The sequence below is a fragment of the Paenibacillus montaniterrae genome (assembly GCF_018403185.1).
In the GTDB taxonomy this organism is placed as follows: domain Bacteria; phylum Bacillota; class Bacilli; order Paenibacillales; family Paenibacillaceae; genus Pristimantibacillus; species Pristimantibacillus montaniterrae.
Map to the genome: position 1 here is coordinate 1 of NZ_BOSE01000018.1, position 42,343 is coordinate 42,343.

At 44.7% G+C, this 42,343-nt stretch carries 27 protein-coding genes, 1 pseudogene and 2 CRISPR repeat arrays; of the genes and pseudogenes, 5 read left to right on the top strand and 23 right to left on the bottom strand.

Features of this window, described 5'->3' with window-relative positions; genetic code table 11:
* Positions 1 to 149 precede the first annotated feature (149 nt).
* Positions 150 to 457: a CRISPR direct-repeat array (repeat unit 32 nt; unit sequence CTTTCAATCCACGCATCCGCGTAGGATGCGAC).
* Between the two features lie 241 nt (positions 458 to 698).
* The 9 genes from cas2 to KJS52_RS26540 form a co-directional block, all read right to left on the bottom strand.
* A complete protein-coding gene (cas2, locus tag KJS52_RS26500) occupies positions 699 to 989 on the bottom strand; it encodes a CRISPR-associated endonuclease Cas2 (RefSeq protein WP_213520574.1) in 291 nt (96 codons plus the stop codon).
* A gap of 9 nt (positions 990 to 998) precedes the next feature.
* Positions 999 to 2,030, bottom strand: a complete 1,032-nt coding sequence (gene cas1c, locus KJS52_RS26505) for a type I-C CRISPR-associated endonuclease Cas1c (RefSeq protein ID WP_213520576.1) — start codon at positions 2,028 to 2,030, stop codon at positions 999 to 1,001.
* Complete coding sequence (gene cas4 / locus KJS52_RS26510; protein ID WP_213520577.1) at positions 2,027 to 2,692, bottom strand: CRISPR-associated protein Cas4; 666 nt, start codon at positions 2,690 to 2,692, stop codon at positions 2,027 to 2,029. The genes cas1c and cas4 overlap by 4 nt, the downstream gene beginning before the upstream one ends.
* Entirely contained in the window at positions 2,673 to 3,539 is an 867-nt protein-coding gene (gene cas7c / locus KJS52_RS26515; RefSeq protein WP_213520579.1) for a type I-C CRISPR-associated protein Cas7/Csd2, read from the bottom strand. Before cas7c ends, cas4 begins: the two co-directional genes overlap by 20 nt.
* Positions 3,540 to 3,580: 41 nt before the next feature.
* Positions 3,581 to 5,524 carry a type I-C CRISPR-associated protein Cas8c/Csd1 gene (cas8c, locus tag KJS52_RS26520; protein WP_213520581.1) on the bottom strand — a complete coding sequence of 648 codons (1,944 nt, stop codon included), beginning with the start codon at positions 5,522 to 5,524 and terminating at the stop codon, positions 3,581 to 3,583.
* A complete protein-coding gene (gene cas5c, locus KJS52_RS26525) occupies positions 5,521 to 6,246 on the bottom strand; it encodes a type I-C CRISPR-associated protein Cas5c (RefSeq protein ID WP_213520583.1) in 726 nt (241 codons plus the stop codon). Before cas5c ends, cas8c begins: the two co-directional genes overlap by 4 nt.
* Positions 6,247 to 6,582: 336 nt before the next feature.
* Positions 6,583 to 7,005 (bottom strand): TIR domain-containing protein, encoded by a 423-nt coding sequence (locus tag KJS52_RS26530; RefSeq protein WP_213520585.1) that lies wholly within the window; start codon positions 7,003 to 7,005, stop codon positions 6,583 to 6,585.
* 663 nt (positions 7,006 to 7,668) lie between these two features.
* Entirely contained in the window at positions 7,669 to 10,131 is a 2,463-nt protein-coding gene (gene cas3 / locus KJS52_RS26535) for a CRISPR-associated helicase Cas3' (protein WP_246563957.1), read from the bottom strand.
* A gap of 886 nt (positions 10,132 to 11,017) precedes the next feature.
* Positions 11,018 to 11,388: a CRISPR direct-repeat array (repeat unit 32 nt; unit sequence CTTTCAATCCACGCATCCGCGTAGGATGCGAC).
* A gap of 205 nt (positions 11,389 to 11,593) precedes the next feature.
* The gene (locus tag KJS52_RS26540; protein WP_213520587.1) at positions 11,594 to 12,631 is read right to left on the bottom strand and encodes an alpha/beta hydrolase family protein; all 1,038 of its coding nucleotides are present in this window, start codon (positions 12,629 to 12,631) and stop codon (positions 11,594 to 11,596) included.
* A gap of 294 nt (positions 12,632 to 12,925) precedes the next feature.
* On the opposite strand from KJS52_RS26540, the gene KJS52_RS26545 reads away from it, so the two are divergent.
* Complete coding sequence (locus KJS52_RS26545; protein ID WP_213520589.1) at positions 12,926 to 13,288, top strand: c-type cytochrome; 363 nt, start codon at positions 12,926 to 12,928, stop codon at positions 13,286 to 13,288.
* A gap of 108 nt (positions 13,289 to 13,396) precedes the next feature.
* Here KJS52_RS26545 and srtB read toward each other — a convergent pair whose 3' ends face one another.
* The 10 genes from srtB to KJS52_RS26595 all read right to left on the bottom strand — a co-directional run bounded on the left by srtB (position 13,397) and on the right by KJS52_RS26595 (position 32,422).
* A complete protein-coding gene (gene srtB, locus KJS52_RS26550; RefSeq protein WP_213520591.1) occupies positions 13,397 to 14,164 on the bottom strand; it encodes a class B sortase in 768 nt (255 codons plus the stop codon).
* A gap of 118 nt (positions 14,165 to 14,282) precedes the next feature.
* The gene (locus tag KJS52_RS26555) at positions 14,283 to 20,855 is read right to left on the bottom strand and encodes a collagen binding domain-containing protein (protein WP_213520593.1); all 6,573 of its coding nucleotides are present in this window, start codon (positions 20,853 to 20,855) and stop codon (positions 14,283 to 14,285) included.
* A 482-nt stretch (positions 20,856 to 21,337) separates the two neighbouring features.
* On the bottom strand, positions 21,338 to 22,309 hold the full coding sequence (locus KJS52_RS26560; RefSeq protein ID WP_213520595.1) for an ABC transporter permease: 972 nt from the start codon (positions 22,307 to 22,309) through the stop codon (positions 21,338 to 21,340).
* On the bottom strand, positions 22,290 to 23,798 hold the full coding sequence (locus KJS52_RS26565; RefSeq protein WP_306433607.1) for a sugar ABC transporter ATP-binding protein: 1,509 nt from the start codon (positions 23,796 to 23,798) through the stop codon (positions 22,290 to 22,292). The genes KJS52_RS26560 and KJS52_RS26565 overlap by 20 nt, the downstream gene beginning before the upstream one ends.
* A gap of 99 nt (positions 23,799 to 23,897) precedes the next feature.
* Entirely contained in the window at positions 23,898 to 25,067 is a 1,170-nt protein-coding gene (locus KJS52_RS26570; RefSeq protein WP_213520597.1) for a levoglucosan dehydrogenase, read from the bottom strand.
* Between the two features lie 898 nt (positions 25,068 to 25,965).
* Positions 25,966 to 27,147 carry a substrate-binding domain-containing protein gene (locus KJS52_RS26575; protein ID WP_213520599.1) on the bottom strand — a complete coding sequence of 394 codons (1,182 nt, stop codon included), beginning with the start codon at positions 27,145 to 27,147 and terminating at the stop codon, positions 25,966 to 25,968.
* 40 nt (positions 27,148 to 27,187) lie between these two features.
* Positions 27,188 to 28,000 (bottom strand): sugar phosphate isomerase/epimerase family protein, encoded by an 813-nt coding sequence (locus KJS52_RS26580; RefSeq protein ID WP_213520601.1) that lies wholly within the window; start codon positions 27,998 to 28,000, stop codon positions 27,188 to 27,190.
* Between the two features lie 283 nt (positions 28,001 to 28,283).
* Positions 28,284 to 29,705, bottom strand: a complete 1,422-nt coding sequence (locus KJS52_RS26585; protein WP_213520603.1) for an extracellular solute-binding protein — start codon at positions 29,703 to 29,705, stop codon at positions 28,284 to 28,286.
* A gap of 74 nt (positions 29,706 to 29,779) precedes the next feature.
* Complete coding sequence (locus KJS52_RS26590; RefSeq protein ID WP_213520605.1) at positions 29,780 to 30,925, bottom strand: Gfo/Idh/MocA family protein; 1,146 nt, start codon at positions 30,923 to 30,925, stop codon at positions 29,780 to 29,782.
* Between the two features lie 99 nt (positions 30,926 to 31,024).
* Entirely contained in the window at positions 31,025 to 32,422 is a 1,398-nt protein-coding gene (locus KJS52_RS26595; RefSeq protein WP_213520607.1) for a response regulator, read from the bottom strand.
* A gap of 98 nt (positions 32,423 to 32,520) precedes the next feature.
* On the opposite strand from KJS52_RS26595, the gene KJS52_RS26600 reads away from it, so the two are divergent.
* Positions 32,521 to 34,323, top strand: coding sequence for a sensor histidine kinase (locus KJS52_RS26600; protein ID WP_213520609.1), 1,803 nt, complete (start codon positions 32,521 to 32,523; stop codon positions 34,321 to 34,323).
* A gap of 77 nt (positions 34,324 to 34,400) precedes the next feature.
* On the opposite strand, the gene KJS52_RS26605 is transcribed toward KJS52_RS26600, so the two are convergent.
* Positions 34,401 to 34,826 carry a GNAT family N-acetyltransferase gene (locus tag KJS52_RS26605; RefSeq protein WP_306433608.1) on the bottom strand — a complete coding sequence of 142 codons (426 nt, stop codon included), beginning with the start codon at positions 34,824 to 34,826 and terminating at the stop codon, positions 34,401 to 34,403.
* 302 nt (positions 34,827 to 35,128) lie between these two features.
* Between KJS52_RS26605 and KJS52_RS26610 the strand changes: the two are divergent.
* The 3 genes and pseudogenes from KJS52_RS26610 to KJS52_RS26620 all read left to right on the top strand — a co-directional run.
* A pseudogene (locus tag KJS52_RS26610) lies at positions 35,129 to 35,299 on the top strand (DinB family protein); the annotation flags it as partial.
* Between the two features lie 137 nt (positions 35,300 to 35,436).
* Entirely contained in the window at positions 35,437 to 36,045 is a 609-nt protein-coding gene (locus KJS52_RS26615) for a superoxide dismutase (RefSeq protein WP_213520611.1), read from the top strand.
* Between the two features lie 190 nt (positions 36,046 to 36,235).
* Complete coding sequence (locus KJS52_RS26620; protein WP_213520613.1) at positions 36,236 to 37,117, top strand: hypothetical protein; 882 nt, start codon at positions 36,236 to 36,238, stop codon at positions 37,115 to 37,117.
* A 383-nt stretch (positions 37,118 to 37,500) separates the two neighbouring features.
* Here KJS52_RS26620 and KJS52_RS26625 read toward each other — a convergent pair whose 3' ends face one another.
* From KJS52_RS26625 to KJS52_RS26635, 3 genes are all read right to left on the bottom strand, one after another.
* Positions 37,501 to 38,613 (bottom strand): S1C family serine protease, encoded by a 1,113-nt coding sequence (locus tag KJS52_RS26625; RefSeq protein ID WP_213520615.1) that lies wholly within the window; start codon positions 38,611 to 38,613, stop codon positions 37,501 to 37,503.
* Positions 38,614 to 38,693: 80 nt separating this feature from the next.
* Positions 38,694 to 39,908 carry a hypothetical protein gene (locus KJS52_RS26630; protein ID WP_213520617.1) on the bottom strand — a complete coding sequence of 405 codons (1,215 nt, stop codon included), beginning with the start codon at positions 39,906 to 39,908 and terminating at the stop codon, positions 38,694 to 38,696.
* 322 nt (positions 39,909 to 40,230) lie between these two features.
* Positions 40,231 to 41,913: a ribulokinase gene (locus tag KJS52_RS26635; RefSeq protein WP_213520619.1), complete on the bottom strand. Its 1,683-nt coding sequence runs from the start codon at positions 41,911 to 41,913 to the stop codon at positions 40,231 to 40,233.
* Positions 41,914 to 42,343: the final 430 nt, after the last annotated feature.

The following is a 42,343-nucleotide window of genomic DNA, read 5'->3' on the forward strand; positions in this document are numbered from 1 at the left end:
TTAATCTTACGGCTTCTTCTTTAAATGCTTTGTCATATCTTTTCATTCGTGCTCAACTCCCTCGTCAGCTTTCATTCTATTTCATATGAGGGGGTTTTGCGACTGCATTTTTATCGTAGCACTCCAATCGGCTATCTCGTTCAGACGTACTTTCAATCCACGCATCCGCGTAGGATGCGACCTTATCAAGTGTACTTGTTCCTTCAAGAAGGGGAAGCTTTCAATCCACGCATCCGCGTAGGATGCGACCTTGGCCATAGATGTCATTTAAAAGTTCCAAATATGCACTTTCAATCCACGCATCCGCGTAGGATGCGACACTTTCGTACCAAACGACTGAAAGTAGACGAATCGTGCGCTTTCAATCCACGCATCCGCGTAGGATGCGACCGGACTATATTTTAGGAACTGTGTTCGAGGTTGAGCTTTCAATCCACGCATCCGCGTAGGATGCGACAGCCCACACATTTCGCCTTTATATAGCAAGCATTTGCAAGCGCTTTAGTGCGGATCGGTTTAAATGTACCATATTTCAGAGACAATTTCACCCTAAAATTGCCGAAAACCCTTATTTTATGCGGGGTGCGGATCTCCCAGGGTTTTTATGTGAGCTTCCGATCCGCACCAACCTGCAAGGCAAACAGGCTTTCAGCCACCATCTCAATTGGCGACTGAAAGCCTGGCGTCCTACAAAGAAGCTAAAAAATCAACGGTGAATCCAAATCTAATGATTTCTTAACCCCTATATGCTCGACTTTATTTTTATATTGATTACCAATCTGGTAAAAACGCAAGCTGTCTTTCTCAGGATCAATGATGTCAATGAGCTGATGCTTCAAACTCGCTAGCTGCGCAGCGTCTATATGACATTCAAACACTGAGTTCTGTACACGCTGACCATAGTTTTGACATAGCTTTGATACTCGACGCAGTCGTGTTTTTCCATCTCCCTCGATCAAGCTCACATCATACGTAATAAGTACAAGCAATCTATCCACCTACTTCCATAGAAACGGAGCGTACTCGTCCAAATCATTACGCAAATGTCTAGCGAGCAATTGAGCCTGTGCATGCGGCACTAATCCCCACGCTATTTTTTCTCCCAAGTATGGATGGGTGATCTTTTCCGCTTTCTTTGCTTGCCAAGCATTGAGAAATGTTCTTCTAGGTTCTTCCTTCAACAGTACTGCTCCGTTTTCTTTTACCCAAAAGTCATCTTTCGTAATGACCCGTTTATTAATTAGTGACAACACAAAGCGATCTGCATATATTCCCCGCAGTTCTTCAATCATATCTAACGCCAGCGAGATGCGCCCTGGACGGTCTCGATGCAAAAAACCTACATATGCGTCTAGACCAATCCCTTCCAGTGCAGCCGCCATATCCCTGGAGAGCAAGGAGTATGCTAATGAAAGCATCGCATTTACATTGTCCAGCGGCGGCCTGCGAGAGCGTCCATGAAATACGAAGTCTTGCTCCTGCTGTAAAATCATATCGTTAAACAGCCCAAAATAAATGGCCGCTGCCTGTCCTTCCAATCCTCTAAGCTGCTCCAGATCCTCACAATGGCGTACTTCCCTTATATAGCTCGATAGCTCGATTGAAGCTGCTTTAAAACGCTCTGCGTCAATTCGCAGCCCATGCTCTCGGGTCATCCTTTCAAGCATCCATTTATGATTATAAAGCTTGCCAACGATAAAATTACGCGCGATTTTGGCAGAACGCGTCTCACTGTCCGAAATGCGGTACTGTTCCTTGCGCAGCACCACATTTCCTTTGCTCTCACCGATGACTCTAGCCTGGAACCTGCCGCTGCTAGTAAAAAAGGACAATGCAATATTTCGATCCGCACAATACCCCATTAATGCTGGACTGGCTCCCGTATAACCAAATGTCACAATTGCTTCAATATTATGCAAAGGCACTCGGCCAACATTTTTTTCCTCTTTCCTTAATACAATATTTTCTCCATCAAGAGACAAATACATATCGGGCTGGGTGACATACAACGTATTCAGCAGTTTTTTCATTCAAAGATCACCCCGTCGATATAGCTTCTCACTGAGCGCTTTTGCATTAGCTGCGGCATACAAATATGCTGCAAGGAACAACTTTTACAATAAGCGCCTGTTTTAACTTTAGGCGTATGCCTGCGAACATAATAGCTGTACATTTCCTCAACGATCTCTTTTACCGCTTGCTTGCGCTCATAAGTTAGCGGAACTTCGATCCGATGCTTTATTTCATCATAATAAATGTATCCTGTATGCAGCTCACAGCATAGCATCTCCTCAAGGCACAGCGCTTGCGCAACCAATTGGACAATATCTTCATCCGACTTTTTCGGTTTGCCTCGTTTGTATTCAATCGGATAAGCTATATATTTGCCTTCGGCTGCAAAAATAGGAACGCCTTGCTCATCCTGTATAAATTCCACAACATCGCACTCGCCAGATAATTTTAGCTGATGAGAGACAACAGGCATCGCACGCACGACAAGCTTCTCTTTCCGCTTTTCTCTGACAAAGGGCTGATGCGCTTTCTCATGCACATGCTGTCCTTCAATCGTCTTTACGTTTTCCGCCCATTGCTGCTCGATATGGATAAGTGCCCACTGTCGCTTGCAAAACTGGAAATGCTGTATGCCTGAAAGCATTAAATATTCATCAATATTATCGGCCTTCAAGGACATCGACCTTTAACCCTTCGAACTCATACAATTCAATGCTAAAATCATCAAATGATTTTGGATCATCTTTTTTTGGTTTCACTTGTAAAGAGCGATGAACCTTAGCTGAAGAGTACTGACCAAGCTTGGAATTGTGCTCCCACCAATACAGTTTATGCACCTCCATGCTGCCTTCTGGGCGCGCTGATGATGCATCATTTTCAAACAACGATTGTAGAGCTTCTTTAATTTTCAATGCATCCTCATTTGAAAAGCCTGTTTTTTCAGCAAGCTGTGGGTTAATGCTGCCATAAAACACATACAAGCCATAATCGACCCGATGCTTCATCCCCATCGTATCTGAGCCACGCTCCTTGCCAGACTCAGAGTTTACGCTTTTTGTAATTTGCACGCTTGTAATATCAATAGGAGTAACGCTCGTTGCAGTATGAATAGACACTGGGCCGCGCACACCAACTGATACTCCCTCCGCATCGCCTGAGCCCTTTTTAAAAGCAAATACTTGTCCAAAGCTGCGCACATCAATCCATTGCTGACAAGCAAGCTCAGCAAATTGCTCTTTCGACGCTTTTTTATCCTTCAACAGCTTAGCGATTTCCTCGACCGCATCAACACGTGCACGAATACTATCATGTTCGTCATTTCGACGATCATTTGATTGGACAAGGATACTTTCTCCGGCATCCTGCAAGCGATTGCGAATTTTTCTTTTCAACGCAACATCAGACACCTCGCCCAAGCCATCATAATTTTGCCGCGGACGATTGCCGTTTAGCGGATCTCCATTAGGGTTAGCTTTCGTTGCTGAGAAAATAACTGCAAAATCCACCTTATGGTCTAGTACTGTCATCGTTTATTCTCCTCTCATTTTTACAATTTAGATACCCCATGTTACTCTGATGTCATTTCCAGCTCTTCCTGCTTATCATCGTCCTGCTTACTTCTTTGATACCATTCGTGGCGCTGGCTATAATAGCCGAGCAAATATTTGCCCGACAGTGGTTCATTATTAAACTTTTCATATGGAATACGTGAAGCAACCTCATCTATTGTCTTCGCAATATCTATTGCTTTAACACCTAATCTTGCTTGATATGGCTGCAAGCCGGCTTGTATCGTTTTCCATGTTCTTTCCGGATATCTTGCGAAAGAATTCATGTAACGAATAGCATTCGTTGCTCTTTTTTCATTTTGAGTCTTTAGAACTCTGCGCTCCAATATATCTGCTAGAGCCAGCAATCTGCCAAATAAATAATCTCGATCATTCTGATTCGGATCAAGTGCCACGTCATATCCCTCCGTTACTGATTTAATCAATGCACATGTAATGCTCAATGTTTTCTCCCATTCCCATTGCTCCATCGATTGAGGGCTGCTCGAACGTTGAATAGCACTTCGCTCAATATCAAGTGGAATTTTTCGCTTGTCAATCATACATGGAAGCATTCGTTCCATTAAGCCTTTAACAATTTTTTCATTTGCATTGGAACCGTAAGCTGCAAAAGCTATATCGCGTGTTGAAGGCGCACCGTAGAATGATACAAATTTGCCATCTTTATTTTTACGATAACGATGCAACCATGTACACTTGCTATGCCAGTCTTCGATTCTTTCAAAATACTTCTCCGCATCAAGATCGCGATAATAAAGCACTGCCATTCGACCTGTAGTCGCTGAATCAAGCAGCAATATATTAATGCGCGAGCTTGCCGAACCAAGGTCAGTCAGTAAACCATGAAGATAACCTCGCAGCGCCTTTTTAAATTGCTCCGCTACATCTTTATCCGTCGAAGCAACTTTAGCTGATGCTTGCTGCAGTTGCTCAGTGGGTAAAATATTTCCCCACATCATACTAAAGCTGTCTTCCGCAATATCAGGCACATTCGTTTTTTCATTGCCCCACACTAAAAATACTCGGTTATCAATAATTTTCGCTTGTCGATTTATGAGCCATTTCAAGGCGTTGTGCGCCTTTTGAGAAGCATCGTAGCTAATGCTTACTGCTTCATTACTTTCACTAAATCTTCCGCGAAATGTGAAGCCGCTCGTATCGTTGGCAGAAATCAGCTTCGCTTTATCTCCGGCATTTCTAATCTTATTGGCATGTCTCTCCGTACTCGGCTTTTTGTCGCCTGTTACGTAGCAATACGCATCATTGCCTAGCTTTTGCTCATAAAACTGAATAAAAGATGCAAACATTTCACTATCTTTCCAAACAGGTATAGCTACTTTTCCTGCTTCAACAACAGTGAAGCGGACAAATACACTTTCTTGTTCACCCGCTACTGCTGAAAAGATTTCTGGCTTGTCTGAATAAAGTGGTTTATATTTATCGTGCCATTTACTAATTAATTTGTTATGTTCATCAACTGCCAGTATTTTGTTATCAACCAAATCTCGTATTAAGCTCCCTTTGCTCACATAGCGATAAATGATTTTCACCTTTTCCGTCGCAAATGGCGACTCCGCCCATTCCTTTAATTGCTTTATGTACTCTTGATAATGAGTCGTTTGCTTTTTATCTGCAACATAATCATTGTAATCACCTGCAGTATAAATGAGCTTATCGTGCAGCGGATAAGGCGACACAACCGATCCGGCCCTGCTAGCAGAGTTCTCTGTACACGGAATTAACGTGCTTGTTTCATCCTTGCCTAAAACTCTGGCTCGAAAAAACTCCCCTGATTGATTAAGATCAACTTCAACTTGCGCATTTTGTGTCGTATGGGAAACTGGAAGCAATGTATATTCCTGGCCGTTATGCTTGACTTCAATGGTCCCAACCTGCTCACTATTTGCTTCATATGTTTTATGCAAATTCAATAGCCAGCTCATAACTCGCTTCCCTCCAACTCCTCTAGCAATTGCTCCGCAGATTGAATATTGGCGGCATCGAAATGCTTACTGCTTCGCTCTCCTATATGTTTAACCATCGTACATTGATCTGGTTGATCAAATTGGATGATGCCTTTCTTCATAACAGGTTTCCATAAACGTATGGATAGTTCACTCGTTCCTGTTTCATCAGGATAGTTGAAACCATGAAACATGGTGCCAAAATGAATTTCTCCCTCATAAAGATCATAAAAACCTTCACCTTCACCAAAAACACAAGGCTCCACATACCCTTGGCACTCGCGTGCACCGAGAAAAATATCTCTCCTTCCTCCTGCTTTCACGCATCGCTTCAAAATATTATGGTGCTTATGCTCATTGCGATCGAATTCCAGGTCTGGGCGGTTCATATTAAATTCAAAATGACATCTCACCTGGTAATGTACATCCTTCAAATATGTATAGTTAGCGAGTGTGTTTCCTCCACCATATTCAATTGGACGTATACCTTTTGATTCCATCTGAATCGGCTTCATGATGCGAATTTCGTCTATTACATACATAATAGTTGGTTTCCAATAAATGGACTCTACTATTCCTTTAATAGCTTGGTATGTTGGAATTTGATAAGAAAGCTTCTCTCCTCCCAGCTTTGTTAGCGGATCAGTGAACAAGGCATAGTTTCCATACACTTCAAATTCAACAGAGTTTCTGAATTTCATAGATTCACCTCCTGAAAATAGTAAGATGATTGTCTGATTTCTGTATTTTCGAAAACATTTCCTACACAAAATATTTTAATAGTCTTACTTCATGCTATAATAAATGCATGAGTGAGTTGCAAGGAGAGCAATTAACAAATAATCTATATTATTAAGTCCTTTCTAAAAAAGACTTTTGTTTGTTATAACTTTCTTTGAAAAGATAATTTGTACTCATCGACTACTACAGATAAATTTGTATCTATTAAAGTGGTTGTGAAGCTTCAGGAAAGATTATCTTAATTAGTTTGATGGAACGGGCAGAAATTTCTTAGGTTAATTACATAAAGAAGCAGTTTATACACCTACAGATTCAACTTTACTTACTATTCCCCTTAGTTTCTCAGTTATTTGATGCTCCAATAAATAAAAATCCCTCTTTGAATCAGTCTTATATTTAATTATAGCGCGATGCTGAATGTCGAACGGAAACCTTGAGTTTCTTATATCCGAACAAATCAATACAATAGACTTTTTATGTGCAATAGCAAAACCTAATTCTAACCAGACATTAGGATTATCTAAAGATATATCTGCTAAAACTACTTGAGCATTCTTAATAGCAGTCTCTATTTCAATAATTGGGATCACAACCGACGGATCTCTATCAACTCTATATGGAGTTAACCCCGCCGCATCTATAGATGGAACTAAACTATCCTCATATCGATTATCAAACGTACTCCCGTCAAAAGGCTGGATAACAAAACAGATTCCCATTAAATAACCTCCCATCATTTAAATTTAATCTATCATCTAAAAAATGAAATTTTTAACAATTGTTCCTATCGATTTCTAGTATATATCCAAATAATTCAAAAGTCAAATAAAATAATACTTTATGTGAATAAATGATATTATATGTGAATTAGATTATGTACAAATAGTTAGCAATGCCCGCCGAATTAGTTAGTGCCGAGCAAACCAGAAGAAGAGATTACCGGTAGCCCCATTTTTTAATGCAAGCGAACACCGCTGCAACTTATGCCTGAGCAAGTTCAATATTGGATATGCTGATGGCAATTAGAAGGTGAAATTTCAGTCAACGTACTGATCTCATCGGAAAACGAGGAATAGCCAAGTCTACACCATTATTTTCTGCATAAGACTATTTAAAAACTACATGTTGCCACGGCCCGTTTAAATGAAGTGATGTTATGGGCGAACTTCTTTTGACACTAACACGAGCTGGGCTAAAATTTAAACTAATTCTATGTTGAATAACTACTTGAAAATGCTATACTTATATAGTCGCCTTAGTACTAGGGTGCGGATTGAAAAACATATAGTATAATTTCGATTAAAAAAGAGTACACAATGAGCGTTATATCTCACTGTGTACTCTTTTTTAGATTAATTTTTTTCAATTCCGTATTCAATAAATCACCACCCTAAAAACTCCATTTCCCCTTCACCATCAAGAGCTAGTCCATACTGCTTAGAATACATATTATCTTTTAAAGCTAGCACTTTACCATCCAGCAAAGACACAATCCCTTGCTGTTGAATCAAGCTAGACAGCTCTTGCTTATAAATATTAATAGAGTATTGCTGAGCTTGCTTTAGCAGCTTGCTCAAATCAGCAATCTTTTGATTGCCATTTAGCATCGTTATTATTTCTTTTCCTTTTCCATAAGGAACAAGCACCGAAGTAGTAAGATCTGGAATGACATGAAAGCGCTCTGCCGCCGTTAAATGATTATGAGTCAGCATCAGTGGAGGCGGTGTTCCTTTTTCTGCTCTGTCCATAAAGGCCTTATAATATGGATTGCTATTTCCCATATCCAGCAACAAATTAACGATCGAGTGACCCGATGATTTAATCTCATAGTCCAACTCTTTATTCATATCTTGGTAAAACTGCTTAAAATATAACTCCATTGCTTCCTGCGAGTCTAAACTACCACCATAAACTTTTACATCTTGATCTATTTCCTTAATTATTCTCTCAGTAATTTGTGCACCAATTTTAATTTCTTTCAGCTTGTCCAGCTTTTCTTCTTTATGTCGAATTAAGTAAACATAGCGTGAACGATGTTCGCCATGCCGATTGCAACGTCCAGCAGCCTGCGCAATGGAATCAAGCCCTGCTAGTGAGCGAATTACCGTTTGAAAGCTGATGTTTACACCCGCTTCAATAAGCTGCGTACTGACACAGACGATTTTTTTCTTTGCTTTAAGTTTGCCGCGAATTATTCTTAGCATACTTCTGCGGTGTCGGGCACACATTGAGGTGCTCAGATGGTATACACAAGTCTCCTCATCAATGCTTTCCTTCAAGCTATTATAGAGCTTTTTCACAACAGCCTTTGTATTTAATATAACAAGCACACTATCAACCTGCTCTAATTGCTCATGCACCTTATCAGCTAGTTCTTCCGTTGTAAGCTCATGATCGATTTGCGGTACAAGTTCAACTCGTTTGAATGCATCTGCTACTTCCTGCAACTTATCTACCATTTCATTCTTATCTTGCATGATTAAAGGGTGCTTGACCGAATCAAGGGCTGGCTGCGTTGCTGTACAAAGCACAATCGTTGAATCACATGCTTGGTTTAAGAAATTAACAGCTCGATTAAATAATGAGACGCAATGAACAGGCACCTTCTGTGCTTCATCGAAAATAATGACTGATTTTGCAAGTTGATGAAGTCGCCTTATATTTTTTGTCCCTTTGCTATAATTGACGTTTAGAAACTGCACCATTGTTGTAAAAATAATTGGCGCATCCCAATTCTCCATTGCCAGCTTTGCTTTTTGAGAAGCACTCATAATGCCGTCTTCCATTTCATCGCCATCTTCCGACTCATCCTCAAGTAAGACATTGCAATGATGCTCCAGTACGGCTTCATGCTCTTTTAAAATGTTGCGAACCTCGGCAGCATTTTGCTCAATGATGTTCGTGTAAGGCACAATACAAATAATATGTTCTTTTCCGTATTCTAACGCATGCTTTAGCCCGTAACGCAAGCTTGCTAACGTTTTGCCTCCTCCAGTAGGAATGGACAACGTATAGACTTCAGATTGCTTCAAAGCAAAGATGTCACATTGTTCTGACAACTGTTTGCGTAAAAAATAAATTTGTTCGCTTTCACCTTGCTTTAATTCAAGTTGCTGCAAGTATGCTGTTAACTTATCGTAGTAACGCCGAAACTTAGCTTGGACATGCTCTCCTTGACTAAGCTGTTCTTCAATTGAAATTTTTTCTTCAAATGCCCTTGAATTGTGACGATCCGCTTCGATTAGTGCGCTAAATACATACTTTGTTAAAAACATAATATTGGCGTATGGCTGATTGTTATCGCTTTTTATAAACTGCTCCAGCTCTTTAACAGCTTGGAGCACATATTGCTCAAATTTCGGCTTACTCATTACTTTTTCAAAAAACATTTCGACCGTCAATTCGAAGTTCTTTATTTCTTTAACACTAACGCGATGTAAAAATCCTTTTTCGGGCTCTGGTGGATAGTAATCTTTAAGATAGGAATGGTGGGAGATAACTGCATTGCCTACGATTTCAGCTAGCAAATTGAAGAATTGAGCAGATGGCGACTGCATAGCTCGCTGATGATACATATGGAACAGCAGCTTGCCTCCAGCAGTAGAATGATCAACCTTCCTTCCCTGTGGCGGGTTATCTGGATCAAGCACAGCTTGCTTAATATATTCGGCAAACTCCTGAGTATACTTTCCAACATCATGCAACAATCCAGCTAGCCCTGTAACATGGGGAATACCAAGCTTTGACCCTATCTTTTCCGCGAGCCTCATAACCTCAAGTAAATGCTGCTCAACGGTTTGAATAATACCATCACTTTTTCTAATATGTGCGATTGATTCAATCATCGTTCTCATAATCATCCTTTCCATTCAATTTTAATTTCATAAACTTGCATGGAATGCAGATGTACAAAGCTACTTGAAAATGAGCTAAGTGATGTTTCTATTGCTTTAAGCATACGTCTCGGAAGCAACAAAATGTCCTCTTGTCAGTGTAATTACTAGACTGGCTTCACCCGCATCCGCTGGGAATGCGACATCCTTAAACTCATTCACCTTCCGATTAACTTTCAACCCACGCACTCGTATGGAGTGCGACCCATGTTCCGCTTGTTTTTCTTAGTAACGCAGCCGGAACTTTCAATCCACGCACGTAGAGTGCGACGCAGTTGTTCCGCAGACTCGATGTTATCCGAATTCTTTCAACCCACGCACTCGCGTAGAGTGCGACGTGGTCCAGACCCACTTGCAGCGTCAATGGCAAGACTTTCAATCCACGCATCTACGTAAGATGCGACGGGGAGGAAGCAGGTACTATGCCAAATTTTGATACTTTCAATCCACGCATCTACGTAAGATGCGACGCTCCCGCATTTTCCCCTCGCGCAGCAAGGCTTTGCAAACGCTTTAGTGCGGATCGGTTTAACTATACCATATTTCAGAGGCTTTTTCACCCTGAAATTTCCGAAATCCCTTATTTTATGCGGGGTGCGGATCTCCCGGGGTTTTTATGTGAGCTTCCGACCCGCACCACCTTGCAATACAAAAGGCTTTCAGCCGCCAATTTAGTTAGCGACCGAAAGCCGACTTTCTTTCTCTTATTGACAAGTTGAATCTATATCACGGGGATGCGACATTAGGGCGCAGCAAGTTACGGTTCTCCATTCAATCCATGCACTCATATAGAGTGCAATGTAACGATCAAGGGAATATAGATGACAGTACTGGAAATCTTTCAATCCACGCATCCGCGTAGGATGCGACGCACTTACAAGGTTGAAGGTTTAACCGCTACGACACTTTCAATCCACGCATCCGCATAGGATGCGACACCATTTCATTCGTGGAGCGCATGGTGCTTCGCGATCTTTCAATCCACGCATCCGCGTAGGATGCGACTGCAATTTCTGCAGGAGCATCACCAAAGGAGCTTACTTTCAATCCACGCATCCGCGTAGGATGCGACGCTCATATGCCCGTGGATAAGTGCAACGCAGCTTATCTTTCAATCCACGCATCCGCGTAGGATGCGACGATTGATGGCACTCCAAATGTGCAATATGGAGGGATTCTTTCAATCCACGCATCCGCGTAGGATGCGACAGCCCACACATTTCGTCCTTGCGCAGCAAGCATTTGCAAGCGTTTTAGTGCGGATCGGTTTAAATGTACCATATTTCAGGAGCAATTTCACCCTAAAATTGCTGAAAATCCTTATTTTATGCGTGTTGCGAACCTCCCAGGAATTTTATGTGCACTTGGGGTTCGCACCAGAGTATGCAGCAGCTTGAGCAACTGCACTCCTTCTTCAACCAAGATGCTGCGCAAGGTTCTCATACATCCACTGGAACGACCGTGCCCCACAGATTTCGTGTCCACCTTCATGGATATGATAAGCAAACTGTTCAGCATATCCCCCCGCCTCATAAGCTTGCTGCAAATATGCAATTGCCTGCTTGCTTGAAGCAATCGGAAAAATCCTGTCGAGCTCACCTGCTTCAATAAACAGTCCGCGCGGCGCAATAAGGCTTGCCAGTTCTGGCTGCTCGGACTCTAGCAGTAAGGATGGCAAGTAATTATCGATACAATGCGGTATTGCCAGTATACTGCCGATAAATGTGTTCATCCAGCCGCATAGCACCGTCGCCTTTAACCGCTCATCCAATGCCGCAGTATAAGCCGCAATTAAACCGCCGCCGGAAAAGCCGAATATTCCAAGTTGATCCGGCTGTACATCGCTACGGCTTTGCATATAATCAATCGCCCGCATCGCTTCATAAACTCGCATTCCTGCAAGTGTTCTGCCGTTTGCAAGCAGTTGGGCAGACAGTGTAGCGCATGAACTGTAATGTGTATTTTGCTCCAGCTCTTTAGCCATGCGACGCGCGCCAAAGCCCATAATTTCTGGAATAATGACCAGCATTCCTTTACGAACTAACTGAACTGCGAAGCGATTATGAATGCCTGGATCTTCAAGCAAATTACCGGACTTATCCATCCCGACTGCATCGTATTGACCGCCACTGCCATGTCCATGACAAGCAAGCACAGCTGGCCAAGGCCCTGCTCCAGCTGATTTAGGGATTAACACGATTACCGGGACTTGTACATGCTCCATTGTACGGTATGCAATCCGCTCCAAATAAAAATCTCCATAATCTCTGTGCTCAAGCCTCTGCGGCTCTAGCGGCGTATTCTGTTCAGGAAATGCTCCCAATGCCTTCTTCAAGGCTTCCATCAAGTGGAGACGTTGTTCAACAGAAGAGAGGCTGCTCAGCTTCTGTTCTCGTGCGGCAGCAGTTTGTTTATTTAATCCATCAATAAATGCATCCGTTGTCCAGTCCATTTGCTACAGCTCCTTTACTAGCCTTCGATATTGGTTAACGAAATGATTATTAATTGACAATTTGACGCTATAGTACAATTCCTTCTTCTTAAAACAATGGATTCCTGCATAATGTAAAATGAATATCTAAATTTTTCTAGGGAATCCTCGTTATAGAGGCTGACTCTTTCGGGCTATAGCCGCAGAACTTGGACCATTGTACAATGATCAAAAGAGCAAGTTTTGCAACTCAGTAAGATAACCGGATAAAAGTGTTTCATGAATCATAAAAGCTACACAGAAAGGAAGATAGTGATGTACAAATGGATTATGTTCACCTTATTTGGGCTGGCTGGCTTGCTAATTATTTTCCTGGTGGCGACAGGCTTGCCTGAAAAACAGGAGGTCGCGGAACAAGAGCCACAGTTTACTGTTCCGGAAATGGCAGTAGACGCTGAAGCTGCGGGACAAATCTTTCAAAGCCGCTGCATTTCCTGTCATGGTACGGATTTACAAGGGGGCGCAGGCCCTGCTCTTGCTACAGTCGGTTCAACATTAAGCAAAGAAAGAATCTATACCGTGATTAAGGAAGGGCGTGGCGGTATGCCTTCCTTCGAAAAGCAGCTAAGCGAGGATGAAATCTTAACGTTAACCACCTGGCTTTCTTCATTAAAGTAACAATCGACAAGTAACCAACCACCGATTAGCAGTCATCCAAAAAGAAAGGCGATCAAGCTAAAGATCTTATTAGGATCCCAGGTTGATCGCCTTATTTGGTTGAGCAGCTTACTCCACTCTTTTGGCGTGCACGATAAATCTCGCATCGCTTACTTCATAGGTACAAGTGACCAATGTCAGCAATTGATCATCCGTTGTAACCTCTACGTCCGCACTGTAAATGGAGCTGTCCACGATTTTGTTTAAATAATCGCTGTATTCCTGCTCGCTCTCAAATTCATACTTAAAAAATTGATTATCGGGAGGATAGACATAAACGGAAAAGATCTGCCATTTGGTTGGCTGCTCTAATGCATCAAACGTAATGAAGGCATGCTCCTTAAAATAGTCCTCTTTCTTATACTCGGACAGTTCGCCAAACATACTGCCATCCTTCATATGATGGCCATAGATGACGGTATGCGTCTCCTCAAGCACATTTTCATTCCGATAATCCATAAAAATCGCACCACGAGATGATTTTTGCTTCTCGATATTATGATTCAAATAATAATCATTGTCTGTGTGCTTGACGACTGGATAATCTACACTTGTGCCTGGAATGCTAATCCAGCCTACAATCTCGGCATTGACCTCAAGCAAGCTATCAAATCGCTCTTTATATTGCTGCATAAGGTGGGAGGAATTTTGTTCTGTGCCGTTTGTTGTAGACTGCTCAGCCTGCTTGACTTGAGAAGCCTCTGCATACTGCTGCTGCATGCGATCATTAATTTTACTGCTGGTATACCCGTCATACAGATAAAGGGCAATGCTGACACCGCTATAAATAAATATGCCAGCAAATATGATGACCAATAGACGCTTCAAATTTTTCACATTTATGCAACCCCGATCAATTACCTTACGATTTATACTCCGTAATACTCTCTCTCTTTAATAAGGAATGCGTACATTCCTGGGAATGTACGCATTCTGCAACTAAGCATTAAAAGAATTATTGCTTTTGTGCTCTTCTCTTGCCAAGCAGCAGCATTGCTACAAGAAGCAAGCCGCTTCCTACAAACAACCAAATCATCGTAGAGATCGAATCGCCTGTTTTCGGCAATTGATTCGAAACGCCACCTGCATTAGCTCCGGTGCCATTGTTGCCTTCTGCACCGCTATTCAGACCTGGCATAGTACCGCCAATGCCTGAATCGCTATCTCCAGATCCATTATCGGAGTCTTCTCCGTTATCTGATCCATTACCACCTGGAATTACACTACCCTCTCCAGTATTTTGTGTCGGTTCTGGAGTAGGTTCCGGTGTTGGCTCTGGTGTTGATGTTGGTTCTGGTGTATTTGCTCCCGTTGTCGGCTCTGGTGTCGCACTTGGCGTTGGTGCTGGTGTCGGCACTGGCGTTGGTGCTGGTGTCGGCACTGGCGTTGGTGCTGGTGTCGGCACTGGCGTTGGTGCTGGTGTCGGCACTGGCGTTGGTGCTGGTGTCGGCTCCGGTGTTGGTGCTGGTGTCGGCTCCGGTGTTGGTACTGGTGTCGGTTCCGGTGTTGGTGCTGGTGTCGGCTCCGGTGTTGGTGCTGGTGTCGGCTCCGGTGTTGGTGCTGGTGTCGGTTCCGGTGTTGGTACTGGTGTCGGCTCCGGCGTTGGTACTGGTGTCGGCTCCGGCGTTGGTACTGGTGTCGGCTCCGGCGTTGGTGTCGGTGTCGGTTCCGGCGTTGGTGTCGGCTCCGGCGTTGGTGTCGGTGTCGGTTCCGGCGTTGGTGTCGGCTCCGGCGTTGGTGTCGGTTCCGGTGTTGGTGTCGGCTCCGGCGTTGGTGTCGGTGTCGGTTCCGGTGTCGGCTCCGGTGTTGGTGTCGGTGTCGGCTCCGGTGTTGGTGTCGGCTCCGGTGTTGGTGTCGGTGTCGGTTCCGGTGTTGGTGTCGGTTCCGGTGTTGGTGTCGGTTCCGGCGTTGGTGTTGGTGTCGGCGTTGGTGTTGGTGTCGGCTTCACCAAAGCTTTACAATCATCAACAACAGTAATTTCTCCTAAAACATCTGCACCTTCAAACACTTTGTATACACCTGGTGCCACTGTATAAGGAATGACTGTCTCGCCATTCTCATGTGTTATGCCCGATGCGATTACTTTACCAGCTCCATCTCTAATTTCGAAAGATACTCCTGCTCTTGGAATACCCTTCTCATCTTGAATAGTTAAAGTAAATACTGGGCAAGCATTGACTGGAACTTGAACTGCAGCACTACATTCTCCTTCAACATAGCTTACATCGATAGTGCCAAGCACAATTCCAGATTCATTTAATACAGTGTATGTCACACCTTCTTGTAGCTTCGTCTTATCGCTAAACACGATTTGACCGTCAACATTTGTTACCCCTGACTCAATGATTTCACCTGCATCATCTACAATCGTCACTTTGACATCTGCTCCAACAGGAGTAGAATCGCTGTTATTCACTGTTAAAATAAAGCTTGGGCAGGCTTTGACAGGGATTTTAACGGTTGCGCCACATTCACCGTCAGTATAGCTTACTGTAATGGTACCGAGCACAACTTCTGACTCATCTAGTACAGTGTACGTTACACCATGTTTGAGCTTCGTGCCATCAAATACAATTTGACCATTAGCATTAGTAATATCTGTGGTAACTAATGCACCATTCTCATCAACAATCTTTACATTGAAGCCTTCTCCAACAGGATTTGAATCACTGTCGTTAACTGTTAATGTGAAGGTTGGGCAGATATTTCCAGGAATTTGAACAGAATCACTACAGTTTTCATTCGTATAGCTAACTGTAATGTCACCAAGCTTAACTCCTGCTTCATTAAATACAGAATATGTTTCATTTTGCTGAAGTATCGTTTTATCACTGAATACGATCTGGCCGTTAGCGTTTGTAGCTTCTGTTGCTACTTCTTCACCTACTTGATTAACAATCGTCACGTTAACATTTTCTCCAACAGGAATACCTTCACTGTTATTCACTGTTAGCGTAAAGGTTGGACAAGCATTTTTAATTACAGTACCTTTACAGTCATTTGTATAAGTGACCTTAACATTGCCAATCAATTCACCTGCAGTACCATCTTCATTTACTTCATGAACAGTAACTGTACCTGGCGTATAGTTTTCAGGCAATTTGATCTTACCATCTGTGTCCGTAACACGAGGAACTTCATTACCTTCGCTGTCTTTCACGATAACTTCCGTGTTAGCTTTAGGCGTTGTACCATCTGGTGAGATCACCGTAATTTCGAATACTTTACATATACGTGGAATAGACACTTCGTCTTGACAGTTTCCGGTATACGATACATTAATAATGCCTAAATCTTTTTCATTTAAAGCACCTGAGTTAATTGTCACTCGGTACTCTCCTGGGGCAACATCAGACGGTAATGTAACTTTACCTTCAGAGCCAACAGTATATGTTCCACCTGCTCCAGTATTCGTATTTGTAATAGTCACTTCCGTACCTTCTGCTGCTAGCAAATCATCTTCATCCTTCACTGTAAAGACAAAGCTATCGCATGCACGTAGAGGCTGAACAATTGCTTCACATTCTGGACCTACTTCAAACTCACCTAATTTTGCTTCACCTAGATAAACCTCGTATTCGCCAGGAAGGAGATTATCTAATGCTACTTTACCATTCGCATCTGTTGTAACAGGTAGCTCTTTAGTTGAATCGTCTTTATCAACAACTCTTATTTGTGTATCAGCTAGAGCTCTGCCGTCTGCATCTTTAACCGTTAAGTTAAATGTTTCACATACACGCGATACATCCAAAGTAGCTTCGCAATTAATCTTATAGCTAACGACAACTACTCCTAAATACTGGTTGCCCTCATACAGCTTATAAGTACCTGCTGGTAGTAGATTTTTGCCATTCTCTACTATAGGCGAAATTTCAAACTTGCCATCTTCACCTGTTGTTTCAGTAGCAACTATGTTGTTAGCTGAATCCTTTAATGTTACTTCTACATCAGGACGAGGATCGCCATTTTCTGTTACTACCGAAATCTTAAAGGTTTCACACAAAGGTAACGGCTGTACCTCACCTTGGCAATTGCCACTAGTGTAATCTACGTTCACAGTTCCGAGTACTCTACCGTCTGCTTTTACAGTGTACTCACCCTTCATCACATAATTGACTGAAGTACCTGGACGGTTAATGTCTGCAACTTGACCTGCATCATTAGTAGTACCTTTGTAAACGACTTTACCTTCACTATCTTCCAACTGAATTTCCTTTTTGGCTTCAGGTTCCCCATCAACATTTTTTACTGTTAATGTGAAGGATGGACAGGCATTTGATACATCCACATCTTCGATGTTGGTGATCTCATAAGGCTCTCCACCATCAAGCATATCGATTTTTTCATCCATCGTAATATTAATGTCCCCAACCGGAAGATAGCCTTCAAGCGTCGTTACCTCTTTCAGGATATACTTACCGTAGCGAACCTGTTCAAATGTTAGTGTACCGTTTGCGTCAGTCGTAGCTTCATCCAGTTTAATCGTGCCGGACTTATTCCAAAGCTCGAATTTAACTCCTTCTAGCACTTCACGTCCGCTTTCTAAAGGATTAACACCGAACTTTTTCAATTGCAGTTCGCCTTTTGTTCCTGAAGCTCCCGTATCCGATTCGCTATACTTAAATTGTTTTAGATCGCTACCCTCTGCGCTTGTGCCTGCACTAGCAGCGCCTTCATAGTTGATTGAGGCTTTATTGGATACTGGTTCACCAGTGTTTCCATCACCCAAGAAGAAGGTAGAGTACTTGATGATATAGCCTTTTCCACCATTTCCATCCAAATTATTCAAATTACCTAAATCCAAACTAAAGCTACCATCAGAATTTAGCGTAATTGAGTCAGGATCAATTTTTTCTTCATCTCCAACAGTTCTTGACGTTCCACCTGTATCCAACTTAATCTCTTGCTTTTTGAACGTATTTGTTAATACTTTTTGGTTGGGCGATGGTGTGTCAGTCAATGTAATGTTACCTAGCTTTGAGTTGGAAGCATTTACGGTTACTGTCCAATTAATTAAATCATCCACTGGACGAGCTTCCGCAGATTTTGTAATAAGCTCATTGGCACGGCTGCTAATATTTGCTGTTGCATCATACGTATAACTTCCACCATGTGCTGTAGTAAATACGGCTCTGTTTGTATACTGTGTAGCCTTTCCTTCCTCAGGCTGACCATAAATATCATCAGAGTCCTTAGATTTGTACTCAATCAGGTAAGCTTCATTGTTTTCGCTAGCAGTCAGTCCTGCAAATGTAATTACAAAGCCTGTAACCTTACCATCTATTAGCGTTTGTGCAACTGACCATTTGTCGCTATCTAGTGGATTACTCTCATCTTTAGTCCCGTTCTCAGACGTTAGGTTCAATTTAAAAATTTTAATTTGATCCTTTAATTCGCTGCCCTCAGGAACAGGAATATAATGACCAGCACCTAAAGTATCCGTTACAGTTGCACCGTTAATATCCTGCTTATTGATATTAACAGCTACACGCCAAGAAAACTCCTGGGTATTATTGTTAACATCTACTCGCTTGTAACCATTGTTAGTAGTCGTTGTAGCTGGTGTATACTTTTCTGATTTATTAAGTGCTTTATTACCCAAATCTACAAGACCATCCCATGTTGCATCAGCTGTATTGATATACTCTCTTGCAACACCACCATTTGGCTTGATGTCGAACTTGGTTTTGTAACGAATGATTATCTCAGATCCTGCTGGAATAGGATCTGTAAATGTGATCTTAAAGTCTTCATCACCAATAGCAGATGGGCTAGTACCTGCCTTGTTAGTTATAGTAGCAGATGCGGGTACTCCTTTGAATAAAGCTGTGTCGCTTGCACTCCATTGTGTTAACGTATGCTTTAAATCATCGTTAATCTGCCGTTGAGTCGTTGTAAACTCATCTTCAATAACGAAATTTTTCAACTCTTTTTCAGCATTAATCGTCAATTCCCATGTAATCGTTTTGTTTACATAGTCAATGGTGCTACGGGATTTTTTGAAGATGTCTGGTTTAAGTTCAACTTGCGCTGAATCTGAGCCACCGTCTCCTCTCGTTACAGTGTTCGTAATTGTACCGCTATTCGAATCTGTAACAAACTCATCCTCAAGCACTGTATCGTACTCGATTAGATAAGCGGATGTAACTCTTCCATCTTTGGCGTCTTTGCTGAAATCAAGCTTAAAGCTATAGTCGTTATCCTCGACTAAATCATAATGCTCGCCTTGATTTAACTCTTCAGGAGGCCCTGAAACTGATTGACCATCAAAAGATAGAGTTACACGATAGACCTTTAAGCTGGAATAATCAATTGAATGTTTTCCAGTTGTATCTGAAGTCTCCAAGGAATCTGTCAATGTTGCTTTATCAGCAGCAATTTTTTGACCTAGCCAGTTATACTTGATTGTCCAGCTTGAATTGTACTTATCTCCTGTTCTACTTTTCTCCAAGGGAGTACCGTACCGAACAGTTTGACTTGCATCTACCTTCGTATTCGCTGGAATTCCATCTCCAGTCAAAGTAGCTGTATTACGGTAAGTTTCGTACTCATTCTCTGGATCTGCAGTTACTATCGTGTTGTACGTTACTTTGTAGGCATAATAGCCATCCTCGAAATTAATCGGAAACTCACTGGCACTTTCTGTCGACACTGGAGCGCCCGGATTGCTTGTATCAATGCCATTCAAGCCAATCTTATACTGCTCTAAAGTAATCACACCGTCTAGTGCAAGTTTCTCATCAATAACGTCATTAAGAGATGCACCTTTCAGCTCTTGACCAGCCGTGTTTACCCAGATCGTCCACGGAATGGTTACTGTACCTGAAGCATCCCGCTCAATAGCTCCCGCGCTTTTCGTTAGCAAGCTGCCGCTCCCACCTGGAGCAAAAATAAACGGAAGCTCCACATTCGTCGATCCTACCACAGGAATAACTAGAGTTTGCTCCAACGTGTCTTCACTTGCAAAGTTGCCAAACTTCGCTTCAAACACGAAGAAAATTGTACCAATTGATCCTTCCTCTAGCTCGCTATCCAGTGTCACTGTTACAGTTTTAGAGTTCTCATCATAGGTGGAGTGATAAGCCAACCAGCCTTCAGTATCATCTAGATCCCTTGTTTGATTAAATGAGCCTTTATCATGCTCCACAATCATATGATCAGGCATCTGGAAGGTGAAGGTAGAGCCTATTCCGTAATCTTGAGTAGGATTTACAGCAAAATCATACTTTAGATAAACGGTATCACCTTTTTTAGGCTTAGGACCTGTGTAATTTTTCAGATCTTCAACGTCTGCGATCTCCTTAGCATTTCGATCAAAAAGACGCAGATTTGCAAATGACATTGTTACATCCTTTTGTAATGCATCTTGCGCAGCATCAGTCGGGCTTGTGCTTTCGGATGTGCCTTCTGTTTCACTCGCAGCTGGCGGTGCAGATGGAAGTTCATTTTCTGCAAACGCCGTAAGCGGGGTAAACATAACTTGAAGCACTAAAAGCACAGCAAGTATTGCAGTATTGATTCTTTTCATCCTTCTCTCCTTTTCTTGGTTTAGAGAGAGGACACCTTACATTTGCTGACGAACGCAGCCTGTTCACTCTGGAAGGGCTGCAGCAAACATTAGGCTAGCCTCTCTACTTCCAGTGTGTTATTGCATGTGAGTTGCATACATTTTCGCCTTTGAAGGGACATGAAGACAAGCAATCATGCAAGTCAAACATGGAGCGGTTATGTAATCGCAACTTCCTTAACGAGCCACTGACTATTTGTCTCACCTCCCTTCAAAGTCATGGCTCTCCCATTTTTTGTGATTTTTATTTCAGTATAGTTAAAAGAACTAAAAAATTTCTGAACAAATGATGGCTGCCACGACCAATCCAACGTTCAAAATATATTAATTTTTTGTAAATCAAACAAAGCAGGCAGCTCACCATCGCACTGCGACAATGAGCTGCCTGCTTAAAGCCTACTACAAATTCAGCATATACTTATTAATCCGCTATACCCTAACTACTAACGCTGCATCGCTTTTTTGCTGAAAGCGACCGCCAATATAATAATTAAGCCTTTGACAACGTTTTGCTGGCTGACATCAAGTCCCATAATAATTAAGCCGTTGTTAATCATCCCGATCATAAGCGAGCCGATGACACTGCCCACTACGGTCGCCGTACCGCCAAACAGACTTGTTCCGCCAAGAATAACTGCAGCGATAACCGACATTTCATCGCCTTCACCGAAGGTGTAGCGTCCTGAGCTCATTCGTCCAGCGTACAGCATGCCCGCTAAAGCTGCCGCTGCACCTGAAGAGGTCATAACCCAAAGCTTGACGCGGTTGATGTTAATCCCCGTAAAGCGGGCAGCATTTTCGTTGCCGCCTGTTGCTAATGTTTTTCTGCCGAATGGAGCCTTCTTCAATATAAAATGCCCAATAATTGCGATAGCCAGCATCCAGAACAACAGAATCGGAATGCCGCCGATGCTGCCGCCGCCAAATATAAAATTGAACGAATCGTTCAAAATCGGAACAGGCGCGGTATGGGTAATCCACATAGCAGCACCACTAATAATGATCATCATGCCGAGTGTGACGAGGAAGGACGGTATGCTTAATCTAGTAATCAGCATACCATTAATAAATCCGATCACAACACCAGTAGCCAAGCCGATTAAAGCACTGAATACGATCGGGATGCCCGCTTGTATGCTCAGCGCGCAGGTCAAGGAAGATAAGGCCGCGATCGAACCGATCGACAGGTCGATTTGTGCTGCACCAATAACAAATGTCATCGCTACAGCCATAATTGCAATAATTGCAGTCTGTCTAATAATATTCAGCAAATTTCCTGTTGTTAAAAAGCCTTGGTCATGCAGCGTTACGGCGAAAAAGATAAAGACCACCACAAACGCAATGTAAACCATATATTTGCGCCAGTCTATCGTCAGCAGCTTGCTGCCAGATGAATTAGAAGCTTTGGATTGCATGCTCTAGCGCCTCCTCTGAAGTAATATTTTGTCGTTGATGCTCGGCGGTGATTTCACCCTTTTGCATAATAAGAATTTTATCGCTCACAGCAAGCAGCTCAACCAGCTCTGATGAAATGACCAGCACTGCCTTGCCTGAATTCGCAAATTCGCGAATGATTTTTACAATTTCTATTTTGGCGTTAATATCGACTCCAATTGTCGGCTCGTCCAAAATGAGAATATCGGGATTGGTCGCCAGCCATTTGGCAATTACGATTTTTTGCTGGTTGCCGCCAGACAGCAGTCCGCTTAGCTTGTAAATGTTGTCCGTTTTAATTGACAGCTTGTCTACATATTGATGTGCAATCTCATTGCTTGCCTTGCTGCTGACAAATAAGCCTTTCGTTAGTGCCGGCAGTATGGAAAGCGCGATGTTGTCACGCACGCTGTGCTCAAGCACAAGCCCTTGGGTACGGCGGTCCTCCGGTACTAAGGCGATGCCTGCCTTGATTGCATCCTGTGGACTGCTTATCCGCTTGCGCTGTCCACGCACATAAATTTCCCCCTGCTGATAAGGGTCAAGTCCAAACAAGCCGCGCGCCAGCTCCGTACGACCGCTGCCCATCAAGCCAGCAAGACCGATAATTTCCCCAGGCTTGATTTCAAAGCTGACATTTTTCACTCGTGAGCCAATCGTTAAATTTTTTACCTGGAACAATGGCGGAGCGGTGACATCATAAGAGCGCTCTACCCATTGAAATGCTTCTCCGACACGATTGCCGACAATATGCTCGATCAGTTGCTCCATCTCGATTTCGGAGGTTTTGGCTGTGATGCAGTTTTTTCCGTCGCGCAGCACCGTTACGCGATCGCATACTCGAAAAATTTCATCCATCCGATGTGAAATATAAATAATCGCGATTCCTTTAGCCTTCAGCCTGTCCATCAGCTGAAACAACAGCTCCGTTTCGATTTTCGTCAAGGATGAGGTTGGCTCGTCCATAATTAATATTTTCGTGTCAACCGTTAGCGCCTTGGCGATCTCGGTAATTTGCCAGTAGCCGACACCAAGCTTGCCAACCTCGCAATCCGGATCTATATCGATTTGCAAGTCTTGCAGAATCGACTTCGTTTGCAGCGCAATTTTTCTTTGGTCAATTAGCCCAAGCTTAGTTCTCGGCTCCTTGTTCAAATATACGTTTTCAGCCACTGTGAGCGTCGGAACTAAAGAAAACTCCTGGAATATCATCGAGATGCCATGCTCGTTAGCTCGTTGTGTGCTGTCTATTTTAACTGGCTTGCCGTCTATTGTGATCTCGCCTTCATCCAGCTGGTATACACCCGTCAATATTTTCATTAGTGTGGATTTGCCCGCACCATTTCCGCCCATTAATGCATGGATTTCTCCAGCCTGCAGTTCAAAATCTACTTGATGCAGAACGCCTACTCCGTTAAAGCTTTTCGATATATTCGACATCTGCAGCACTGCTTGAGTCACGCTGTTCACCCTCTATCCTGAGAAGGAGCTATCTTCTGCGATAGCTCCTTCTATTAATATTTCAATCATGTTTTAGTAGTTAAGCTTTTTCTATCGTGTTTCTTCTATTTAAATAAGATCTACTTTCGTCCACTTCTGCTGCTCCGCAGAACGCAAAATCGCTTCGCTAATTTGTGCGATACGATAACCGTCGTTAAAGCTTGGCGAAATTTCGCGGCCTTCTACGATTGATTGAATGAAGTCGTGCATTTCGATGATTTTCGTTTCGCCGTAGCCGATGCCAAGCGCAGGGATAGGCCATAGTGCTTCGCCATAAGGTGTAGCCGGTCCTGTATAAACGGTGCGGTAGCCGCGGCGGTCAGCAGGATCGTCAGCGAAGCATACTTGCAGCTCATCGCGATTTTCATAGTTGAAATATAGCGAGCCTTTTGTGCCGTGGATTTCGAACGTCAAGAAATTGTTGCGTCCCCAGCCGTTGCGTGTTGCTTCTATGCTGCCGATCGCTCCATTTTCAAAACGCAGCAGCGACATAAATTCATCGTCAACGTCAACCGGGCGCTTTTCAGCCTGCTCATCCAGCTTGACGGTTCCAAGCTTATCGACCCCAAAGGCTTGTACAGGCCGTTCTGTAATCCATGTTTTGGTCTCCGCCATTACCTCCGCAATTTCGCCAACTAAATATCTGGCGAAATCAATAACATGCGTACCGATATCTCCAAGTGCTCCCGAGCCGCTCAGCGCTTTTTGGAAGCGCCATGACAGCGGAGAATTCGGATCAGCTGACCAATCCTGTAAATATGTGCCGCGGAAGTTTAGGATTTGACCAATTGCGCCTTCTTCAATATATTTTTTAGCCAACGCCACTGCAGGCGTACGGCGATAATTGAAGGCAACCATATGCTTAACGCCGGCAGCAGTTACTGCGTCAAGCATTTGCTTCGATTCCTCAAGCGTGCTTGCCAGCGGCTTTTCACAAATGACATGCTTGCCAGCCTTTGCTGCCGCGATCGCGATTTCAGCATGTGAATTGTTAGGCGTAACGATATCGATCACATCGATTTCCGGATCATTGACCACATCGCGCCAGTTATCGGTATACTTCTCGAAGCCAAGTCTAAGCGCAGCCTGCTCAGCAGCCTCCATAGTCAAATCACAAACAACCTTGCGCACAGGGATTGCCGGAGCTGGCCAGAAAAACATCGGCATAGCCGCCATCGACAAAGAATGAGCTTTCCCCATAAAACCCGCACCAATCATTCCAATATTAATTTTTCGCATTATAGTTCCCACCTTCAGCTATTTATTTTAGTTCAGCGCTCCGGAGTAAAGCATCCTTCAGTCGCTTTTTAAATCAGCGCTCCGGAGCAATGCATCCTTCAGTCGCTTTTTAAATCAGCGCTCCGGAACAAAGCATCCTCCAGTCGCTTTTTAAATCGTAATGCTCTTATTTAAATTTTTAAGGTTGCATTACGATGTTAAAGGCGACGCACTCTCGTTTTTCGGATGCTTTGCTCCTCCGCTGGAGTCTTTTTTCTTGATTGTTAAGCTTCGATGTCGAATATACCCCAAAGTTCAACGCTCCGGAGCAATGCATCCTCCAGTCGCTTTTTAAATCAGCGCTCCGGAGCAATGCATCCTCCAGTCGCTTTTTAAATCGTAATGCTCTTATTTAAATTTTTAAGGTTGCATTACGATGTTAAAGGCGACCCACATGCGTTTTTCGGATGCTTTGCTCCTTCGCTGGAGCTTTTTGTTGTTGAGTACGCTACGAAGCGTTACAGCGCCATCAGAGTCGGACTTTTTGAACTACCCTTTAAATAAGAGTTCAAAAATTCGGCTTTCAGGACCAAGAAGCTTGGACGCTAGTAGAAAATGAGGAGCGCAGCGTAGGCAATAAGCTACGTGAGCACCGGAATTTTCGCTAGCGTTCAAGATTCGCCGTCAAATCCGCTACAGAGAAGTCGCATCGTCATCAAAGTCGGACTTTTTGAACTACCGCTTCCAATGAAGGTTCAAAAATTCGGCTTTCAGGACCAAGAAGCTTGGACGCTAGTAGAAAATGAGGAGCGCAGCGTAGATAGACCTACGTGAGCACCGGAATTTTCGCTAGCGTTCAAGATTCGCCGCCGAATCCGCTACAGAGAAGTCGCATCGTCATCAAAGTCGGATTTTTGAACTACTCCTTATATGCGGTTTGGATTGATTCTGGAACCTCCTGATGATACACCAACTTCCAAGCGTCAAGTACATTGTCGTGTGTTACATTAAGTGCTGGAACCGCAACATATGGTGGTGTTTCCTTGCCTAGCACGGCATAGCCTGCGAGAATCGCCTCAGCGACGCCTTGGTCATAAGGCAGCTGAGCGCCCAAGCCTTGTATGATGCCGTTTTTCGCTATTTCAATTGCGACATTTGTACCAAGGTCAATCGTTGTCATGACCAGTTCATTGCGTCCTGCTGCTTTAACCGCTGCCAGCGCACCTTCTGCTGGTACATCCCAGACAACAAACATGCCGTCCAAATCCGCATTTTTCGTCAATAGCGCTGATGCTACTGTCTCGCCTTGGTTTTGATCGGCAATGCCGCCGCGATCTACGATTTCAATATTTGGATAGTTTTCTGCAATGGTTTTCTCGAATGCTTCTACACGCTGCTTCGTTACGAAGAAGTCAGCATCGTGGTAAATGACCGCGATTTTGCCTTCACCGTTCAGCTTGTCCGCCAAAATATGTGCCGCTTCAATGCCGTTGCCATAGTTGTCGGCAGATACGACGCTGACATAATCCTTGCCAGCTTCAAGACCAGTTGGCGCATTGTCCATAAAGACAACCTTCACGCCTTGCTCGGCCGCCTGCTTGTATACGGATGCAGTTGATACCGCATCAACAGGAATGCTGACTAAAATATCCGGCTGCTTCGCGAGAATTGTCTCGATATCGGAAACCTGCTTCTCTGATTTGAACTGTGCGTCCGTTACAGCTACGACTTCAACGCCCATTTTGGCAAATGTGTCCTGCAGCCCTTTAATTTGCGCAGTTGACCAGTCATTGCCCGCATAGTGCATGGAAATAGCTGCTGTCAGCTTTTTCTCTTTAATTTGCTTAATTTCTTCAACGGTTAGCTCTAATGATTTTGCCGATACAGCCAGCTCGCCATGCGGCCCTTGGCTTAAAATCTCTTTTTGAGGCAAATCCTGGTTGACTGTAATTGGCTCCGTTACGGCTGGAGGCTCAGTTGCATTTCCTCCATTGCTGTTATTGCCGCTATTGCTGTTATTTCCAGGTGAGTTACTGCATGCCGCTAGCAGCAGCATCATGATGCACAGCATTGAAACGATTGCTTTAGTACCCTTTTTCATTGTTGTTCCCCCTGTTCATTAGTTGAGCATTTTTTTATGGTTAGCCTTGCAGCAGCTGCTTCAAATAAGCGTAGCTTTGCTCTGCCCCCGCTTTAGGGTCAGGGTGGCTGTCAAGCTCGGTCGTAATCCAGCCGGAGTAGCCATGCTTCACAAGCAGCTCGAGCATTGCCTTGAAGTTTTGTCCTCCTTGTCCAAGCGGTACAAAATCGCTGCCCTGCAAGTCTTTAAAGTGAATGTAAGGAATGCGGTCGATATACGTCTCGATTACTTTAACAGGATCGCAGCCGCCTGCCTCCAAATGCGCTGTATCCGGGCACAAGCTGATGCTCGTTAACGACATGATGCGCTGCAGCTGTTCCCACGATTGAACAATCGTTCCCAAATGCGGATGATAGGTCGCCTGCAGTCCCAGCTCCTTAGCTAGCTGATCAAGCTTGTTCAAGGCATCCGCCAGTCGCTCATAATCGCTGTCCTGAATGCCTGCCGAGCGAATCGCTCCGCCGCCAATGACGAGCTGCTCTGCCCCCAGCGATGCAGCAAACTGTGCGACACGTCTGATTTTGTAAAATTCATCCTCTAAAATATCCGGATAGATGAAATTGCCGCCTGTATATACGCCAATAAAGTCCAGCTGATGCTTCTCGCACAGTGTTTTAAATTGTTCAGGCTTGTCCTCGTAAGCCATTAAGTTTCCTTCAAAAAGCTCAAAGCCGCTATAGCCCGCTTCTGCAATTTGCGCCAATGCCTGCTCAGTAGAGCCGTTGGCCCAGTAGTATGCTTCCTTAACACATGTAACGCCGCCCGCTGCGCCGACAACGCCGCCCCATGTATTCGTTTGGTAGCCTAGCTTCATCATCGCCATCCCCCTTAATCTTATGCTGCGCGTTTATTGAAATTAAAATAGTTGTTCAAAAAGCTTTTTGAAACATCTTGCCTGAGTTAAATATAAAGCTTTTGAAAGCCGTATAATATGCGAATAATTTAACACGGTAGGGGGAACTTTTTAGCTTGGCTACAGCTGCGCATATTTGTTCAAGACGCGAAAAGCGCAAGCTTTCTGGCTTCTCCAGCCTTAAGCTTGCGCTTTCTTATATGCACCTATTTAGCTTGTGCGTCAACATGGCCCAACTGACTGCCTATGAGGAGCCAAGCTCCAGCAGCTCCGTCTGTGCTTGACTAAGCGCCTGCTCAGCCGATGCGTTGCCGCTTATATACGCTTGAATCGCAGTGCTAACAATATCGACCATCTGACTATAATTGATCATGCGCGGTCGCAGTGCTGCACGCTCGATCGATGTAAGCAGCACATCATAGTAATTGCGATTTTGCTCAATAATGAGCTCGTCGGACGCAGCAAACGCTGAAATCCGGGTAATCTGATTTTTATATTTCAGCGCGCTTATTTGCTGCTCGCTGCTCGTCAAATAGTTCAGCAGCTCATAAGCCGCATTCTTTTGCGAGCTGTATTTGTTAATGGCAAGCCCCCAGGTGATCAGATACGGCCCTTTGCCCTGCTCGTCCATTGAAGGGAACGTAAAATAATCGAGTCTGCCTGTGCGAATTGCTGGCGATAGCTCCATCTTGAAGACATTCATCCCCATCGCAGCTTGTCCCGAGTTAAATGCGATCGCTGCTTCCTCCCAGCCAAAATCCAGCACCTCTGGCGAGCTGATCGAGCGATCGTTCAGCCATTTGCCGTACAGCTCGAGCGCCTTTAGAGCTTCGCTGGTCATTAGATTCGGCTGCTGCTTGTCACTGTACAGACTGCCGCCGAGCGCATTTAATATCGCCGTATACTCGATAAAGCTCGCTTCAGCATCGCCTGCCATAAATGTAGAGCCATAGGAGATCCCTTTATTAAGCGAGGTATCGAGCTCTGAGGTGAAGAAGCGATTTAAGGTCTCGTACTCCATAAGCGTTGCTGGCAGTGCGATTTCCTTATCGTAGCGCTGCTCAAAGGCTTGCTTCACGAGTCGATCCTTGAATACATCCTCGCGATACGTCCCCATTAGCACATTGCTTGCAATCGGCAGCGTATAAAAATCGAAGCCGCGAGCCGTTATATTCTCTACTGGGCCAATTTCTTCAGGCGGCATAATCGAGCTGAGCTGCCGCGGATTAAATAAAGAGCCGTCAGCTAAAATCTTCGCCACAAGATCTTCAAGCTGCGCGTCACCATACGCCTCGTCCGTTAAATACCCTGATAAAGGCTCCAAATGGCTGATCATAATCGGTACCCAGGCAGCGTTCATCAGTATTAGGTCAAATGTGTTGCTTTGCTGGATTAGCTCGTTGTAAACCTTCGCTTGTATGTTGTCATGACTGAACGTATGCACCTCAATCTGCTTGCCAGTCAGCTGCTCATAGCGGTTGACTGATGCGACAAGCGCCTCGGAGCCCAGCTCTGCCGAGCCGAACAATATTTTAATAGGAGCTTCCGGCTGCTCCGCTTTCTCATTTACAGAATCAGGAGCGGCCGAGGAACGAGACAGCGAGCAGCTTGCCAGCAGTGCACATACTATAATCCATACCAACACTGTTCCAAATGCTGTTCTCATGCAAAACGTTCCTCGCTTCCTGTATCGTTTAAGTTTGAACTAAGCTTGGTCCAAATTTAAGCTTGCTCCAGCTTCTACAGCTCAACCCAGCTTTTCGTCGTGGCGCTTTGCAAAATTGCATCAAGCAGTTTCATCGAATGATGGCCGTCGGCAAAGGTTGCATAGCGTGGACGCGATGCGGATTGCTTGCCAAGCACGTCCTGATAAAATTGCTCCATCATATTTTTTTGCGCATCAGGCCAGCCCTCTATGTGGCCGCCAGGATAATGGCTGTACGCCCTTGCATCTCGAGCGAGCAGCAGCGGATCATTAAGCAGCTCCGCATTAGCGTCCTGCCGCTTGCCGACCCATAGCTGAGCGGGATTTTCCTGATTCCAGGCAAAGGAGGATTTACTGCCGCTAATCTCCAGATACAGATGATTCTTTCTGCCCGCACTAACCTGCGAAACGATAAAGCTGCCAGAGGCGCCATTGTCCAGTCGGAACAAGATTGTACCGCAATCGTCGTTGCTTACCTCGTAGCTTTCATATTCCGCATCAGCCTGCTGCTCGCCAAACGTTTGGCTCGCTTGCTTCGGCTTGCGTCTCGTCGGCATCACAGTAACAAGATCAGCAAATACTTTCACAATTTTTGCATTCGTAATATATTCGATCAAATCAAGCCCATGCGACCCAATATCGGCTGCTGCTCGCAAAGCTCCGCCTTGCTCGCTGTCGATTCGCCAATTGTAGTCCGTATCAAACAACAGCCAGTCCTGCAAATAGCCGCCATGGATATGATAGATTTTCCCGATTTCCTGCTGGGCGATCTTCTCCTTCATATGCTGCACCAGCGGATAGTTTCGATACACATAGTTAACGCCGTGCACCAGCTGCTTGTTTTGCAGCAGCGAAAGCAAATACTCGCTTTGCTGGCTATTCAAGCTTAGCGGCTTCTCCGACAGCACATGCTTGCCAGCCAGAATCGCATGCTCGTTGACTTCTACATGCATCGCGTTTGGCGTGCAATTATGAATAACATCAAGCTCGGCCAGCGCTAGCATTTCCTTATAATCGCCAAATGCGTATGGAATATTCCAATGCTCTGCTGCCTTTTTCGCCGATGCGGCAGTTCTGCCTGCTATAGCAACAACCTCGGCAATGCCAAGGCGTCTTATCGCTTCAATATGAGCGCCGCTTATAAAGCCCGTTCCGACAATCCCTACTTTAATCTTCTTCATCCTATCTCCTCCAATCATGGCTTATGGACAATACCGTAATTGTAGTCGAGCCTTGCTAGAAAGCGTAGATGAATGATTTAGTGTGTAGCGGTGAACATTTTAACGCTGCTCAGCCTGCTGCTTTCTCAGCTCCGTTGGCGTTACGCCAAATTCTCGCTTAAAGATGCTGCGGAAGTAGCGTTCGTCAGCATAGCCAATGCTGCTCATAATATCATAGACCTTCATATCTGTTTCCAGCAGCAGCTTATGTGCGCGCTCCATCTTTTTGCGTGTCACATATTTGCTGAAGTTCATGCCGAACTGCTGCTTGAACATGCGGCTTAGCGTGACAGGATGGATGCTGACAGCTTCAGCCGCCTGCTCCAGACTAATTTCCCCGGTTCGGTCGGTATCGATGATGCGCTGCACCCGATCAAGCCAGCTTTCGGAAATTGCGTTTTGCTGCAGCTGCTGCATATGCTGCTTCGCTTTAATGCTGCCGCGAATAACACCGCGCATTTGCGTTTCAAGCTGCGACCATGTTTCAAAATCTGCAACCCAGCTAAGCCAGTAGCGAATTCGATCCTGCTCTACCATAACGACTGACGGATGGATTAAGCTTTCATCGATCGCAGTCAGCAGTAAAGCGCATTCATATTGCAGCTCTTGCAACGTAAGGCTGGATGCATGCTCAAACCAGCCTTCCAGCAGCTCGTCAATTTCGGCAAGCTGCTCCTGCAAAATCGCTCGAATCAGCTTCATTCTACATGCTTTTGCTTCCTTGCGCGTCTGCTCCATTACAGAGCTGGATGCCGGCAGCAATCGCCCTTCATAGAAAATAGCTGCTTGCCGTTTTTTAATTTGCTGATCGATATAAGACAGCGCTTCCTGCCGCTTATGGAAGCCTTGATGCGACTGCTCCAAGCTTTGTGCAATAGCCAGCTTCCAGCCTTCGCCAGTCACGAATTGGCAGAGCGACGTCTTCATAATTTGCTGCCATTGCTCGGCTTCATAGTCCTCGTAGAAATAAACCGATTTTTGAATGCGTTCATCCAGCCACAGACTGCCGTCCGTTACATCCATTTGCTCATAGCTGAATATCGGAGTAGGCAGCTTTAGCCGCTCGTACTCGAATTCCTGAATAAATTTTTGCGCAAGCTCCTGCTGCACCCGCTGCACGTTGCTCATCAGCTGCTGCCGGTCAACCGGCTTTAAAATATAGTCCATTGCCCCGTGCTGAATTGCCATGCGGCAATAATCGAAATCGTCATAGCCAGATACAATAATAATTTTCATATTCGGATAGGAGCTGCTCAGCCTCTGCAATATCTCTAGTCCATCTATTTCTGGCATGCGGATGTCTAGCAGCAAAATATCTGGGCATAAATATTGAATCTGCTCCAGCGCTTGCTTGCCATAGCCTACATCAAATATATGCTCGGAAGAAACAAATCTGCTCAGCTTTTGAATGATGCTTTGTCTAACCTCATATTCATCGTCTGCAACACAGATTTTCATACTTGCACACCCCTTTTATTGCGGTTATGATACTTGTACATTGCAGCTAAAAACGATAAGTCCGACATTACGAACAAAACTACAGGAGATAGATCGTGATGAAAAACTCCGCTATAACACGCATCGTAAACCAAATGTCTATAAAATACAAATTATTTTTTATCTTGTTATTGATTTCAATCATCCCGCTTATACTGGTCAGCTATGCATCGATCAGCTATATGACAAGCTCGAGCAATAGCTATTCTACAAATCTTTCCAGACAGCATATCAGCTTTGTCAGCAATGATTTGAACAGCTACTTTACGCAGATGCAATATTCCTTTGAAGGGCTGGTCAATCATACCAGCTTTCAGCGCTTTACCGGGACGGACAGGCAGGATCTCGCCCAGCAATCGTCGGACATTATTGAATTTCGCTCGCTCATTTCCAATGCGATGCAGTTTTATCCGGAAATATTAGGCGTGCTTTATTTGGACAAGCAAAACAAAACCTATTTTCAAACGAATCAAAAAACGCTTGACGCATCGTTTAATTTTAAAGCGGATACATTGTACAGCAGCATTTATCAGTTGGAGAGTAATCAGCTTTTGCCGCCTCATCCGATGAATTATGTGCTCTATGCCAAGGACTCTATTTTTTCTTATGTATGGCCAATTGTCAATTTGCATAATGGCGATATTACGTCTTGGCTGATGATAGAAATTAAAGCAGAAAAAATATTCAATATATTGGAAAATGAGCACGGGCAAGCTGGTCAGCTTTATTTGTACTACAAGCCGGCTCAGCGGCTATATCAGTCCTCCGAGCTTGATGTGGAGGCGCAGCTAGCCGAACGGTTTAAGCAAGCCTATGCCGAGCAAGACAATAAGCAGCAAACGTTTTATTTTACTAGCCAGAACCAAACCTACGAGGCATCCATTTCCTCCCTGTTTGATGAAAATTGGGAGCTGGTCTGGATTGCCAACCGTGCCGATATAAAGCAAGGGGTCGCCAAGGCGATTCAGGCAACGATGATCATCGCATTTGTCAGCCTGGTCCTTGCTGTCATTATCGCATTTCCTAGCATGAACACTGTTGTTAAACCGTTAAGCAGGCTGAAGAAAGGGATGGAAAAGCTGAGCCGGGGCATTTACACGCCTATTGCCAATACGGCCAGGTCCGATGAAATCGGCTATCTGGTGCACAGCTACAATCGAACGATTCATAAACTGGAGGAAATGGAGCAGCAGGTTTATCGCGCTCAGCTGCGTGAGAAGGAGCATGAAATTTTGCAGTTGCAGGCCCAGATCAACCCGCACTTTGTATTTAATACGCTGGAGACGATCGATTCCTATGCAGCACGCAACAACGGCGATGCCGTCAGCGATATGGTGCTGTCACTGTCACGCATGATGCGGCATACGGTCAGCAATAACAGCTCGTGGACGACGTTAAGAGAAGAGGTTGATTATATTCGCCACTTTATGAATATTCACTACTATCGACATCATCAGCATGTCAACGCTGAGCTTGATATTGATGATCAGGTGCTGGAGGAGCGAATTATGAAAATGAGCATCCAGCCGTATATTGAAAATTCCTTCAAGTATGCCTGGACGCCAAGCATGACACCTGAGCAGTTTAAGCTAACTGTACGCGCGCAAAAGCTGGGCGACAAGCTGAAAATCGAAATTAAAGATACGGGGATCGGCATGCCTGAGCCGATTATGCAGCATATGCAGCAGCTGATCGAGGCAAAGGGAGAGCTGCAGAACGAGTATTTCAACAAGCATACGGGTATTTACAATGCATACCGCCGCTTTGTGTTAACCTATGGCGCTGAAGGTGAGTTTATACTTGAGAGCTCGCCTGGACAAGGCACGCAAATTATTTTGATTATACCGCTGCAGCTTCCCTAATGGGCTGCTCGAATAAAAAGAAAAGGCATAGCTGTGAAAGATCCTGCAGCTATGCCTTGCTATAAATATAATGGCCGTTATCCGCTAACAATACTTAATTTTTGAAAAGAGCGAATAAAATCAGTCGTTGCAAATCCCAGGGATTCAAATAGCTTGAAGATAGGCTCATTGTATTCGTCAGCAGTCACGTAGATTTTTGAAACTTTCTTTTGATCGAAGCGCTGCTTTAATGCGTGAACGAGTTCTTTATCTATCCCTTGCTGTTGATAGTTTTGTGCAATTGCAATTCGATAATAGTAGCCTTTATTATTATCGATAGTACCTATGATGACGCCAACAATTTGCTCGTCTGCCTCGGCTACGATGACAAGGTCGCTGTCCCAGCCTAATTGACGGCTAAAGGCGACCAGTGTTTGCTCACATGCTTCCTCAGAAAGAACCTCTTCAAAAAGCTCCTTGATGCTGCGATAATCTGCCAATTGAATCGAACGTACATTCATCATTTACACCTACTTCTAAAAGATCAGTACCCAAAGATAATACGACAAATTCTTGTAAAATCCTTGCCCAATAGACATATTATATATTGAAAATACGCGAAATAACAAACATTTTTATTGTAAGCGCTTATATTGAACGATTATATCCTCGATTTTTGTCAATAATGAATAAATTGTAGTCGCCTATTGATAATAAAACGAACGTTGCCAAATGGTCTAGTTTTTCCGATTGAAATTGTAAAAAGAGGGAGCAAGAGTACTGCGTCGAATAGCAAACTAGCAAGAAATGTTGCGAGAAACAGATTGCAATTTCCCACCCAGCATATGGCTCGCTCAATACTAGCATATCAGGCTTGGTTCAGCATGTTGTTAATCATGGAACCTATCATCGTGGCAACCTAACAGCTATGCTGCGGCAGCTCGGCCATAGCGGCACGCCTACTGATTATGCCTTTTATTTGTACGTGGATGAATAAAAATGAGCTTGCAAAGCAACACTGTCCAATGGGAACGAAATTACACCAGACTTTTTAAACATCTATGTTGCTTTATTCCATCAAATCGGTGATAATAAATAGAGTAACTACATATTTCAAATTGGAGGTTATTGCAAATGGCACATCAATTACCAGCTTTACCTTATGCACACAATGCGCTTGAGCCGCACATCGATGCTTTGACTATGGAAATCCATCATGGTCGTCATCATAATACTTATGTAACAAACCTTAACGCTGCTTTGGAATCTGCTCCTGAGCTGCAAGACAAATCTGTTGAAGAGCTAATTGCTAATCTTGACAGCGTGCCTGAAGCAATCCGTACTGCAGTTCGCAACAACGGTGGCGGACATGCTAACCACAGCCTGTTCTGGGAAACAATCGGCCCTAACGGCGGCGGCGAGCCAACTGGCAAGCTTGCAGAAGCAATCAATAGCAAATTCGGCAGCTTTGAAAACTTCAAGGCTGAGTTTGCAAAAGCAGCTACAACTCGTTTCGGCAGCGGCTGGGCATTCCTGGCTGTAAACAATGGCGAAATTGAAGTATACAGCTTGCCTAACCAAGACAGCCCAATTATGGAAGGTAAAACACCTGTCCTTGGTCTGGATGTATGGGAGCATGCTTACTACTTGAACTATCAAAACAAACGCCCTGACTACATTGCAGCATTCTGGAACGTAGTAAACTGGGATGAAGTTGGCAAACGCTACGAAGCAGCTCTTTAATAAGCGGCTTCGCGCAAAGCGATAAATAATAAGAGCTTGTTCAGATGGTCGGTTTTCACTGACTTTCCGGGCAAGCTCTTTTTTATTTTTACATGATTTTGGAACGGGTACAGGAACCCAATTTAAGCATTTGGCATAAGCTACTGCAGGACGAATGCCTAATATACTCGTAAAGGAGTTTGAATACTTAATGAGTAATGAACATGAACAACTGTATGCTCAACCTGATTCAGAATCATTTGAATATCGTGAAGCGTTAAGCACTTCACCAGTCGTTGTGCCTGTTCCTCCTGTTTTCGGTCCGCTTGGGGCCGGTCCATGGGGACCTGGACCTTGGGGTGGTCCCGGACCTTGGGGTGGACCTGGACCTTGGGGTGGACCTGGACCCTGGGGTGGACCTGGACCTTGGGGGCCTGGACACGGGCCAGGACCTTGGGGACCTGGGCCTTGGGGACAGCCGTTAATCGGAACGATCCCAGTTCCAGCTGTTCCCCGCGAGCAATATGATCATCTTGCTCCTGAATGGCAGCACCATGAAACTGGAGAAGAATTTGCAGAGGAAAGACCTACTGACGGACATGGTCATGAGCATGGACATGAGCATGGATCCTGGGGACACGGACCTTGGGGGCCTGGACCTTGGGGGCACGGGCCTTGGGGACCCGGACCTTGGGGTGGTCCCGGACCTTGGATTGGGCCTGGGCCTTGGGTTGGTCCTTGGGGCGGACCTTGGGGACCTGGGCCAGTAATACCTCTGCCACTTCCTATTCCTATAGGCGGACCTAGAACTCAGGACATTTTTATTAATATTGACGGTGGTACTGCTTATCCGAATGCCACAAGCACTTATCGACTTGCCTATCAGCCAGGCCTGTCAGTATACGATGCACTAAACAGCACAGGTGTTATTCAGCTGTCTCCACAAGGTCAAATCCTGGTTGTTAGCGGCGTAGTCATTGACGACAATGTAGACTATTCTATGCACTTGAACAGCCGTATGCTACCAACTTCGATGATTAATCATCAGTTGGGGCCTAGTGATCATATTACAATTGAACTTATCTACTACTAAGAGGAAATTTAAAAAGCTCGACTTTGATTACGATGCAATGCTTCGTAGTTTACTCGACATCGAATATGTGACGCTACCGAAAACTGCGGTGCTCACGTAGTTAGTGCCTACGCTGCGCTCCTCGTTTTCTAGTATCGTCCCATCTTCTCGGTACTGAAAGCCGAGCTTTTTAAATCTTGATTTGAAGTGAAATTTAAAAAAGCTCGACTTTGATTACGATGGTTTGCGTTGCAGCGTAGTCGACGGCGAATCTTGAATGCTAGCGAAAACTCTGGTGCTCACGTAGTTAGTGCCTACGATGTGCTCCTTGTTTTCTAGGGCGGACTAAGTAAAAAAGGGACGCGTCTGGTGTTAGTACCCAGAAAGCGTCCCTTGCCTTGCTCTTATTGCAGATACTTTGCTTTGCTGCTTAGCAGCTTTAATTGGTCGTCATCGTAGCCGACTCGGAATGTTATTTGCTGCTTGACGAATTTATAAGCACCTTCCATTCTTTCGTCAGCAGATAGGACGACCGTAACCATCGCTTCTTCCTCATTAAGCGAAATATGCTCATCATCAATTGAGATGTTGCGCATATGAATATAGCTGTCACGAAATTTCACGTAGCTGATGCCTTCCTGCCAATCTGCACCTAGCAGTGAATAGGCATATACATAGTCGCCAATATTTATCGCATCGTAAAAATGCTTCACTAAATAGCTGGCAAGCTGATCAAGCGGCTGCTTTTCTTCCTCCGACACATGCTCATCATCTGTGAGTGAGATGCCTGGCAGCATCGTCATCGGCTCCTTTGACCAGCCTTCGATTAGAGGCAGCACATTGACGATTGGAATACTGAAGCCGATTGAGCTGTTTTCCAAACCGGCAGAGTTAATGCCCAGCACTGAGCCGGATGTTGTATCGACAAGCGGACCGCCGCTGTTGCCATGCGAGATTGGCGTAGAAATTTGATATAGATCATTGTACGTGTATGGAGATATTTGCAAGCTGCGGCCAACTCCGCTAATAATGCCAGTCGTAACTGTGTTATGTAACCCTAAAGGACTGCCGACAGACAGCACCTCGTCGCCGACACTAGCCTTTTCGAATTTTACAAGGGACAGGCCGCCGCCCCCTGCCAGCTCGGGAACACGTACTACTGCAACATCCACTTCAGTACTAATGCCAATCACCTCTCCCGCAAGCTCGCGGGCATCAGCTGTTTTCACACGTACATGCCTAACACCCGATACAACATGGGCATTCGTAATTAAATCACCCTGATCATTATATAAAAATCCTGATCCTTGATTGCCGCTATCCGTCTCAATCATGACGACATATTTTTGAGTTTCAAAAATAATATCCTTCAGCGATTTGTTTTTTTCGCCTACAGCAATTAATGGCGCTCCATTCAGCTGCTTCGGCACAATCTCCTTTAGCTCAGCGTACGCAATTACTCCTCCGCCGAGCATTAAGAAAATTCCGAGAATGACCAGTATCGCTCGCCAGTTCATAGCTCTCCCCCTCAACCTTTCATGCTGCTGCTTGCTTATCATTCTCTGTATAGCTTTTATTGTACATGGTAAGCAATCGCTTATTCCAGGCTCCACGTTCCTTCAATAATTTCCAGCTTCAGCTCTTCCTCATATTCGATTTCTTCCGGCAGCGTTACGGAAAAGGTCATACCTTCGCCTGATGCGACATAGTCTGGCGTCACGCCAATTTTGCCGCTGCCAATGACTGCACCCTCTCCATTCACAATTTCATAGCTTAAGGAGACATTAAAGATCGCGCGAGTGGCTACGTTTTTCAAATGAGCAACAACGACGATATCTCCCAGCTCATTCATAACCTTCTCAAATTCGATCAGCTCAACTGCTGCCGTCTGATTAATATAATCCTCTGCAGCAGCCTCCTCCATTGCGCGTTGAATTCGCTGCTCCTCCGCTAAAGCATAGGAAGCCTGCTCCTGCTTCACCTTTTGCTTCAGCTCCATCAAAATGTCATCGCCGCGCACCCATCCCAACGCTTCGTCAGTAATGGTAAGCGCTGCTGTATAACGCTTGCGTTCAAGCAGCTTATTAACTTCCGCGGTTGCAGTTGTGCGTATGCGATCGGTAATTTGCTCCTTTAAAGTCGTTGCTTCTTTCCCAATCAAGCCGTTCGCAACGTTAAGCAAATTGCCAAGATCCTCAATTGTACCAAGCTTGGACAATTCATTTGTCAAGCTCAATATCGTATATTTCATATTCAATTCCTCAAGCCGCTCGCGATGTCGGTCAAATACAGGCTCCTTAAAGCCTTTAAGCTCCTGTCGCAGCTCCTCCAGCTGAGCCTCAGCCTCCGACTCCTTCCCGGATACAATCGTTTGTTCCAGCTCGTCCCCCATCCGTTCGATGCGAATGGCGTGGTAAACCATATTTTCATCCTGCGCCAGTGCTGCGAAATTGGGCCGCAATGTAATAGCCTCCTGCAATAAGCCGAGCGACTCCTCGTAATTGCCAGCCAGCGCCTCCACCTTAGCCATCGACTGCAGGTTTAACACCTCTTCGTTAATATCCAGCTCTACCTTGTAAAAATGAAACAACAATCCCGAAATTAATGAAAATAATAAAATAAAACCGACTGTAGCTTTTAAAGCAAAATTGCTGTTTCTACGCTTCACATGTTGTTTTTCCACTTCTCCACTTGCCGCAACCAAATCTTGAGCTGCTTCTTGTGCCGCAGCTTGCTCATCTGCGGGGAGCTTATGTGTATCATCAGGCCAAATTCCGACCTTTTGTATTCCAGTTATGTTGTGCTGAAGCAATTTTCTTCCGCATTGGCTACAGTATATAGCATCCTCAGCAAAGCTTCTTTGACAGTGATGACAATACACTTTCGCTCAGCCTCCACCCTTTTTCTACTCGTAATCTATATTCTACCCTAAATAGCCTGCGTTCTCCATTTCAAAAATAACCCAACTGTCATAAATGGTTCTTTTTTCCTGTTTATTTAAATCCTTTATCTATATACGGTAAAATAGGCATAAAAGTTTATAAAAAAAATCCTGCTAGAGAATTTTTTTCTCTAACAGGATTTTTGAAGTAGGATAAATGTATCTTATAAGTGAGTGTTCAAAAAGCTCGGCTTTACGGCGCGCAGCATTCAGCTGCTTTCTCTTTGATTGCCTTAAGACGCTTCATCACTTCGTTGTCTCCGCGACCAAAGTAGTCATGCAATTGATTGTACTCGGCATACAGCTTATTATAAACAGCTACATTTTCAGGAATTGGCTTAAATGTTTCCTCGCGTATCCGTGCCATTTTTTGCGCTGCTTCTACGATGTTATCGTAGCCGCCTTTTTCTGCGCCTGCTGCAACTGCGCCAAACATTGCTGCGCCTAGCGCCGGTGTCTGCCTGGAAGCTGCAATTTTAATTTCGCGATTCATTACATCCGCATAAATTTGCATTAGCAGCTTGTTTTTTTGCGGCAAGCCGCCACATGCGTAAAGCTCTTCAACTGTTACGCCGTTGGAATGGAACGCCTCGACAATTTTTCGCGAGCCAAATGCAGTAGCCTCCAGCAATGCCCGGTACATTTCCCATGGCTTGGTAAGCAAGGTCATGCCAAGCATTGTGCCTGTCAAATTCGTGTCCACCAGTACGGAACGATTGCCATTCCACCAGTCGAGCGCCAGCAGACCAGACTGTCCCGGCTTCAGCTCGTTAGCACGGCGTGTCAAGTAAACATGGATGTTTTCTCCTGCGGCTTCTGCTTCACGATATGCATAAGCCGGCACACACTCCTCAACAAACCATTCAAAAATGTCGCCAACCGCGGATTGTCCTGCTTCGTAGCCGTAATAGCCAGGTATAATGCCATCCTCTACAACGCCGCACATGCCTTCCACTTCGCGTTCTTCTTCGCCAAGCAGCAAATGGCAAATAGATGTGCCCATCGCCATTACCAGCTTGCCTGGCGTCACAGCGCCTACCGCCGGCACTGCTGCATGCGCGTCGATATTGCCTACTGCAATTGCAGTTCCTGGCTTCAAGCCAATTTTCGCAGCCATCTCCTCCGTCAGCTCGCCAGCTTTCGAGCCTAACGGCAGCACTTCCCCACGCAGCTTCGTTGAAGTCAGCTTCTCCAGGCGCGGATCAAGTGCGCTTAAGAACTCCTCGGAAGGGTAGCCGTCCTGCTTATGCCAGTTTGATTTATAGCCTGCTGTACAGCTGTTGCGAACGATATTGCCAGTCATTATTCCGACAACCCAATCGGCTGCCTCTACAAATTTATCTGCTTCCTCATAAATGTCAGGGGCTTCGTTTAACACTTGCCATAGCTTGGCCAGCATCCATTCTGAGGAAATTTTACCGCCATAGCGCTTCAGCCATTTTTCATTTCGCGCAGCAGCGATCTCATTAATTTGATCCGCTTCAGGCTGCGCAGCATGATGCTTCCACAGCTTCACCCAGGCATGCGGGTTATTAGCAAACGGCTCGAGCAAGCATAGCGGTGTGCCATTAGCATCAACCGGCAGCACCGTGCAGGCTGTAAAATCAATTCCCACGCTAATGACATCCTCAGCTGAGATTCCGGTTGCTTTCAGCACTGCCGGAATCGACTGCTCCAAAACCTCCATATAATCCTGCGGGTGCTGCAATGCCCAGTCATGCTCCAGCTTCACACCTGATGGCAGCTCTTCATCCATTACATGATGACGATAGGGGGTAACATGATCGGCAAGCTCATGCCCATTGGATAAATCCACTAACACCGCTCGTCCGGATTGTGTACCGTAGTCTACACCTATCGCATATTTGTTACTCAATGATATCTCCTCCTGTTGTGTACGACACCGCTTACATTTCGGCTGAACCCCATATTCGACGCCGATTAAGCTACTTGTGACTACCTCGCCATCAAAGCTGGGCTTTTTGAACTTCCTCTTACAATGAGTGTTCAAAAAGCTCAGCTTTCAGGACCAAGAAGATGGCACGATACTAGAAGGCGAGGAGCGCAGCGTAGAGCGTTGCTACGTGAGCACCGCAGCCTTCGGTAGCGTGACATATTCGACGTCGAATCCGCTACAAAGAAGCTGCATCGTCATCAAAGCTGAGCTTTTTGAACTTCTTCTTACAATGAGTGTTCAAAAAGCTCAGCTTTCAGGACCAAGAAGATGGCACGATACTAGAAGGCGAGGAGCGCAGCGTAGAGCGTTGCTACGTGAGCACCGCAGCCTTCGGTAGCGTGACATATTC

Bases quoted from the DNA above. Each gene is read 5' to 3' on its own strand.
- KJS52_RS26545 (WP_213520589.1), top strand. From the start codon at position 12,926: ATGTACAAATGGATTATGTTCACCTTATTTGGGCTGGCTGGCTTGCTA.
- KJS52_RS26585 (WP_213520603.1), bottom strand. From the start codon at position 29,705: ATGAGAACAGCATTTGGAACAGTGTTGGTATGGATTATAGTATGTGCA.
- KJS52_RS26580 (WP_213520601.1), bottom strand. From the start codon at position 28,000: ATGAAGCTAGGCTACCAAACGAATACATGGGGCGGCGTTGTCGGCGCA.
- KJS52_RS26605 (WP_306433608.1), bottom strand. From the start codon at position 34,826: ATGATGAATGTACGTTCGATTCAATTGGCAGATTATCGCAGCATCAAG.
- cas1c (WP_213520576.1), bottom strand. From the start codon at position 2,030: ATGAAAAAACTGCTGAATACGTTGTATGTCACCCAGCCCGATATGTAT.
- cas8c (WP_213520581.1), bottom strand. From the start codon at position 5,524: ATGAGCTGGCTATTGAATTTGCATAAAACATATGAAGCAAATAGTGAG.
- KJS52_RS26590 (WP_213520605.1), bottom strand. From the start codon at position 30,925: ATGAAGAAGATTAAAGTAGGGATTGTCGGAACGGGCTTTATAAGCGGC.
- KJS52_RS26540 (WP_213520587.1), bottom strand. From the start codon at position 12,631: ATGGACTGGACAACGGATGCATTTATTGATGGATTAAATAAACAAACT.
- KJS52_RS26560 (WP_213520595.1), bottom strand. From the start codon at position 22,309: ATGCAATCCAAAGCTTCTAATTCATCTGGCAGCAAGCTGCTGACGATA.
- KJS52_RS26595 (WP_213520607.1), bottom strand. From the start codon at position 32,422: ATGAAAATCTGTGTTGCAGACGATGAATATGAGGTTAGACAAAGCATC.
- KJS52_RS26575 (WP_213520599.1), bottom strand. From the start codon at position 27,147: ATGAAAAAGGGTACTAAAGCAATCGTTTCAATGCTGTGCATCATGATG.
- KJS52_RS26615 (WP_213520611.1), top strand. From the start codon at position 35,437: ATGGCACATCAATTACCAGCTTTACCTTATGCACACAATGCGCTTGAG.
- KJS52_RS26600 (WP_213520609.1), top strand. From the start codon at position 32,521: ATGAAAAACTCCGCTATAACACGCATCGTAAACCAAATGTCTATAAAA.
- KJS52_RS26570 (WP_213520597.1), bottom strand. From the start codon at position 25,067: ATGCGAAAAATTAATATTGGAATGATTGGTGCGGGTTTTATGGGGAAA.
- cas4 (WP_213520577.1), bottom strand. From the start codon at position 2,692: ATGTCCTTGAAGGCCGATAATATTGATGAATATTTAATGCTTTCAGGC.
- KJS52_RS26625 (WP_213520615.1), bottom strand. From the start codon at position 38,613: ATGAACTGGCGAGCGATACTGGTCATTCTCGGAATTTTCTTAATGCTC.
- KJS52_RS26530 (WP_213520585.1), bottom strand. From the start codon at position 7,005: ATGGGAATCTGTTTTGTTATCCAGCCTTTTGACGGGAGTACGTTTGAT.
- cas5c (WP_213520583.1), bottom strand. From the start codon at position 6,246: ATGAAATTCAGAAACTCTGTTGAATTTGAAGTGTATGGAAACTATGCC.
- cas3 (WP_246563957.1), bottom strand. From the start codon at position 10,131: ATGATTGAATCAATCGCACATATTAGAAAAAGTGATGGTATTATTCAA.
- cas7c (WP_213520579.1), bottom strand. From the start codon at position 3,539: ATGACAGTACTAGACCATAAGGTGGATTTTGCAGTTATTTTCTCAGCA.
- KJS52_RS26555 (WP_213520593.1), bottom strand. From the start codon at position 20,855: ATGAAAAGAATCAATACTGCAATACTTGCTGTGCTTTTAGTGCTTCAA.
- KJS52_RS26620 (WP_213520613.1), top strand. From the start codon at position 36,236: ATGAGTAATGAACATGAACAACTGTATGCTCAACCTGATTCAGAATCA.